The sequence below is a fragment of the Traorella sp. mt218 genome, assembly GCF_055420025.1.
The window spans coordinates 1-57,671 of sequence record NZ_JBVAYM010000014.1 but is presented as its reverse complement, the minus strand read 5'-3'; the positions used below and the strand labels follow the sequence as shown (position 1 = coordinate 57,671).

Genomic DNA, 57,671 nt, shown 5'->3' with positions numbered 1-57,671 from the left:
TCAGGTCATTCAGAAAACCTGTCTGAATGAGGATGTCTTGAAAAATAAATATGTGAGCGATTATGAAGAGGTAAGATTTGTAAATGATGGAATTGATTTTGTTGGCTGGGTCTTAAAACCGGTTGACTATGATCCAAATAAAACATATCCGGCTATTCTGGATATTCATGGCGGCCCTAAAACAGCTTATGGCAAGGTGTTCTACCATGAAATGCAGGTATGGGCCAATCTTGGTTATTTTGTGTTCTTTACCAATCCAAGAGGCAGTGATGGCCGAGATAATGAGTTTATGGATATATTTGGTAAATATGGCACGATCGACTATGATGACCTGATGAAGTTTACCGATGCTGTGCTTGAAAAGTATCCGGCTATTGATAAAGCTCGTTTAGGTGTTACCGGCGGCAGTTATGGTGGTTTCATGACAAATTGGATCATCTCTCATACGAATCGCTTTGCATGTGCGGCAACACAGCGTTCCATCAGTAACTGGATCTCCTTCTATGGTACCAGTGATATCGGACATACTTTTGCATCCGATCAGATACATGGCAACATCTTTGATTCTTATGAAAAATTATGGGAGCATTCACCGTTGAAATATGCAAAGAATATTCAAACACCGACTCTTTTTATCCACAGTGATCAGGATTATCGCTGTCCGCTGGAACAGGGCTTGCAATTATATACGGCAATGGTTGATTTAGGAATTGAGGCTCGATTTGTTCTTTTCCATGGTGAAAATCATGAGCTCAGCCGCAGTGGCAAACCAAAGCACCGTGTAAGAAGATTAGAAGAGATTACGGCTTGGATGGAAAAATATTTAAAATAAGGAAGGACGTTGATCCTTCCTTTTATTCATGAAGCACAAATCGGTATAGTGCCTTTGCAACTCCGCTTTGGGTATTGGCACAGGTAACATATGTGGCCTCTTTTTTGATCCTTTCTTCGGCATTATCCATAGCTACTGAAATACCTGCAGCTTTAAACATATCTACATCATTTTCACCATCACCAAAAGCGATTACCTCATCCTTTGATAAACCTGCTTCTTCCATATATCTTCTTAAGGTCTGGCCTTTGCTGATGTTCTTAGGTGTGATCTCAAGCATTCTCGGACAAGTACGCACGACCTGATAATTTTTTAAATCATTTTTGATCGTGGCTTCGATCTGATCCAAATAATCGGCATTATGACTTATATTGACCTTATTTAGCTTATCTCTGTCAATTTCCTGAAAATTCTTGATCAGTTTCTGATTGGGATAGCCGCTTCGATTATCACTGATCCAGCTCCATGCCCCACGGACCCAAGGATAATCATCCGGCAGCTTTCTTCTTTCCCGTTCTTCTCTTTTATAAATATATAAAACATCCGGGATATAACAATAAAAGCCATCATCAAAATATACCTGTATCTCAACATCAAAGGCTGACAGATAATTGCAGATATCCAGGACTTCATCACGATGCAGCTGTTGAAAGATCCTTCTTTTATTAGTTTTAGGATCATAGATGGCCATCCCATTGACTTCGATCAGTAAACCGCCATATTCATTTAGATGAAGCTTTTGGGCATAAGGAAGCAGACGGCGATGACTCCGCCCGCTTGCCAGGATGACCTGAATGCCCTTTTGCTGGGCGGTCATCAAGGCCTGAATATTTTCCATGCTGATTTCATCCTTATAATCCAGCAAGGTTCCATCCATATCAGTTACGATAAGCTTTATAGACATAGATCATTTTCTCCTTTTTAAAATCTAAAAGTATCATATCAAAAAAAACTCCTGTTTTCCATACCGGAAAAACAGCAGCCTTTTATAATAAATATCCAATAATAGGTCCGATGACCATGGCAGCACAGATGAGCAGTAATATAATTGCTTTGACCTTTCGTTTGATAAGCATCACTCCTTGTTAATAAATTATAACTTTTTGAGAGAAAAAGTAAATACTTTCGAATGAAGTTTGGTATAATGAAGGCAAGAGGTGATGATATGCTTGAAAAAGCTCAGCTGCATGAGATATTAGAAGCTTGTTTATCAAGCGGAGGTGACCATGCGGAAATATTTGAAGAAAGAAAGGTAACGCATCAATATTCTCTTTTAAACGGGAAAGTGGATAATGCAAACAGCGGCATGATTTATGGAGCCGGAATCAGGATCTTTCATGGAAATGAATCGGTCTATGGTTATTCCAATGATACTTCTATGGAAAATATGATGCATATGGCTGAAAAGCTTGCCCAGTCATTTGAAGGTGAAAGAAAAGAAATAACCTTTGAATTAAAAGAAGTTGTCTATGAAAACAAACATCCGATCAAGATCGATCCGGAAAATGTATCAAGTGATAAGAAGATCGAACTTGCTCGCAAGGCATCATTGGCAGCAATGAACTATGATGAAGTGATCAAAAAGGTCATGGCTTCTTATTTGGATGAAAAGCAGGAAGTAGCGATCTCGAATACCGAAGGAAAATATATTCGTGATACTCGTATTCGTACTCGTTTGGCAGTGCAGGCGATTGCGATGGAGGGCGATAAGATGGAAACGGGCTTTTATGGTCCCGGAGCATCCAAAGGTCTGGAATTTTATGATGAGATCGATGTGGAGGAAGCCGGTCGTGAGGCGGCACGTATTGCTAAGACAATGCTGTTTGCGGATGAGTGTCCAAGCGGAACGATGCCGGTCATCATTGATAATGGCTTTGGTGGTGTGATCTTCCATGAAGCTTGCGGACATGCACTGGAAGCAAGTGCGGTTGCGAAAGGACAGTCGGTATTCTGCGGCAAGCTGAATGAAAAGATTGCCAATGAAAAAGTCAGTGCAGTCGATGATGGTACGATTCCGAATGCATGGGGTTCTGCGAATATTGATGATGAAGGAAATTTCACAAAACGCAATTTATTGATTGAAAAAGGTATCTTAAAAGGATATATGGTGGATAGCCTGAATGGCAGAAGAATGAATATGCCATCTACTTCAAGCTCAAGAAGACAGTCTTATAAATATGAAACGACATCCCGTATGACCAATACTTTTATTTTGCCGGGAGAAGATGAGCTGGAGGATATGATCAAGGATACGGCTTATGGTCTTTACTGTAAGTCCATGAGCGGTGGCAGCGTTAATCCAAGCACCGGTGATTTTAACTTTGCCGTCCAGGAAGGGTATCTGATCCGGGATGGCAAGATCGTTAAGCCGGTGAAGGGTGCCAGCCTGATCGGCAATGGTGCAGAAACACTTTTGAAAATTGATCGTGTCGGCAAGAATCTATCGCGTGCCCAAGGAATGTGCGGTGCCAGCAGTGGCAGTATTCCGACAGATGTCGGACAGCCTGCAATTCGTGTGAGCAGCATGATCGTAGGAGGAAGGGAGTAAGCTATGAATACACAGAAATTGATTGAAAAAGCAAGGTCAGCCGGCATTGAAACAATTGAGATCTATATTCAAAAGGCTGAAAAAGAATCTATCAATGTCTATGAACAAAAGGTGGATAGCTTTACGATCGCACAAAGCGGCGGTTTAGCGATTCGCGGTCTGTATCAGGGAAAGATGGGATATTGCTTTTTAGAAGAAGATAGTGATGATAATATAGACTTATGTATCGAAATGATCAAATCTAACGCACAGGCCATTGAAAGTGAAGATAGTGCCATGATTTATCAGGGGGATAAGAATTATCCTGAAATTGAAAAAAGCGTCAGTCATATGTCTGAAACGAGTGTTACAGATAAGATCAATTTTTTGAAAGAAGTAGAAGAAAAACTGTTGAATGCAGATGAACGGATTTCACAGGTCATGGAAACGATGATGGAAAGTGAAAAAGCCGAAACAAGGATCGTTAATTCACTGGGAATGGATATTTCCAAGAGTGATGAAGTTTGTGTTTTCTATGCAAATGTGCTGGCTAATGAAGAAAATGATCATAAGTCGGCTTATGAGATCCGAGTATTGAGGGATATTGAACATTATGATGTAGATGCATTCGTGGCTGATCTGAAAAACAAAGTGCTCAGTAAATTAAATGCCGTTCAGGTAAAAAGCGGTAAGTATAAGGTCATCTTGAAAAATGAGGCAATGTGCAGCCTGCTTGGAGCTTTATGCGGACTCTTCAATGGTGAGAATGTTTATAAGGGAATCAGTCAGCTCAAGGATAAATGTGGTGAAATGATCTTTGATGAGAAGATTACGATCAAGGATGATCCTTTGAAAAAAGATGGTTTGTCAAGCAGTCCATTTGATGATGAAGGAGTGGCCTGTTTCACTAAGACGATCGTGGATCATGGAAGACTGAAGATGTTTCTGCATAACCAGAAGTCTGCTGCCATGATGAAGTGTGAATCAACAGGTAACGGCTTTAAGAGCGGGTATGCATCAAGCGTAGGTATTTCTCCTACCAATTTCTATATTGAAAATGGAGAAAACAGCTTTGATGAGCTTTTAGCGATCATGAAAGACGGCTTGGTCATCGATGAATTAAATGGCCTTCATGCAGGCCTGAATCCTATATCAACAGATTTCTCACTGCAGGCCAGCGGTTATCTTGTGGAGAATGGAAAGATCACTCGTCCGGTCAATCTGATTACCGTTGCAGGTAATTTCTTAAGCATGATGAAAGAGGTAGAAGCCGTAGGCAATGATACCTATGATTCTTTGTCAGGCATCAGTTCTCCATCTTTGCTGTTGGATGAATTATCGATCAGTGGTGAGTAATATGGATGAAAGAGTAGAAATACGGGATCTCATAAAAAATAATGAAACAATTCTTTGTGAAATGAAGCCGGATAAATTCTGTTACTGTTTTCTGCCATCATTAAGAATGCTTCCTATTGCTGTCATATGGGGCTGTATTGATATCATATTCATTGTTAATTTTTTACATTTTGCTTCCGGTTTGATGCTTTTATTTCTTATCGCATTCTTCGCTATTCATCTTTATCCGTGTTACAGCGTATTTACTTCTTTTATAAGAAGGCGTATCGAATGGGAAAATGTACGATATGCTGTTACCGATCATCGTGTGATACAAGTAGGCGGAGCCTTAGGAGTCGAAGTGCGAAGTATTGACCATCATGAAATTGATCATGTAAATATTACGATGGGTCTGATTGAAAAGCTTAGACATGTCGGTTCGATCCATATTACAAGTGATTCAGGTAAGATTGATTTCATCGGTATTGATAATCCTGTAAAGGTTTATAAGATGCTGACTAAAACAAGCTTCGATGTCAAGAGCGATATCGAATATCCAAATGCTTTGCGTCCTGATAATAATCCGGGTTATCAGACAAAGTATGATAATAAAGAATAATAAAAAAACAGTAATCATTAAGATATACTAAATATCTTTATGAATTACTGTTTTTTTTGCATTATAATTGAGTTGTTCGTATCATTTCGATAAGTGTCTTAACAAAATCTTCATATGAAGATTGATGACATAGTTTTGTAACATTGCTGGCATTATATAAAATTTCTACTAAATAATCAAAAGTTTGAGAGAATACTTTTCGTTCTTCTTTTTGAATGCCTAACATAAATATTATTTTGATTTTTTTATGTTCCCAATATAATCCTTGTCTAATTATAGCCACAGAGATAAAACTTTTTTTAGTGTGATGAAGAGAATGAGGAATAGCAACCTCGCCATAAGTAGTGCTTGACATTTTTTCACGTTGTAAAATATCATCAGTCAAAGCATCATCTGCATAACCTAATTGGATAACATTTTTTGACATCTCAATGATGGCTTGTTCTCTGTTAACAAATTTCGGATTTATTAAAAAGAGGTCATAATGAAATAATGATGATATAGCTTTAATGATATTATTAATTTTTTTATCATTTTGAGCATTGGAAATATAATTTTTAATTTTTTCAAAATCGTTTTCATCAGCAAATGGTTTTATTACAGCTACTGGTATATCTAATGATAAAGGAATTGTACTGATGACAAAGTCAAGATTATCAGGGAGAGAACCTAATTCAGTAGCTGATATGATAGTAGTAACGAATAAGTGATCTGAGAATCTTTCAATTATTTTATTTATAGAGGGTAAGTATAGCTGTAGGTATTTAGAATACACAAATGCACATGATACAACGTCGGCCAATTTTATGTGATTTTCTAAATATCCACCAATATGAAAAGAAATAAAAGTAATTTCGGCTTCATTAATAATGACATTATATTTTTTACTTATATTTCTTGCTAGAAAGACTGAAATATCATATATCAGAGGATAATTTTCTTTTATGGTTAGGGTCATCGGATTTTTTGCAACATAGCCTTTTTTTATACGATCAAGCATGTTACTGATATGAATGGCAAATTGTAAAATGAAACTATCTGGAAACGTATCTAAATAGTATATAGAAGAAACTTCGTAAAGTAATGTTTTTGATAGTTGAACATATTGATCATCCAATGTAAATTCAAGTTGATGATCATTTTGAATTAGAGAGTTCGGATATCTTGTATTACCAATGATTATAATATATAAATTTGTTAGTTCTGCATTATTTAATACAAGGTTAAATGAATTTTTTATATATTCAGATATTTCTAAAGTGGCACATTTCCTTTTGTCATTTGGATCACCTACAAAAGAACCTAAATTGTCTATATTATTTTCACTGCGTATGCGATCTATTGTAATGATTAGATGAAAAATTATATTATTAAAAGCATATTCATCTGCAATTAGTTGATTTTTTTCAAGTATTTTATGAATAGGTTCATTAAAATTAGAAACATTATATTCACCTTGAAGAATCGAAAGCTTACTTCCAAACTTTATTGAATCACTTCCCATATCACTTAATAAATAATTCATCAATTTTCTTTTTTTCTGCTCATTTCCAATTAAAATGATGTTTCCATGTTCTCTTCTAATTTGTAAATCAAAATCAGAAAGTGTTCTTTTTACTTTTTTTAAATCATTCTCTAAAGTTGTTTCACTAATGAACATTTCATCACACAAATCATAGATATTGATTCCTTGCGGTAAAATAATCAGTTTTTGAATGATATAGGTGGTTCGCGTATTACCACTAAATTCAATTGAATTTTTGTTTATTATATCAGGGATTTTTTTTAATCGATATCCATAATAAGATGATTCAATGAGATTTTCATCACTTTCTTTTAATTCACGAATATATTTTCTAATCTGTCGTGATGAAACAGACATGGCTTTAGCTAGTTCTGATGAACTAGTCCATGAATCTTTTGATAATAAATGAATGATCTTTTTTAAATCTTTTTTCATTTTCTTACCTCTTACGGTAAAATTATAACATTACAAATAACTAATTCCAAAATACAATATATTCCTAAAGATAGGAACATAATGTTAATTCCTAAGTTTAGGAATTAACATAAGTTTGCGATGAGTGAATAATATTTTATATAATGCAACTATCAAAGAACTGCAGATCTTTAGATTGGAGGATTTATGAAAAATATTCTTATTGTTTGTAGTGCTGGTGCTTCTAGTGGATTTCTGGCAAAAACAATTAGACAAGAAGTTGCGAGAAGAAATCTCCCTTTAAGCTTTAAAGCAAGAAGTTATTCTGAGGCCGAGGAATATATGGAAGAGATTGATTTGCTTTTAGTAGGACCTCATTTGTCTTATATGATGAATGATTTCATCGAATTAGGTAAAGAATATGGTATTCCATCGGAGATGATTAGTAAAGAGGCGTATGGATCTATGGATGCAGACGCCATCATTGATACAGTAGTAAATCATTTTAAAAATAAAGGAGAAAATTTATGAAAAAATTAATGGACTGGATGACAAATGTTCTGGCTCCAAAATTAAACAAAGCAGCAAATAATGTTTATATAGCATCTTTACAAGAATCAATCATGTCAGTAATGCCTTTTATCTTTATTGGTACAATTTGTACGATTTGGGGAATCTTACGTGGATATTTTCCTGATTTGCCAGATATTGGAATTATTAATAATCTAACATTTGGTTGTTTATCTGTATATTTAGCCTTCTTGATACCTTACACGATCTTGATGAAAAAAAGACTTAGAAAAACAAGCAAACAAGCAGGTATAACTGGAATAGCATTATTTTTTATTGTTACAAATGTACAGATAGCTGAAGGTAATTTTGTTGCTGTTTTAAACGCCTTGGGAGCAGGCGGAATGGTTGCATGTATTATCAGTGGTTTATTTGTTGGTGTTGTGATGTCAAAATGTGCTAAATTTTCATTTTTTAAAGAAGATTCAGCTATGCCAGATTTTATCATTACTTGGTTTGACACTTTAATTCCAATTTTCCTAATTTTACTACTAGGATGGTTTATTGTTTATCAATGCAATATTAATTTATATAATTTAATTACAAGTGTATTTGAACCAATTATAGGAGTTGTAGAAAATCCATTTGTATATGTATTATTTAATTTCTTTATTTATTTCTGTTATACATTTGGTATATCTGTTTGGGTGGTTTATCCAATTACTTCTGTAATTTATTTAAATAGTATTGCTGCAAATGCGGCAGCAGTAGCTGCAGGAGGAGCACCTACAAATATCTTTGTACAGGAAACGTTTTCTATTATGAATGTAGGAGGAAGTGGTGCAACACTAGCTTTAGCCGTTATGTTTACATTTATGGCAAAATCAAAACGTTTAAAGACAATTGGAAAAACAGTAATAGGACCAAGTATTTTTAATATTAATGAACCATTGATTTATGGTGCACCAGTGGCTTTTAATCCAATTTTAATGATTCCTATGTGGATTATTGGAATTGTTTTCCCAACACTAAATTATATAGTCTTTAAATTGGGTATTGTTCCTATTCCATATAATGTTAACCAAATATGGTATCTTCCACGACCTATTTATGGATATTTAGTAACTAATTCGTGGTTAGGATTTGTATATGTATGCGTGTTATTTGCGGTCAGCTTTGCCATTTATTATCCATTTTTCAAAATATATGATAAACAAGTTTGCACAGATGAAGCAAAAAAATTAAAGGATAATAATACTTTGGAAGATTAAGGGGGATTCATGATGTCTGTTGATGATTTGAATGCAGCGGCTATGAAACTTATTCTTCATGCCGGGAACTGCCGAGAAAATATACAATTGGCAATGCAAAATTTGGATGATATTGATGTTTGTGAAAATTATTTAGAAATTGCAAATCAAGAAATACTTTTAGCACATCGTTCACAAACTCAGGTAATACAGGATACCATTGAGGAGAATTTTTCACCTAATTTACTATTTATTCATGCACAGGATACAGTGATGACGGTGAATAGTGAACTTATTACAGCTAGGTATATTATAAATGCCTATAAAAAGTTAATAGATAAAATGAAAGGATAATGTTATGAAAAAGTTTCCAGAAAAATTTTTATGGGGCGGTGCGATTGCCGCAAACCAAGCAGAAGGTGCTTATTTAGCAGGCGGCAAAGGTTTAAGTATAGCGGATGTCATTCGGGTAGGAACGACAAATCCAGAAACAGGTGAATTATTTCGTCAAAGAGATGATCATGTAGTCGATGGAATTTATTATCCAAGTCATAAAGCTATTGATTTTTATCATAAATATCGTGAAGATTTGACTTTAATGCAAGAAATAGGATTTAATGTATTCAGAACATCAATAGCTTGGACAAGAATTTTTCCAACAGGTGAAGAAGATGAGCCGAATGAAGAAGGTCTTAAATTTTATGATGATCTTTTCAGTGAAATGTTGAAAAGAGGTATGGAGCCACTAGTTACCATTTCTCATTATGAAACACCTTTACCGCTATTTCAAAAGTACAATGGCTGGGAAGATCGTCGCTTGATTTCTTTATTTGAAAAATATTGCAGAGTTATTTTTGAAAGATATAAAGGAAAGGTAAAGTATTGGCTAACCTTTAATGAACTAAATAATGTACATGTCTTCCCATATACAGCTTGTGCAACGATAGCAGAGGGGGAAAGGAAGATGGATATTATCTATCAGGCGAGCCATAATATGTTTGTCGCAAATGCTATTGCAAATAAATTATGCCATGAAATCATACCTGATGCCATGATAGGTACGATGCTTTCTTATAGTGCTGTTTATCCTAATTCATGTCGTCCTGAGGATGTATTTGAAAGCATGCAATTAAGACGTCGTTCATTATTCTTTACAGATGTAATGGTACGAGGAGAGTATCCATCTTACTTTAATAGGATTAGAGAAGAAAAGAATCTTAACCTTAATATAACGGATGATGATATTCAACTCATTCGCCAATATCCAAGTGATTATATAGCTATTAGTTATTATAGAAGTACCACATATATAGCAGGAACACCACAAATTGGTCACACAGGAGGTATATTGGGAACTAAAAATCCATACTTAACGGCTAATGAATGGGGATGGCAAAGTGATGCATTAGGTTTGCGTAATGTATTAAATGAACTTTATGATCGTTATCAAAAACCTATTTTCATAGCAGAAAATGGGTTTGGCGCAAGAGATAAAGTGGAAGATGATGGTATTCATGACCCATATCGCATTGATTATCTAAAGAACCATTTAAAAGCTTTAAGAGAAGCTATATACGATGGTGTTGATGTTATAGGATATACGTGGTGGGGACCGATAGATATTGTATCAGCAGGTACAGGAGAAATGGAAAAACGATATGGCTTTATATATGTTGATTTAGATAATCAAGGAAATGGCAGTGGTGAGAGAAAAAGAAAAGATTCTTTTTATTGGTATCAAAGATGCATTAAAACGAATGGAAAAAGCATCGATGAGGAGTGATGATGTTTCTGATTTTATTTCCGTTGTGTTTCATGGCCGGACTTATTCAGACAGTAACTGGTTTTGGAAGTGGCGTAGTGATTATGTTAGTTTTGCCTCTCTTAATGCCTTTAATAGAAGCTAGTACGATTTCAAACAGCATAACTTTATTCCTATGTACTTCTTTAGCATGGCAATACAGAAAAACTATAAATTTTAAACTTATTATGTTTCCGCTTATAATTTTTTATATAGTGAGTGGAATTATATTAAGATGGGTGCCATATATGAATTCTTCAATACTTGAACCTTATTTTGGGTTATTCTTGATGGGGCTTTCCATTTATTTCTTAGTTTATTCAGAGCGTATTAAAATAAAAGCTAATCGATTTACAGCCAGTATTTGTGCTGCATTATCTGGAATTGTATCTGCTTTATTTGGGGTAGCAGGGCCTCCAATGGTTATATATTTTCTGTATGCAACCAGTACCAAAGAAGAGTATCAGGGCACCATTCAATTTTATTTTTTCTTAACTTGCTTATATACATTTATTATGAGAATTTACAATGGTTTGGTTAATCAAAGTATGATAATACCTATCATAGTTGGAATTATTATAATTGCTGTTGGACAGTTTATTGGAAATAAGTTAGTTAAACAGTTAGATGGTATTCGAATGAAAAAAATTATTTATTGCTTTCTAGCATTCTCTGGTGCCAGTATAATTCTAAAGAGTGTTATCGGATAATGCTATTTAGAAATCCTATTGTTTTGAGATTTAGAGTTGTGATAACGAAAAGAAAATATCTAGGAAGATAACATAAAACTCCAGTATTGCTATACTGGGGTTTTCTCTTATGTATTCAGCTGTTCTTTTACCTGAAAATGAGTTTTCATTATTCATGGAGCTTGATAAAAACTTGTATGCAAGAGTTAAAAGTATGGTATAATCTTTTTATGAGGCAGATTAATTATTTTGAAGCTTATTTAGACGATTTTGATAAGATCGTCATTTATATGTCAAAACAAAGCTATGAGGGAAACAGCCGTCTTTTTTATCTTGAAGATGAGAACGGAAGATTGGAAGATCTTGAAATTCAGACAATTGAACCGACGAGTAAAAATTACAATAAATATACATGTAAGACTCAAAAATCTGTAGAAATAGGAAAGGAATATCATGTCCTGCATGAATATGCACGCAGGTGTCCTTTAAAAACAGGTTATATTACGAAGCTTTTGGCATTTGATGAACAATTTAGCTATGATGGTAATGATCTGGGAGCTGTTTATACAAAGGAAAAGACCGTGTTTAAATTATGGGCACCAACTGCGGTAAAAGTCCGTTTGCATCTGGATGGAATCTCTTATCCGATGGAAAGAAAAGATCGTGGTATTTATGAGGTCACTGTCAATGGCGATATGGAAAAAAAGACGTATCTCTACTATATCTTAGTGGATGGCAGCTGGCAGGCGTGTGAAGATCCATATGGAAAGAGTTCGCTGGCAAATTCAAGATACAGTGTTGTTGTCGATATTGAGAAATTTAAAGATAAAAGGCCATCGTTGCCTGAATTGAGGCATTATACAGATGCGATCATCTATGAGATGAACGTGCGTGATTTTACGGCTCAAAATCAGGATCACGATTTTGAACATCCGAAGCAATTTTTGGGTGTTGTTGAAGAAAATGAACATACGATTCAGAAAAATATCGGTTTTACTTATTTGAAGCAATTGGGAGTGACGCATGTACAGCTGATGCCGGTCATGGATTTCGCCAGTGTCGATGAAAACAATCCTTCGGTTTTCTATAATTGGGGATATGATCCGGTCCAGTTCATGACCCCGGAGGGCAGTTACAGCAGCGATCCGGATGATCCTTATGCGCGTATCGTTGAATTAAAAGAGATGGTACATCAATTGCATAAGGCAGGGATCCGTGTGATCTTTGATGTCGTGTTTAATCATGTTTTTGAGATGGAAGATATGCCGTTGGCAAAGAGCGTTCCTAATTATTATTTTCAGATGAATAATGAAGGCTATTATTCCAATGGTTCCGGATGTGGCAATGATTTTGATTCTAAACGGGCGATGGGAAGAAAATACATCATTGACTGCTGCCGATATCTGATGGAAGTATATCATGCGGATGGCTTTCGCTTTGATTTGATGGGTATCTTGGATGTGGATACGATGAATCAGGTCTATGAAGCTTGTCATCAGATTGATAAGAATGTCATGATCTATGGTGAAGGCTGGAATATGCCAAGTTTTTTGGAGGGTGAACAGCGGGCCACGATCCTCAATGACTATAAGATGCCGCATATTGCTCATTTCTCGGATCGTTTTCGGGACGTGGCCAAGGGTCAGACAAGAATTGAAGAAGTGTATCAGAAAGGTTATTGCAGCGGTGATCTATCTCAGCTAGCGATGATGAAGGATGTATTAAGTGCTTCTGTTAGTGATGCATACACCTATCGATATTTCATGGAGCCTGTCAATGTCATCAATTATGTTGAATGTCACGATAATCAGACATGCTGGGATAAGCTGAAGGAGTGCTGTAAGGAAGATACTCGTGAGAAAAGGATCATGCGTCAGAAGATGTGTATTGCGGCCGTCCTTTTTGCACAAGGGATCCCGTTTCTTCATTCGGGCCAGGAATTTGCCCGTACAAAATATGGTAAACCTAATACTTATAACAGTAAGGATGATATCAATTGGCTCAACTGGGAGAGAAAAAACACATATGAAACGATCGTTGAATATACGAAGGATTGCATTCAGTTAAGAAAAGATCATGCTTGTTTGCGTTATCCAAGTACGCAAATGATTCAGGAGCATGTATCGTTTGGAGATATCGATGCAACGGTCTTATGTTATCATATTCATGATGGACAAGAAGATCTGATGATCATGTTTAATCCGAGTTATCGGGAGTTTGGCTATCCTTTTGATGGTATTCGCTACCTTCTCTTTTATAATGGCCGTGTTGATCATGAGATCGTGAATGGTTATCTGTCAATCCAGCCATTAAGTGTGATTGTATTAAGCAAAGGAGGATCACGATGAAAAGAAATCTTGCAACTACAATATTGCTGATGATATTTACCTGTGGTTTATATTATGTGTATCTTATTTATGCGATTTCCAGAGAAATGAATGAATTGCAGTATGATTATCGAAATGATCCGACAATGGATCTTCTGCTTTCACTGATTACCTGTGGAATTTATCATATTTACTGGTACTATAAAATAGGAAAGCAGATTGAGAATTTTCAATATGATCTAGGTATGCGGACAAGCTCAATTTCTCTTTTATGTCCGATATTGGCTGTTTTTCAGTTAGGGTTCATCAGTATGCTGATTCTTGTCAGTGAAATGAATCACTGTATCGATGAAAAAGAGTATTACTAATTTTTTGCTTGTAATTGTCATCTTTGTGGTTTTCTTCATGTGGCAATGCCCGTTTGAAAGAATTACCGGTATTCCTTGTCCGGGATGCATGATGACAACAGCTGCCTATTATCTGCTTTGCTTAGATTTTGAAAAGGCTTTTTATTTCAATCCGGTGATCTATCTTTTAGTTTTGATGTTTTTTCCGCTTCTCTATACGTATATTAAAGAAAGGAAATGGTTTAAAAGACTGTTGACGTTGACATTGGTCATTTGGATGGGCATTTATGTTTATCGCATGATCACGGTCTTTCCAAAGTATCCGATGGCATATGTCGAAGATAATCTGATCGCACGTTTGATCAAAGGAATCAAGTAGTTGAAAAACTGCTTTTTCTTTAGAAATGATGAAAGATATGGTATGATAAAAGAATGAAAAAGATATGGATGTTTCTGATGGCTGCAGCTTTGCTGGCTTCATGCAGCCGAACGATCGAAAATGAAGAAGAAGCTGTGCTGAAAGTAGCTGTTCATGATGAAGTTTATAAAGAGCAGTTAAATGAATTATGGAAGGAAACCTATCCGGATGCCGGGCTTGAAATCAGTGTCGTAAGTCAGGAAGAGATTCAGAATTCTATTGCGAATGGTGAAGATGTGGCTTATGACGTTTATTGGCTGGAAGATAAATATGTTCCTTTGGTCATTGATGAGCTTTTAGAACCTGAAAGTGATGTTGAGGTGAGCTTAAATACCAATTTTAATGATATCTTTGATAAGGTCAGAAAAGTTTATCAGCCGATCATGGCTCAGGGAATGAGCTATTATGCCCTTGATCTGAATAAGATCGAAAATGATGGGATCGATAAGGATACCTTTAAAGAGATTGAGAAAATAGCTGAATTGGATCATGGCTTTTATTATATGGATGATATTTATTTTACTTCGGCTTTCCTTACTTCAAATCTGAATTATCTGCCGGGAAGGGATCGGAATATCATTAATTTTACAGGTTCTGCTTTTCAGGAAGTACTTACTGATTATCAAAAGATTTTAGAGCTCATCGCATGTGATGACCCGGCTTCTTTTGATAACTGGTTTATTCAAAATACATATTATAGCGGCTTTGTCACAGACGGCATGCAGCTGAAGCAGGATGAAGAGGTCAATCAGGGAAGGTATCAGATTACCAAGCTGCCTACCATCAATGGTCATCAGCTTTATACCCAGGCTATCTCTTATGGCTATGTCATCAATAAGGATACCGCTTATCCGAATGCCGCTAAAAATTTGGTCAAGCTGATGCACTCCGTAAAAGGCATGCAGCTGTTATGTAATGATGAGATACGGATACCTTTGATTTTGGAAGATCAGCTGGATCAGTTTACGTTTGAAAATGAACATATTAAAGAAAAAACGATTGCGTTGAATGGGGCAATTTCAAGAAACTGGGTCGGTATTGAAAATAAAACAGAGGGAGCGTTGGATTTTCTTTATTTGGATACAACGATTGAAAAGATGAAGGCTTGCAATCTTGAAGAAATAGAAGCATGTCAGAATGAATTGGATGAAGATTATCAGGAATGGTTAAAATAGTATGGTACATATTGGAAATGATTGGGATCAATTATTAAAAGATGAATTTGAAAAGGATTATTATCAGCAGCTCAGGCGTTTTTTGGCGTATGAGTATAAGCATTATAAGATACATCCGGATATGTATGATATTTTCAATGCGTTAAAATATACGAGCTATCAGGATGTGAAGGTGGTTTTATTGGGACAGGACCCGTATCATGGACCAAATCAGGCACATGGACTATGTTTTTCGGTAAAGAAAGGGGTCATGCCCCCGCCATCCTTAAAAAATATCTTTAAAGAATTACACGATGATGTCGGCTGTACGATTCCTAGTCACGGGGAACTTGTGAAATGGGCCAAAGAAGGAGTATTGATGTTGAACACGGTGCTGACGGTACGGGAAGGTCAGGCGAATTCTCATGCCAATAAGGGTTGGGAAATACTGACAGATCGTATCATTGCTTTATTGAATGAGCGAAAAGAGCCGATCGTTTTCTTACTGTGGGGAAGAAATGCCCAGAATAAGAGCATAATGATCACTAACCCGCATCATCTTGTATTAAAGTGTGCTCACCCTTCACCGCTGTCAGCTTATAATGGTTTTTTCGGATGCCGCCATTTTTCCAAGACGAACGAATTTTTGAAGCAGCATGGCTATACGCCGATTGACTGGCAGATCGATTGATGATGTGGAAGAATGTAGAAGAAGCCATTGCGGTCATTGAAAGACGCCGGCATCATCATTCCGGTCTTGAACTTTTTAAAAAAGCGGTTGCTGAACTGCATGATCCGCAAGATCAGATTCAAACCATTCATGTAGGCGGCACGAATGGCAAAGGAAGCACGGTCAATTATCTGCGCAGCATCTTACAAAGAGCAGGATATCGGGTAGGTACATTTACCTCGCCTTATCTGATCAGTCATCATGACCGTATCCGTATCAACGATATCAGCATCAGTGATGAAAAACTTTTATCTTATATCAATGAAACAGAGTTTTTATGGGAAAAATATGATTTAAGCATGTTTGAAATCGATATGCTGATCGCTTCTTTGTATTTTAGAGATGAAGGGGCAGATATCGCAATTTATGAGGTGGGCATGGGCGGCCGTTTTGATGCGACCAATGTTCTTCAAAACCCCTTGGTGTCTGTGATTACCAATATCGGTATGGATCATATGATGTATCTGGGGGATACCTATGAAAAGATTGCTTATGAAAAAGCGGGCATCATCAAGGATGGTGTTGACTGCATCAGTGCCAGTGACAGAGAGGATTGTTTAAATGTTTTTGAAAGGGAAGCAGAAAAGCATCATTCACATCTCATAAAAATTGCCTCTGTCGATCATGTGCATGTTGATGATTTTTTGTATTTTGAATATCAGAAGCAAGAATATCAATTAAATACAAAAGCACTTTATCAGCGTTTGAATGCAGCCTTAGCCATTGAAACGATCCATTATCTAAATGAGAAAAAGAATTTTGATATCAATGAAACGATGATCAAAGAAGGCTTGTTTGATACGAGCTGGGCCGGACGTTTTGAGATCGTGCGTCAGGATCCGCTGATCATCATAGATGGAGCCCATAATTTGGATGGTATCAAAGCCCTTGTTGCTTCTTTACAGAATTATGATAAGATCCATATCATCTTTAGCTGTCTGAAAGATAAAGAAGGAGAAAAGATGCTTGCGGAATTGAGGCGTATCACACAGGATATCGTTCTTTGTGAGTTTGAGAATGAACGTGCTGATAAAGCAGAGCGTTTGGCTCAGCCTTTTTCTTTAAAGGTGGTTGAAGATTATCGGCAGGCGATCGATGAAGGCATGGAGAAAGAAGGAGTCTTGGTCATTTGCGGTTCCCTTTATTTTATTTCGCTTGTCCGCCGTTATCTGAGCAAAAAGTTAGAAAATAATTGAAAGGTTTAAGTTATGCTTTCATTTTACTGTTGAAAAAGTAAAATGAAACTCCTATAATGTAGATGTTAAGTAAGGAGATTATGTTATGTCAAAAGAAAAAGTATTAGTAGAAGTCAGTGCGCGTCATGCTCATTTATCAGACGCTGATCTAGAAACATTATTTGGAAAGGGGTATCAATTAACTCCTAAAAAAGATCTTTCACAACCGGGTCAGTTTGCCTGTGAAGAAAAAGTAACGATCAAAGGGGCTCGCGGTGAGCTGAAATTAAGTGTTTTGGGTCCTACTCGTAAAGCTACCCAGATCGAACTTTCACTCACAGATGCAAGAACTGTAGGTGTAAAAGCATTGATCCGTGAATCAGGAGATATTGCCGGTACGAATGGCATCATCGTTGCAGGACCTTGTGGTGAAATCGAAATCAAGGAAGGTGTCATTGCGGCAAAACGTCACATCCATATGACACCAAAGGATGCGGAATACTATGGTGTAACCAATGGTCAGATCGTAAGTGTCAAAGTAGAAACAGAAGACAGAACGACAACCTTTGGAGATACTGTAATACGTGTATCTGATTCTTATGCACTTGCAATGCATATTGATACAGATGAAGCTAATGCAGCTGGTGTCAGCGGTACAGCTATGGGAGAAATTATTCTTTAATTTTAAAATAAAACACCAGGAAGCTTTTTGAAAATTAAAAAGTTTCCTGGTATTTTTTTTTGTTTATAGCTTTAAGCATTGTATCAGTATAAAACAGTATTGGATGCTGTGAATTATGATGTAGTATTGAATGATGACTATTCAGTTGAAATGACTTATACTAAAGGTAGAAAAGCATTATAAAAGGAGTCATTATATAATGAAAAAAATACTTGTTGTGAGTGATAGTTTTAAAGGAAGCTTAACATCAAAAGAAATTTGTATGATATGGCAGGAAAAATTAAAAAAATATTCATCCCAATTTTCTTGTCATTGTATTCCATTTGCCGATGGCGGCGAAGGAAGTTTAGAAAGTTATCTCTCGTATGGTGGTGTTTTAAATGAGATCATCATTAAAGATAATCTACTTGGTGATATGAAAATTCCTTATGTGGTAGAGAATGATACGATGTTGATAGAATCGGCATCAGTTGTAGGTCTTCCTTTATATCAGGATTATCTTGCTCCCTTAACTCTTAATACATTTAACTTGGGCAAGATCATTCAATTTGGAATTGAAAATGGATTTAGAAAATTTGTTATCTTTTTAGGTGGCAGTGCAACTGTTGACGGTGGTATTGGTTTAGCCGAAGCTTTAGGTTATCGTTTTTTTGATAAGGAGGGAAAACGATTAGCCCCTTTACCATCAAATATGGAAAAGATTGAAATCATTGATATAAGTAAGGCAGATAGTCGGTTATCTGAATGTACATTTACATTAGGTGTCGATGTAACCAATCCTCTAACTGGAGAAAATGGCTGTGCTTTTGTATTTGGACCGCAAAAAAAAGCTACATATGAGCAATGCATACAGTTGGATAAAGGCTTATATCATTTATCTGATGTGTTAGAGAGGATGACACATCAATCTTTGAAAAAGATAGAAGGATTAGGTGCTGCCGGAGGCTTAGGTCTTTTTCTGGCTGCATTTCATCATGCCAGAATATTAAATGGTACGACCCTTTTGATGGAAAGATTGCACTTAGAATCTGAAATAAAACAAAGCGATTTAATGATTACGGGTGAAGGACGCTTTGATGAACAGTCATTACACGGAAAGCTTATTTCAAACCTCATATCTGAAGCAAAGAAATATAACGTGCCTATTTGGGTCATTACAGGATCCACAACGCTTAAAAATACTCATTATGTTGATCGAATCATTGTATTAAATGAACAAGAAATTCCATTGGAAAAGAAAATGCTTTCTGCAAAGATAGATTATTCTAAAAAAGTTGATGAAATATTTCAAGAACTCGTTAAGTTTCAATCGTCAGAATAGAGGAAACATGAATCAGAGTAAAAAAGTATTCTTGATAATAGTCTATGTATTGTGAGTTTTATTATTTCTTACATCCTATAGAAATTATGTCTATGATAAAACTAGATCAAGTAAAACGGTTGATGCTGATTTGGTGAATGCTGTGAAGAAAGCATGTGGAGGGAATTTATTAATGCTGGAGTTGAGTGGATACACTTGGATATAGCCGGATGCAGCAGTATTTCTAAGGATAATTGTTATTGTTGTGCCGGTCAACAGGTGTTGGTCGCAACATTAGGTTATTTATTTAAAAAATAGGATGTCTGTACACAACAGGCATTTTTCTTTTGGAAAAATCATACAATAAAAATCGAAAAAGAGATGAAATTGTAGAAATTAGGTAAAAATAACTTTTTTTATAGGTAAAATATGGAAAGCGTTTTCATCTTTTTTCTCAAAGTAGTAGATATTTTGTGAAAAAGTATTTATAATAGTGGTATAGATGTACCAGGGGGTTATAATTTATGAAACAACAGATGTTGGCAATGATTCTTGCCGGAGGACGTGGTACGCGTCTGGAAGCACTGACAAAGAAAGTTGCAAAACCAGCAGTTTATTTTGGTGGAAAATATCGTATTATTGATTTTCCATTGAGTAACTGTGCTAATTCAGGAATTAATATTGTGGGTGTTTTGACACAATATGAGTCCATTCAATTAAATTCTTATGTTGCCGGAGGAGGTCACTGGGGTCTTGATGCGAAAGACAGCGGTGTTTTTGTTTTGCCACCACGTGAAAAAGCAGATACAGAGTTTAATGTGTATCGAGGTACTGCCGATGCGATTACACAAAATATAGATTTTATTGATTCTTATGATCCGGAATATGTACTGATTCTTTCAGGTGATCATATTTATAAGATGAATTATGCCAAGATGTTGGCACATCATAAGGAAAACAATGCTGACTGTACGATTGCAGTCCTGCCGGTTCCGATGAAGGAGGCAAGTCGCTTTGGTATCATGAATACGGATGAAAGCGGCCGGATCATTGAATTTGAAGAAAAACCAAAGGAACCAAAGAGCAATTTGGCTTCAATGGGTATTTATATCTTTAACTGGAAGTTATTGAGAAAACTATTAAATGATGATGATAAGAATCCTGATTCTCATCATGATTTCGGTAAAGATATCATTCCGACGATGTTAAATGAAGGAAAGCGTTTGTGGTCATGGCGCTTTGAAGGATATTGGAAAGATGTCGGAACGATTTCTTCGTTGTGGGAAGCAAATATGGATCTTTTGTATCGTTCCAAAGAGCTGGATCTTCAGGATCAGACTTGGAAAATATATACACAGGATAAATGTGCGATTCCTCAGTATATTGGAGATCATGGAGATATCATTAATTCGATCGTTGACCAGGGCTGTTATATCGATGGAAAAGTGGAAGGCTCAGTGATCTCTACGAGCGTTAAGATCGGTAAAGATGCCTTAGTGCAGGATTCGGTCGTATTGCCGGAGTGTCAGATCGGAGAGGGTGCCCAGCTGCATCGGGTCATTGTTGCAAACGGCATCAAAATAGCCCCTAATATGGTAGTAGGAGATCCAAATAGCGAAGAGATTGAATTGATTTCCAAGAATGTGAGGTAAGAAATATGTGTAATGCACTTGGTATTGTTAATTTTCCGGGATCAAATGTTCGTATAAAGGGAATGCATGATTATCGTCCTATTGCAGCTTTTTCATTTTTAGGACGTTATCGTATGATTGACTTTCCTTTGTCAAATATGACAAATTCCGAAATAGAAGAAATTCAGATTTATTTAAAAAACCGTCCACGTTCCGTATTTTCTCATGTGGGAACAGGACGCCAATATAACATTAACTCAAAACGTGGAGGTATCAGTATCTTATATGGTGAAAATTCTCCGGAATCGGAATTCTATAATACAGATATTGCCAGTTTTAAAGCCAACATGCGAATCATTGAAAAGTCAACGAAGGATTATGTCGTGATTGCTCCAAGTTATATGTTGTATTCGATGAATTATGATACATTGTTGAAAAAACATCTTGAAAGCGGAGCAGATATTACGGTTGTTTATAAGTCGGTGGATGATGCAAAGACACGCTTTATTGACTGTGATACACTGGCTTTAAATAAACAAAAGGGTATATTGTCTATCGGAAAGAACCGGGGCAACTATAAGACTCGAAATATTTCTATGGAAACTTATGTGTTATCGAAAAATCTATTCATACAGCTGATCGATGAGGCATTGAAGGTGAGCTCGCTTTATTGGTTTACAGATATCTTAAATGAGAAATGTGAGGAATTAGATATTCGCGGTTATCAGTATCGCGGCTATTTAGCTGCCATTACAGACCTGACAAGCTATTATGAGGCCAATATGGAGCTGATTGATCCGGAAGTGGCTTCTGATCTGTTTAAGGAAGAGTGGCCTATCTATACACGTACGAATGATTCGCCTCCGACCAAATATACAGAAGATGCCAAGGTACGCCGATGTGTTATTTCAAATGGCTGTATGATTGAAGGTGAAGTTGAAAATTCGATCATTGGCCGTGGCTGTGTAGTGAAAAAAGGTGCTGTCGTGAAAAATGCGGTTATTTGTCCGAATTCGGTTATTGGAGAGAATGTGTATCTGAATAATATCGTTGTGGATAAGGAAGCGAATATTTCGCGAGTGAAGAACATACAAGGAGTCTGTGGATCACCGGCTTATGTAAGAAAAGGAGATCGTATCTAATGGAAAGAATTTTGATGGTTGCTGCGGAAGGCTTGCCGTTTATCAAAAGTGGAGGATTGGCTGATGTCATCGGATCATTGCCGAATGAGTTTAGAGCTCGCGGGTATGATGTCAGAGTTGTTATGCCTTTATATAAAAAGATAGCTATTAATTGGCATGATAAATTTACTTATTTGAGAACTTATACCGTAAATATCAATTATGAAGAAACCCAGGTCAATCTTTTCTATTATATCTATAATGATGTGACATATTATTTTATTGAACATCAGGGATATTTTGAAAGAGAAGCAATGTATGGGTATGAGGATGATGGTGAAAGATTTGCCTTTTTCCAGAAAGCTGTATTGGAAATGTTGAATCAGATCGATTATTTTCCTGAGATCATGCATTGTCATGACTGGCATACGGGTATGATCGCCGCTATGTGCAAAGAAAACTTTAATCATGATTATCGCTATCGTGGCATCAAGCATGTCTATACGATCCATAATCTTGCCTTCCAAGGTAATTTTGGAGCTGATATGCTGGAATCTTGTCTTGGGTTAGGCAACTATGTGTTTGATAATGGAAATGTGAAATTTGATGGCGGTATTAGCTTTTTGAAAGCAGGTATCGTCTATTCGGATAAGATCACGACCGTGTCGCCAAGCTATGCGGAAGAAATTAAAACGACCCAGTTTGGTGAAAGAATGGACGCAGTCTTACGATTCAGAGAAGCTGATCTCTGCGGTGTCGTCAATGGTATTGATACGAAGATGTGGGATCCAGAGAGTGATGCACTGATTATAAAGAATTATACATTTAAGACTTATAAGAAGGGAAAGGCTGAAAATAAAAAGGCTTTACAGAAGAAGTTAGGTCTTGAAGTGGATGAAAATGTCATGATGCTGGGTCTGGTTTCCAGACTTACATGGCAAAAGGGCATCTATCTGATCATCGAACAGTTATTCAATATCTGCAATCAGCCAATTCAGTTAGTCATTCTTGGAAGTGGCGAAGCAGGGCTTGAAGAGAAACTAAGAGAAGCTGAGTGGGGCAATAAAGGAAAGGTTTGCTTCTATTGTGGCTATAATGAAGCACTGTCACATGAAATTTATGCTGCCAGCGATCTCTTCTTGATGCCATCTCTGTTTGAACCATGTGGTATCTCACAGCTTATCTCTATGCGCTATGGCACATTGCCACTCGTAAGAGAAACCGGTGGATTGAAAGATACGGTACAGCCTTACAATCAATATACCGGAGAGGGCTGCGGCTTCAGTTTCGCTAACTACAATTCGAATGATATGATGCATGTATTGTGGGAAGCCATTGATCTTTACTATAATAACCCGACAGCATGGAAAGGTATTGTGAAGAATGCCATGGAAAAAGATGTTTCCTGGGCTCAAAGTGCAGAATTTTATCTAGGTATATATCGAGAGCTCTGTGGAGAATAGGAATGAAAAGCACTGGTGACAGTGCTTTTTTTTAGAAAGGGGATTCTATGTTACATATTTATAGTGAAAACGAAAAAAAGAAATTAGGATAATTTTGTAGTTATTTATCAGAAATGTCAAGATTTTTGATAATCATGAACGCTGTCTTAACAACACTCATGTTTGGTTTTTCAATTTTTCTTATTTTATGAGAGTGAGCATGAAATAGGTATTTTAATGTCTGTGGAAGAAAAAAGATCAAGGTAGTTTTACAAATTGTACTTGAAATGTGTGTGTTTTTTAAGCATTAAGAATCTCGCTTTATACAGGATTTTGGTAATCTGTATTCTAAATATTTATTGAATCATACAATCGTCGCACAACAAGAAAATCTATGTTATGAGAAGATAATTTACAGAATGAATTAGTGGAGAATTATCAAATTGATATGAGTTAAATATATTTTATGTATGGAGTGCTGGCTATGTGTGCTAGTAATATGTTCTTGGATACTAATAATCTATATTATAAAGATGAAATCACGGAAAATATTAATGTAATCAGGATGAATCGTTTAATAAATCTGTAATGTTTGATGTATGTGTTGCAGCTTTTTACTTGTTCTATAAAATGAATAATAGAAAAAATTTAAATATTTTTGGGAATTTTGTCATTTTGGTGCATATAGAATAGTAGGAGGTATTTAATGCAAATTAAAAAAGATAAAATTCCTTTAGATCAAATTATCAAGATGATCCTAAGAGAAAAAACCGTTCTCTCTATCCTCATGAAGGAGCTTATTGAAGAATATAGTCCTTATTCTTTGAATGAAATTGAACAATGTATCGAACCTCAGGGAGATGTACCCTTACATAGTCGTATGACTTCGGGGCACCGAAATGAAAACAACGAAGATTACAGAAGTATTTATTTTGATTCTCTTGTCTATGCCTCTTTACCACAGGATCATGGAAAGATTGCTATGATTATCAATCTCGAAGCACAGGGCATTTTAAAAGGAAAAAGTCATGTACTTAGTAGAGGGAACTACTATACCAGTAGAAATATTTCCATGCAGATAGGGAAACTATTTGATCATGGACAATATGACGATATCGTCAAGGTGGTATCGATCTGGATCGTGTTTAATGCACCCTTGTATAAGCAGGGGAGCATTAATCGATATCGGATGAGAGAGGAACATGTTTTAGGAAACGTATGTGAAGATGAGAAATATTTTGATAAACAGGAAATCATTGTGCTATACTTAGGATATAAGGAGAACGAATCGGTTTCATCCAATGTGTTAAGAATATTGCTTGATGAGGGCATGACGGTGGCAAAGAAAAAAGAGGAACTGAGGAAATATGATTTTGAATTGACAGAAAGCCTTGAAGAGGAGGTAGAAGAGATGTGTGATTATAGCTTTTATCTAGAACAGAAATACATGGAAAAAGGTTTGAAAAGAGGAATTGAACAGGGAATTGAACAGGGAATTGAACAGGGAATTGAACAAGGAATTGAACAAGGAATCGAACAAGGAATTGAACAGGGTATTGAACAAGGGATTTGTTCATCTTTATGTTCTTTGATGGAGAATATGAAAATTAATTTACAGGAAGCTATGAAGTTATTAAATGTTCCTGAAAGTGAATATGAACAGTATTCTAAGATGTTGAATGTTAAAGAATAATTGATCATTTAGTTATTTAAAAAAAGAAAGAAAATCAAGATAGTGTAAACTAAACTGTGTAAGTTAAAAACGTACCGCTTAACTTATGCAGTTTTTATAATGTCTTTGGCAAAATAGAAGGAAGAAAAGGAAATGACAGATATGGCAAAAAAAAAGAGATTCCAAGACTGTTGCACTCGCACAAGAAATCATCAAACAATTTAACTCAAAACAGCAGAAGATACAAATGAAGCTCTGATAGAATTATTTGGTCCTATCTTTGAAGGACTGTTTCAAGGAGAAATGGGACACCATCTAGACACTTAGAAATGGCTATGAAGCGAAAGAATCTGCCGTCTATACGATTTTAGGATATGATTTGAATGAGTATCCCGAGGAATAGAAGATGTATTCTTCATTTCAACGGATGACGTCAGAGAATTGGAGGAAGGCGCAAAGGCTATCTTTCCTAAAGCTGTCGTACAGCGCTGCATTGTTCATTTAATTCGTAATTCGATCAAGTATGTTCCCAGAAGGAACATAAAAAATTTGCATAAGATCTAAAGAAAATATACGGGGCAGTCAATTTAAAAACAGCCAATTCGGCATTTGAAATATTTAGTAAAACATGGGAGTCATATCCAAAAGCCGTAGAGGTTTGGAAAAAGAATTATAAATTTGTGGAACAATTATATGATTATGGAAGCGATGTTCAACGAATCATGTACACAACCAATGCGATCGATTCCATTCATTCAAGTTTCCGAAAGGTTACAAAAAAAAGTGCATTTCCAAATGAAAACGCCCTTTTTAAACTCTTGTATTTAAGATGCAAAGAACTTATTCGAAATTGGCCCCATGTTCTCAATCAGCTAAAGGTAAATCCTTTGTTCCCTCAACACATTGAGAAAAATTTAAATTTGTTTTTTAATAATTTATTTACACACTTTTCTTGACAAATCCAAAATCAAAATACCCTCATGATTTTTTTTATTGATTTATATATTTATTTGCTGATGATCGATTGAATGTTCTTTAAACGGATTGAAATTGTTCCATCCTGTTCATTGACAAATTCAACAAATTCCCTGCTGTTCATAAAATCAATAGGAATCGTAATTTCAATACCATTATCTGTTTTAATTTTCTGGGTCTTCTGCTGTTTGCTTAATTTTATGTTTTCTACACTGACCGTTTCTTCAATCCCCTGTTTTTTCATCTCGTCTTTAAATTCGCTTTGTGCGATCGGATTTTCAAATAATAATTCCGCAATTTCATTCGTTTCTATCTGACTTCCTTCTTCGATGCTTTCTTTGACAGCTGTTTTTAAAGCAGGGATCGTTTTGAGCTCATTGAGATGATATTTAGTCGTAAGATTTTCTACGCACTGGCTGATTGCCGACATTGCTTCTTTGTAGCTGGGTTTTGCTTTACAGGAAAGGATATCTTCCAATACATAGCGTTTGGTCGTTTGAAAGATATAGGGATTTTCGATCAGTTGTAAATGGGAAGTGGCATATTCCACGATAAAAATTTTATCTTCTTTCATGATATTGCTTGAAAAAAGAGTCTTATATAATACAAAATCATTTTGAATCTGAGCGTCATCGCTGTGAGTAGCATGTGTAAGCTTTGAAAAATTAACATTATCAATACCTACCAAGTAACGGATATCTTCATGCTTGACCTCCGCAAAGATAAAATCACTGGTTTGAAAAAGATTCCATTTTCTTTTTTCTTCAAAGATATGATGAGCAATCTGTACAGACAGCTTTACAAAGTCATTGTGATTTGTCTTATAGTCAAAGATCCATTGTTCAACAGGACTGTTGACAAAATGCGCTTCTTTTCTATTTTGACTGTTAAAGATCTTTTTGAGCTTGCTTTCAATATGTGGGTAGATATCTTCATTGATTTTTTCTATTTCCTGATCACTGGGTACAAAGATGTTTTGCTGGGTATCCATGATATGAAGAATGAGTTTTTGTATTTCCATATATCCTCCTTTTGCGTGCTTTCTATCTTAACATAAGGGGAGGGGAGATGCAAATATCTCAAATGTAATATAAAAATGTATGAAAATATTTACCAAAATATTGCTAACGCTTACAAATTCGTGTAGAATAAAATTAAAGAAAAGAGAGGTGAATGAGATGAGGACTTTAAAACGAATCATTTTATCAATCTGTCGAAGACCGGCACAATCAGTGATCATGTTTTTGATTGTGTTTATATTAGGTAATATTTTATTTGCTTCTATTTCTATCAATTTCTCTTGTGATAATGTCAGCAAAGAAATTCGTCGTCAAGTAACATCAACCATTCAGATCAAACAGACAAATACGAGCATTACACATGATAAACTCATGAAATTTGGTGAATTGGTCGATGAATTGCAAGATCATGAAAGTGTGAATCAGATATTTCCGATACGTACGTTAAACTTAGCGTATTTTGTTGAAACTGAAGAGGGTGACTACAAAATGGTGGGAGATACATTTACGGGAATATCAACAGTTGAAAACCTGCCATATGATTATAAGATCATTGAGGGTAGAAACTATACGCAGGAAGATTTAGATAGTGAGATTCCTAAGATCGTCGTACAGGATTATTGGAATGAGTATCATGTGGGAGATTTCTATACGGTTCAGTTAAAGGATTATGTGATCTCAGAGGAAAGTTTTGGCCCTGTACCTGAAATTGTTGCCGGTCCTGAGTTTTCTTTTGAGGTGATTGGGGTTTATCGGAATAAGGAATTAAAGAAAGATTATTATCATTCTTCTTGGACAGAGGATACAATCGTTTCCAATCATGCACTTGATCAGCTTTATGAGGCTCAACAGCAAGTTTTGGAGGCACATTCCCAGGAAGATAAAGAGGTATTTCTTTCAAGAAATTTTGATAATATCCGTACACAGTTTCCAAATATTGTTTATGAGGAAATCTCTATTGATGTGAAAGGTATGGATGCCTGTGAACAATTAGAAGAAGAAATCAGAAATGATGATCGTTATCCGAATGGCTTTTTCAATATGGAATCTTCGATGGATGATTATCGTTATGTGCAGGGACCTGTGGAGAATCTGAAAGCTTTGGCAGATGTGGCAATGGGGGCAAGCGTTGTTCTAATTGTTGTTCTGCTGTGTCTGGTTTCAATGCTTTTCCTTAGAAATCGTAAGCATGAGATCGGTATCTTAATGGCCTTGGGAGAAAGAAAGAGAAATATTCTGATACAGTATGCAGGTGAAATCGTACTTGTGGGCATGCTGGCGACAACGTTTGCGTTATTTAGCGGAAATAAATTGGGAGAAATAATCTCGAATGAATTTATTAAGATACAGGTAGATGTGGATAGTGAAATTGAATATAGTGAGCGTCATGAAGGCGAAGTAACTCAGCTGGATATGATGGAAGCCTACAAAGTTGAGATAGATTCACAATATATTTGTGCGATTTATGGTATAAGCTTTGTGATCATGATCGGTGTGAGTGGTGTATTGGTTTTATATATAATCAGGTTGAAACCTAAGGATGTATTGATGTAGGAGGGAGATTATGCTTTTAATTATTGCGATTGAATTAGCTTTGATCATTGCTTTGTTAGTGATTTTAATTTTAGGTTTATTTCCAAATAAAAAATAAAAGGGGAGAAAATCATGTATGTATTAGAAACAAAAGATTTATATTTTACTTATCCGGATGGAGATGGACGAAAGATCATCCTGAATGATGTGAGCGTGTCGTTTGAACTGGGAAAGTTTTATACGATCCTGGGAAGCAGCGGATCCGGGAAGACGACCTTTCTATCCTTGATAGCGGCACTGGATAAGCCTGAAAAGGGAGAGATCTTATATTGCGGTGAAAATATTGAAAAGGTAGGCTATGAGCGATATCGAAGGAATGATATCGGAATCGTGTTTCAAAGCTATAATCTGATACCTTATATGAATGCCTTAGAAAATGTGATGGTGGCGATGTCGATCGGCGATCATCACTGGGAAGGAAATATGAAAGAAAGAGCGTTGGAGATACTGGAAAGTGTCGGGATCGATGGCAGCAAGGCAACAAGAAGGATCAACCGGTTAAGCGGAGGGGAGCAGCAGCGAGTAGCGATCGCACGGGCGATTTCCACAGATGCGAAGGTGATCCTGGCAGATGAGCCGACAGGGAACCTGGATGGGAAGACGAGCGAAACGATCATTGAAATCTTTAAAGAGCTGGCACATGAACAGGAGAAGTGTGTGATCATGGTGACACATTCAGAGAAGATAGCAGGCGAGAGTGATATCGTATTGAAGCTGAATACCGATATTCAAAATTTTGAGGTCAGAGGATCATGAAATGGGCAAAAAGGGCATGGCTAAGCATCATAAGAAGGCCATTTAAAACACTGCTGCTTTTTCTGGTGATTTTTGTGATGGTTACTTTATTGGCAGGTTCTTTGTCGATCATCATGGCAAGTGGCAAGATCAAGGAACAGTTAAGCGAAGGTATTGGACCTGAGGGAACGATCACGATGGATTATAGTTATGAAAATCCTGATTTAAATGAGATGTTTACTTATTCTTTTCTTGAGAATTATGTGGATACGATGGAGAGCTTATGTGCAAATGAAAATGTCATAAGCTGTGAATATCATGTTAATACTTTAGCGAATGCATTGTATTCTGATTTATGGGGAAATGAAAATGCATTGGGAAGCGTTATCGCTTCTTTGTATGGTACCAATGTAACAGAACCGGCTTTAATTAAGGAAGGTACCTTGCATCTGACACAGAATCTTTCAGGACGTTTCTTTACTCAGGAGGAAATTGATAATGGAGAATTTGTCATTCTTACCAATCGTGATCTGGCGAAAGCTTCTTCTGGACTTTCGACAGGTTTGTGCAAGGTAGGAAATGAAGTTACATTATCGATTCCGATCAATTATAATTATTTGGATAACGGTGATGTTGAGGTAGAGTATTATAAATTTAATGCGAAGGTGATTGGTACTTTTTCCGGTGATGGAGGAGATTCGCGTATTTATATTCCAAATAAAGCATTGATGAAGATATTGGAAGAGGCAGACAGCTTTTTTGCGATGCGTAATTGTCATGCTGATTATGCAGCTTTTAGAGTGAGTGATCTGGAAGCGATGGATGCCTTTGATGAACTGGCGAAAAAGACCGTACGTGAAGTACCGGGTGCCAGTTATGAATCATCGACAACGATTTACAAGAAAAATGCAGGTCCGGTAGAAAATCTGGATACGATCGCGAAAGTGATCTTTGTTGCAGCGCTGATTGCAACCATTATTATTTTAAGCTTGGTCGTTGTTTATTTCATGCAGGACAGGCGCAAGGAAATCGGTATTTATGCCTCTTTAGGAGAAAGTAAGAAGCATATCATCTCTCAGCTTGTTTTAGAGGTTGCTTTAGTGGCCGTCATTGCGATTTCTGCAGCCAGTGCCAGCGGACTCTTTTTAGGAAATAAGTTATCGGATTATATGCTGGAAATCCAGCGTTATGTGCAGCGACAGCAAGATCTCGGTGATCTGGCGAATTTACCGGTGATTTATAAACCGATGTTTAGTGACAGGCTGGATACTCGTGATGCTGTGATCGATAATTTTGCCATTGAAGCGGATGCGCAGTATTTTGTAACGCTTTATGTTGTTGGTGAAGTAACCGTACTTATTTCTTGTGGTTTTTCGATGATCTATCTGACGAGGTTTCGTCCAAAGGAAATTATGATGTAGAGGGCTTGCCCTCTTTTCTTATTGTTTTTTTGCTTTTATATGGTAGTATAAAGATAATGGAGTGATGATATGAAACAATGTATTATTTTTGATATGGATGGCACGTTATGGGATTCGAGTGAATCTGTGCTGGCTGCCGGTAATGAAGTGATTGAAAAAAGATTGGGGATCAAAAATTATTTGAATCAGGATATCATGAATCAGGTCATGGGGCTTGAAATTGAAGAGATTGCAAATATTTATTTTCCTCAGCTTGATCCTGATGAAAGATTAAAGCTTACTCTGGAATGCCTGGATAATGAAAATAAATATATTGCCAAGCATGGAGGAATCCTTTATGACGGAGTAGAGGAAACATTGGCCAAGCTTTCACAAAAGCATGATCTCATGATTGTTACCAATGCACAGGATGGCTATGTGGAAGCGATGTTTGCGGCACATCCGCTAGGACAATATTTTAAGGATTATGAAACACATGGACGAACAGGACTTGTGAAAGGTGAAAATCTGAAGCTGATCATGAAGCGCAATGGATATCAGGATGCCTGCTATGTCGGTGATACGATGAAGGATTATGAAGCTTGTGAGCTTGCCGGCATTCCGATGATCTATGCATCTTATGGTTTTGGAAAAGTGGCAAATGCATGGAAGACAATCGATCATTTTTCTGAATTGCTGGATTTGTTTGAAGGTATGTGATTTTAGTAACAAAGATGCACTGAAATGTTGAGTCAAAAAAATTTTAGTGGTATAATAGGAACGAAATAGAGGAGGATTTTTAGTTATGGCTAAAAGAACAGTCAAAGATTTAGACGTTGCCGGAAAACGCGTCATTGTCCGTGTTGACTTCAACGTTCCTAGAAAAGACGGTGTTATTACCAATGATAACCGTATCATGGCCGCTTTACCTACAATTAATTATTTAATTGAAAACAAAGCAAAAGTTATTTTAATGTCCCACTTAGGCAAGGTCGATCACAAGGATCCTGAAAAGTGCGAAGCTGACAAGAAGAAAAACGATATGGCAGTTGTAGCTAAAAGACTGGCAGAAGTTGTTGATACAAAGGTAACATTCGTACCTGTTACACGTGGTGAAGAGCTTGAAAAGGCTGTTGCTGATCTGAAAGACGGCGAAATCGTTTTAGTTCAGAATACACGTTATGAAAAAGGTGAAAGCAAGAATGATCCTGAATTAGGTAAATACTGGGCAAGCCTTGGTGATTTATTCGTAGAAGATGCCTTTGGTTCAGTACACCGTGCACATGCTTCTACTGTTGGTATCCCTACTCACTTGCCAAGTGCTTTAGGTTTCCTTGTAGAAAAAGAAGTGAAGATGTTAGGTGCTGCTGTTGATACACCGGTTCATCCGTTTGTTGCAATCATTGGTGGTGCAAAAGTATCTGACAAGATTGCTGTTGTTGACAATCTGCTGAAGATTGCTGATAAGGTCATCATCGGTGGTGGTATGGCTTATACATTCCTGAAAGCAAAGGGATATGAAGTAGGACAGTCATTGCTGGAAGAAGACCGTGTTGAAATGGCTAAGGAATATCTTGAAAAAGCTGGCGATAAATTGGTATTGCCAATTGATAATGTCGTAGCTGACAGATTTGCGGAAGATGCAAATACGAAGGTTGTAGATTCCGATAAGATCCCGGCTGATTGGCAGGGTCTTGACATTGGACCTAAGACTGTTGAGCTTTACAGAGAAACTTTGAAGGGTGCTAAGACGGTTGTATGGAACGGTCCGATGGGCGTATTTGAAATGAAGCCATTTGCTAATGGTACATTAGAAGTATGCAAGGCTATTTCTGAATTGCCGGATGCTACTACAGTTATCGGTGGCGGAGATTCTGCTGCTGCAGCTATTCAGCTCGGATTTGGTGACAAATTCTCTCACATTTCTACAGGTGGAGGAGCATCACTTGAATACATGGAAGGAAAGGTATTACCGGGTATTGCGGTAATTGAAGATAAGTAATATGAGAAAGCCTATTATTGTTGGAAACTGGAAAATGAACAAAACGATCGCTGAAGCGGTTGAATTTATCAATGCTGTTGATCCTGCATGCCATGATGGTGCTACTTATGGTGTAGCTACTTCATTCTTGGCATTGAATGAAGCAAACAAAGCAGCAAAAAATCTGATCGTGGCTGCAGAAAACTGCCACTTTGCTGATAGCGGTGCTTATACGGGTGAAGTCAGTGTACCGATGCTGGAAGAAATCGGCATCAAATACTGCATCATCGGACATTCAGAACGTCGTCAGATGTTTGGTGATACAGATGAAACGGTTAATAAGAAAGCAAAGCGTTTGATTGAAGCAGGTATCACACCAATCGTTTGTATCGGTGAAACAGAAGCTCAGTTTGATGCAGGTGAAACTGAAAAAGTCATTCGTGATCAGTTAACCGGAAGCCTGGCTGACTTATGTCCAAAATGTGTAGCTAATATCGTCATTGCTTATGAACCTATCTGGGCTATCGGAACAGGTAAATCAGCTACAAAAGAAATTGCACAGAATTGCTGTCACATCGTTCGTGATCAGATCAGAGTGATGTATGGTGATGAAGCGGCTGATAAGGTACGTATTCAGTATGGCGGAAGCGTTAAGCCTGAAAACATTGCGGAATATATGGCTATGGAAGACATCGATGGTGCTTTAGTTGGTGGAGCTTCATTGAAGGTTGATTCTTTCAAGGAATTGATTGAAAAGACAAAATAAGTTAAATTGAAGACGGTCTGAGTACAGGCTGTCTTTTTTTATGACTGTAAAAAAGGTAAAAATAATTATATGATTTTACTGGATATTTATGATATCATATAAGAGTGAAAAGGCTTTCATAAACATGATGACAGGAGGATTGATTATGAAAAAAATGACAGCTTATTTACTGGGACTTGCACTTATGATATCTATGACAGCTTGTTCATCTGCTGATTCTGATGATAGCGGTGAAAGCAATGATAATACTCCGGTGGAAACAGAAGAAATTTCATTTGAAGAAATTACAGTGGTTGATAATGAGCAGTGTACGATCAAAATTACCGGGATCGAACCTGACAATATGTGGGGCTATACGTTAAATGCTTATTTAGAAAATAAATCAGAGGATAAAACATATATGTTCTCAGTTCAAAATGCCTCGGTCAATGGTTTGCAGACAGATCCTTTATTTGCGACAACAGTTGCTGCCGGTAAGAAATCAAATGAAGAAATTAATTTTTCTGAAGATCTGAGCAGTTATGGATTAACTGACTTTACAGATATTCAGCTTACTTTCAGGGTTTATGATAATGATGATTGGATGGCTGATGATGTAGCGCTACAAACGGTTCATGTTTACCCTTATGGCGAGGATAAAGCAACTGCCTTTGTTAGGGAAAGTCAGTCAACAGATCATGTGATCGTAGATAATGAGAATGTAACGATCATTGTCACAGGATATGATGAAGATGGTATTTGGGGTTATACGATGCATCTTTACCTAGTAAATAAAACAGATAGCGAGGTTATGTTTAGTGTCGATGATGTATCGGTCAACGGCTTTATGGCGGATCCTTTTTGGGCAGCCAGCGTAGCTGCAGGAAAAGCTGCTTTCTCTGATGTATCTTGGTCAGATTCCACATTTGAGGAAAATGATATTACAACAGTAGAAGAAATCGGAATGACGTGGAGCGTATATAATAATGAAGATTGGACACAAGATGATATTTATAATGAAACGGTTGTTTTAAATCCATAATATAGACGGTGATTTTACAGGAACACTGAAGGTGTTCCTTTTAATATATGGAAGTCTTGCATGACAGCATCATGCTTATTTTTATCATATTCCAAGTGAAAATAAAACCTATCAATCTGACACTTAATGTATATATGATCAGTTTGACAACTGCATATTTGATGCAAAAGAATATTTCATGGTTTTCTCGACATTGTTTTTCAATGTGACAGTATATGATAACTTCAAAGGAAATATGTATGAAAAAAAGGATTGGGACCGTCATGTGTCTGAGTGGCATCTTATTATTGATACAGCCGGATTTTAAAAGTGATGAGGTGGCGATGATGCTGAATTATATCGTGGTGCATTATTGGCCGATCGGACTGATCGTAGCCGGAGCTTTTATGATGAATCAAAAACAAAAACCACGAAGAAATAAGAATTAAACCTTTATTTTAAATGGTGCTTGTGATATACTTTGTGTGTAAAAATTAACAAGGGAGGATTTTAAATTATGCCTATTATTATTGATGTTTACGCTCGCGAAGTCATTGACTCTCGTGGTAACCCTACTGTGGAAGTAGAAGTTACAACTGATTCAGGCGCATTTGGACGCGCTATGGTACCATCTGGTGCTTCTACTGGTGAAAGAGAAGCTCTGGAGCTTCGTGACGGTGATAAATCTCGTTTCTTGGGTAAAGGTGTTTTAAAAGCTGTTGCCAATGTAAATGACATTATTGCTGATGAAATTATCGGTATGGATGTTACAGATCAGGTAGCTATCGATACGAAGATGATCGAATTGGATGGTACGAAGGATAAGTCTAAATTCGGTGCCAATGCTATTTTAGGTGTTTCTTTGGCATGTGCTCATGCAGCTGCTGATTACTATGGAATGCCTTTATATAGATATTTAGGTGGTTTCAATGGTAAGACTTTACCGGTTCCTATGATGAATGTATTAAATGGTGGAAGCCATGCTGACTCTACAGTTGATTTCCAGGAATACATGATCATGCCTGTTGGTGCTAAGTCTATCAACGAAGCATTAAGAATGGGTGCTGAAACATTCCATAACTTACGTAAGGTATTGAAGGGCAAAGGATACAACACAAATGTTGGTGATGAAGGTGGATTTGCTCCTAGCTGCCGTGAAGGTAACGAAGAACCATTGGAATTGATCGTTGAAGCTATCAAGGCTGCCGGATATGTTCCGGGTGAAGATATCTGCATCGCAATGGACGTTGCTGCCAGTGAATTCTACAACCCTGAAACTAAGAACTATGATCTTGCAAAATCAGGTCAGGGAACAAAGACTACTGATGAAATGATCGATATGTTTGCTGAATGGGTAGAAAAATATCCAATCGTTTCTATCGAAGACGGTCTTGGTGAAAGAGATTGGGATGGATGGAAGAAGTTAACTGAAAGACTGGGTGACAAGATCCAGTTGGTTGGTGATGACTTATTCGTTACAAATCCTGCTATCTTAAAAGAAGGTATTGAAAAGCACATCGCTAATGCGATCCTGATCAAGGTTAACCAGATCGGTACATTGACAGAAACTTTCGATGCTATGGAAATGGCTAAGGAAGCTGGTTATACAGCTGTTGTATCTCACCGTTCAGGTGAAACAGAAGATACGACGATTGCTCATATCGCTGTTGGCTTCAATGCAGGACAGATCAAGACAGGTTCTATGTCAAGAACTGACCGTATTGCTAAATACAACGAATTGATCAGAATTGCTGATGATCTGGGAGCTAGTGCTAAGTACTTAGGTAAATCTGCATTCTACAACATCAATAAATAGTTTATATTATGATGAAAAGTGGCATGGCTTCGGCTGTGTCGCTTTTATTATGCCGAAGATTCAGCCTAAGTAATGACTATATTGGATAAAAAGACCGTTACTCTTCAAAAAATAAAGATAAAACAGTATGCACATAAAAAATATGATATAATTTTTATATTGGTAAATGAAGTGAGGTATTTATGGAAAGGCCATTTAGTTATACGATCTATCAGCAAGGAAAGAAGCTGTATCAGAATATGAAGGTCAGCAATCTTTCGGTAAATGGTAAAACGGTTGAAGGAAGGGTCATGGATCACAAGCTTCATAAGGTAAAGCTTGTTTTTAATGAAGCTAAGCAGTTAAGTGCAAAATATTGTGATTGTACTTACGCAAAAGTCTATCATGAGTGTCCACATAGTGCTGCCTTATTCATTCGGTATATGAATGAAGGGACTCAGGAACCAAGAAAGGAAACGCTGCGTACTCTCTATAATGTCTATATTTCCAGTAAATCCAAACCTAATCTAAAGGATTATCAGGAGTTTGAGTCAAGGCTTTTAAATCGTCTGGTCGTTCTGTCAAAAGAGGGTTCGTGGGAAACAATCAAAGAATACTGTGAAGAAATTCCACGTATTACTTATCCGATAAATCGTATTCATTTTCTTGTTCATCACATGATTCGCTCTTTGAATACTTTGATCAAAGATGAAAAGTTTTATGATCTGATTTTTCAATGGGGAATAGATTCTTTATCATGGAACAAAAATATTTATTTTCATCCTTATTTTTTGAATCTGATACAGAAAAAAGAAGCCTCAGAAGTCCAACAGATCTGTGATAACCTGCTTATGCAGATGCCGCTTGTTTTAAATGAGGCCTTATGTTCCCGCATTTTAATGATTTTAAGTGAAAAATCACAATTAGGCTATAAGGAATTCAGACAAAAATATGATCAATTTAAAAATTCTGAAGCAATGGTTTATTTAGAGGCTGTTGATCTTGTAAATGGTAAAGACTATTCCTCTGCCATGAAGCTGATTCAATCGTATCAGAAGACCCATAAAAATATGGCACTTGCAAAGGAAATGAAAGCTCTTTATGAAAAAGCATGGATACAATGTGATCCGTCTGGTTATGTTTCACAGCTTGTTCAGCGATTAAGCTATTGGAATCCTGACTTTAGTGAGATCATACGTGCCAAAGAGCTTCTTAAGGATAAATGGAAATATATCTCACAGGATATCTATGATAAGGTCAGAAAGAAAACAGATGGTTATTCCTTTGAACAGTTCATCAATGAACAGCAGGAATGGGAATATGTGGTTCATCTTCTTTACAGGGAACCGACACTGGATAATATTGAAGTATATGGCAAGATGATCCAAGAAAGAGATGAGGAGTTTTATGCACAGGTTCTCCTTGAAGCACTGATAAATACGGCTGATAAGTCGAGAAGCACCAAAGCTTATGAAATGATTATTGATTATCTTGAAGAATACCGGTATCGTTATCAGGATAATAAAAGGGTCGAATATATGATTTATTATTTAAAGAAATTGAATCCAACGAAAAATAAGCTCATTGAGTTGCTGGATGATGTCATGGGGGAAATGTATGGAACTTCAGATTGAGAATTACATAAAAAATAAAACCAGTCTATCTATTGCACATCGTTATGAACAATATGATAATGTTGTCTTATTAGATATCTGTGATTTAGGTAATCATTATGAAATTCATGGAGCAGTAGATGTGCTCGGAAGGATCTATGACGTTTTCTTTGTTTTGGATAAAAGTGGAAAGCTTTTGGAATACAACTGTAATTGTTCCTATTGTGATTCTGACCCATGTGCACATATCGGAGCGGTCATGCTGAAGATCAACCAATTGGATATTGATCATTTTCCATATCACTATGAAAAGGATCTGGAACATGAAATTCTTGAAGAAAGAAAGAAAAGTGCTGAAAGGCGAGAATCGGCGCATCTTATGGAAATGACTTCTATGGGAAGAAAGATCATGGAAATGCGCAAGATGGATTATCAGCGGCAACTGGATCGTATCATCACAAATGAACGTTATGAGATCGAAGCTTCTTTAAATGAAGGATATGGTCATCATTTGAGCTTGACATTTAAGATAGGAAACGAAAAAAAATATGTGATAAAAAATATATCACTTTTTTTGGAAATGATGAATCATCAAACATTTCATACTTATGGCAAGCAATTATCAATGACTCATCAAATAGAATCCTTTGATGAATTAGGACAGAAACAGATCCATTTCATGGAAGAAATGGAAAGGCGTCTAAGAAAAAAAGAGTATTATTATACATCCCAATTGGGACGTTCCATTAATTTGGATAATGATAATATTGATGATTTCTTTTATGTTTATGAAGATGCGGGAGGCAGTAATTTCAGCTGTCAAAGGGAAGAGAAAAAGATTGAGCTTCGCTGGCAGGAAAAAAGTAAATATGATGAGCTTTCTTTAGTAACGGATTTATCATCATATATATGCGGAAATCGTAATTTGTATATGTTGGATCATTCTAAAAACAGCTATGAATTTCATTGTATCGTTCTGGATGATCAAGGAAGAGCCATTGATCTGATCAAGCAGCTGCTTTTACATCCTATCTGGATATTAAAGGAAGAACGCAATGAATTTTATAAGTATGTTTTAGATAATCTGACAGATTATTTTGATATTATGAATCTGTTTGAACTGCCGAACAGTCAGCTTGAGAAGATCAAGATCTTCGGAGATATCAACGATGAAGGCGATGTCGTAGTAAATGTGGAATATCTGTATGAAGACCAGCATCACAGCATGGGACTTACAAATGAAAATTTGCTGACCTATGAACAGGATCTTGTAGAAAGCTATATTCGTAAATATGCATCAGGCATCCAAGAAGGAGTTGCGGTTTTTGATAGTAATGAGGAAAATACCTTGAGCTTTGTAGAAGAAGGTTTTACTTTCTTACAGAACTATGGTGATGTTTATATCAGTGAATCCCTGAAGAAGTTTAATGAACATAAAATGTATCGGATCAATGTAGGTGTACGTTATGAAAGCGATCTTTTATCTATTGATATTCAAAGTGAGGATTTGCCTAAGGATGAAATTTCTTCGATCTTGTCACAATACCGGCGAAAGAAGAAGTTTTATCGTTTAAAAAACGGCGAACTGATACATTTAAATTCACCGGCTATTGAAGAGCTAAGCGGGATCATGGATGATTTTCATTTAGATGTAAAGGATATAGCCAATGGTGAATTTGCCTTGAATCCTTATCGTCTTTTTGCGGTTGAACAGGAAGCCAATGCTTCTAAAAATATCGTTTTTGAACGAAGCCGGTCTTTTAAAAATGCTTTGGAGCATTTTACTGTTCAGGCAATAGATGAGATGAAGATTCCTAGTCAATACGAGGATATCCTTCGTGAATATCAAAAAGAGGGTGTCAAATGGATGCAGTTATTAAATAGCTATCACTTTAACGGTATCTTGGCAGATGATATGGGTCTTGGAAAGACGCTTCAGGTCATTGCGCTGATCGAAGGATTACAAACAGAACTTCCGTGTATCGTTGTAGCGCCTTCTTCGCTCGTATATAATTGGATGGATGAGGTAGAAAAATTTTCTAAGCAGCTGCGGGCAATATGTATTGTCGGGAATCAGGAAAACCGCCGTCATTTATTAGAAGAGAAAGCAGATCTCTATATTACCAGCTATGACTATATGCGTCGGGATGGCGAATTGTATGAAGACAAGCAATTTGAATATGTGATATTGGATGAAGCTCAGTATATCAAAAATCAGAAAACACAAAATGCGATTTCTGTAAAGAAGTTAAAGGCAAATCATAAGCTGGCTCTGACAGGGACACCGATTGAAAATTCATTGGCAGAGCTGTGGTCAATCTTTGATTTTCTTATGCCGGGCTATCTGTTTAACTATCATTATTTTTTGAATCATTATGAAAATGATATCGTAAGAAATGATGATGAGGAAAAGAAGAAAAAGCTGAAACAGCTTGTTACTCCTTTTATTTTACGTAGAAATAAAAAAGAAGTGTTACAGGAGCTTCCGGATAAAATTGAAAAAGTACAATTGATTGATTTTAGTGAAGAAGAAAATAAGCTTTATCTGGCTCATCTGGCAAGTGTCAATAAGGAATTGAATGCAATGATGGGAAATGAAAAGGTAGATAAGATTGCGGTATTGGCCATGTTGACAAAATTGCGTCAGATTTGTTGTGAACCCCGTCTTTTGTTTGACAATATCTATGATTCATCAAGCAAGATGAAGGCTTGCATGGATTTAGTCGTTAATCTGAAAGAAAATTCACAGAAGGTATTGATCTTTTCTTCTTTTACGAGCGTGTTGGATTTAATTGAAAGGGAATTAAACTTATTAAATATCTCCAGTTATAAGCTGACAGGGCAGACGAGCAAAGAAGAAAGAAGAGAGTTGATTCAGAAATTCCAAAGCGATGATACAGAAGTCTTCTTGATCTCATTGAAAGCAGGAGGTACGGGATTAAATCTAACTGCTGCACAGGCGGTGATCCATTTTGATCCATGGTGGAACATTTCTGCCCAGAATCAGGCGACAGATCGTGCGTATCGCATCGGACAGGAAAAAAATGTCCAGGTATTTAAGCTGGTCATGAAAAACAGTATTGAAGAAAAGATCTTAAAGCTTCAGGAAAAGAAGAAAGATCTGGCAGACAGCTTTGTAGAGAATAATGAAGGCAGCTTATCAAAGATGGATAAGGATGATATCATGGAATTGTTTAAGATATAAAGAAAGAATGACTAAGAAAAGCAGGTAAAACTGCTTTTTTTATAAAATTTGTCATTTTTTTATGAGATAATTGTTATATAAATGAAAGGATACAGGAAATGAGGAAAGATATACTTGAAATGATTTATCATAAATATTATTACTCATTATTTTTGTATGCTTATTCATTGACCCACCATATTCACGATGCAGAAGATTTAGTATCTGAAACTTTCATTAAAGCATTTTTAAGCTATGAAGAAAATTCAGGAAATATTAAAAATTGGTTGTTAGTCGTATTAAAAAATCTTTTTATCAATGAATATAAAAAGAAAAAAAGATATGTTGATTATCCCATAGAATCTATAGGAAATACTTATGAAATTTTAAAAAATATCATTCATGATGATCGTAAACGATGGATGTATAGTAAGATTTATGAATTGAAAGAGCCTTCTCAAAGTATCATTTTACTTCAAATTCAATTTGAACTTAACGATAAAGAAATCGCAGAATATTTACATTTATCTGTTGATGCAGTACGGACAATTCGTTATCGCACAAAAAAACATTTAAAAGAGTTGGCAGAAAAGGAGGGATGGTTATGAATGATAGAAAGTTTGATGATTTGCTTGAACTTCATGAAGAAAATATTGGGAAAAAAATAACGATTTCAATTAATAAAAGGATTTATAAAAAGGTCATATCTTTAATTTTAATAACTGTCATAGTAATAACAGGTGGATATTATGGAGTAAACTATTTTACGAAATCTGTACAGTATGATCCTTATAGAGAAACAATAGTAGAACCTTTTTCTCTTTATTCTTATTTATATGATGATTTAGAAGGATCGAGTTATGGCTATTTTCAAAATTTCTTGCTTCAAACGTATGCTTATGTTTTTTATCCTGGATATTATTACGATGGCAGCGCAGAGGTCAGTGATTTAGGGTTTGGAAAATATGAGCTTTCAGGGAATTTGTACAGAATTTTTGAAGGAATTGAAATAGGGAATAATAAGTCTTATTTGCTTTCTAATTCAAAAAATGAATTATTTTCAAAATTTAAATATGTATCATTCATAAATTCGGAAGATCAGTTGTCATCTTATGAAAAAAATAAAACTGATATTATAGAAGAAATTCTGCTTTTGCCGGATACAAGTATCTTTGAATGCTATGTTTTATATAAAACGCCGATTTCTTTAAATGAATGGCAGATAAAAGCTGATGTTATATATGCATTAAGTTATTTTGATGAACATGTTGCTGCTGGTTTTTCTTTATTAACACCTTTATTTGATGAGCGTCTAAATGAATTTTATCCATTTTATTCGATTACTGATTATTCTTCAGATGTGTTATATGCTCATTATGAAACATTTTTAAATATTCTTTTGAATCACAAAGATTTCTTAAAGACGGTTAATGAGGAAGAGATTATAGCGTTGCTTGAAAACGAAAAAGAAAAGGTGGATGATAAGAAGGTTGAAATACAAGGATATGTTGCGTTTGCATCAAAAGATGAAATCATGGAAATGATGAATGATGATAATACGCTTTATGTAAATATTCATGATGTGAAATATTCTTCTTTTGAAAAATAATAAAAAAATCCTATGCAGAATATAAAGCATAGGACTTTTTAATACAGATTACTCTGCTAATTCTTCTAATCCGGCCACTTCTTCGACAGGAAGTGCAATGACAATTCCCCGTGCCGGTGTCTTCATACCGCATTCATGAGATATGGCGGACATGATTGCTGATTTTTTATTCTGTGGAACAATGATCAATACCATTTCCTGTTCTTCAAGCATGGTAATTCTTAAAAAACGAACGACTTCGTCCGAACCAAAACGACGTCCTTTTAAAAGTGTACCGCCTTTGGCACCGGCGCTTTTCGCAGCATGAACGACATCCTCGCTATATCCATGATTGACAGCTGTCAGAATTACGGAATATTCTATTTTATCTTTCATGATGATTTCTCCTTCCTTTATATCTGAAATGATAGGAATGTCTTGTGTATCAAGCAAATGACGGATGCCATCCTGCATACCCGTGACTGGAATGGTGACGGCAACACCTTTTCCCTTCTTTTGAAAAGCCATGATCTGACTGATCTTGAAAAGAATTTTGTAGGAAAAGAGTTCTGGCATCAGACATACGGTAATGATACGTTTCGTTCCGCTTAGTCCCCACATATCGAGGATCTCAGAGGTTGCTGTTCCTTTTCCATAGCATTGATAAAAGATAGGAATGTGCAGCTCATGTAATGCTTTTTCTAATTTATGCTCATCATCAGCATGGGTGATCATTAAAAGCATTCGCTGATGGAGTTCTTTTTCTTTATATATCATTCACTTATCTCCTCATCTTCTAATAATACGATATCATCTGATACTTCTTCCACAGGCAATGCCTCCAATTTTTTAGCTTTTCTGCCATAGATAAAGCCCATGATCTGAATGGCGATCAAAGGAGTCATCGCTACCATGGCCACAACACCGAAAGCATCTTTTACGACATCTCCTCCTGCGGACAGACAGGCACCCATGGCCATTGGCAAAAGGAAGGTCGTCGTCATGGCACCGCTGGCAACGCCTCCTGAATCAAAAGCGATGCCCACAAATACATTTTCTACAAAATGACTTAATGTCAGAGCAATGATATAACCGGGAATAAGGATATAATAAATATTGATTCCTGTTAACACCCTTACCATCGCAAGCCCGACGGCAAAGGCAACACCGATCGATAAGCAAAGATTCATGGCATTCGCTGAAATGCTTCCGGCGGTAATTTCTTCGACCTGATTATTCAACACTTGAACCGCAGGCTCAGCTTTTACGATATAATAGCCGATGACCATACCGATCGGAATCAATATCCAAGAATAATCAGTAGCTGCCAGCGAGCTTCCAAGCAGATTGCCCACAGGTGCAAAACCGACATTGACTCCTGTCAGAAATAATATCAGTCCGATGATCGTATAGATAAAACCGATGCTCATACGTATGACCTGACGTTTGCTGTATTGTTTTGCAATTAATTGAAAAATGATGAAAACAGCTATGATAGGCAAGATGCTGATCAAGACTTCATGGCTGTATTGTGGCAATGCTTGCAGAAATTGAACCATGACGTCCTGTGAGGTAATGATCGGAACGATTTCCACGGCATTGTAAACAGCTTCGCTTGGATGATAGATCATGCCTAATAATAATACCATTAAGATCGGTCCGATACTACAGAAGGCTATCAGACCAAAGCTGTCGCTGACACCCTCTGCATCGCTTCTGGAAGCGGATAGTCCGACACCGATGGCCATGATGAAGGGTACTGTCATCGGCCCGGTAGTAACCCCTCCGGAGTCAAAAGCCACGGCCGTAAATGCATCCGGTGAAAAAAAGGATAATAGAAAGAGGGCAATATAAAGAAGTGTAAGAATTCTTTTTAAAGAGATTCTGAATAAGATTCTCAATACGGCAATGACCAAAAAGATACCCACACCTAAAGCGACCGTCCATATAAGAACCATATTGGGAATAGATGCCACCTGTGCTGCAAGCACCTGCAGGTCAGGCTCTGAAACAGTAATGATCGCACCAACCAAAAAACTGACGATGATGACCAAATAGATGTTTTTCCGCTTGATCATCCAGCCGCCGATGCCCTGTCCCAATATCGTCATGGTCGTTTCAGCACCCAGCTGGAAAAATCCCATTCCGATCGTTAAAAGCAGTGCGCCCATTAAAAACAGTGCCAGTGTACCGATTTCCATAGGAACCAGAATCATGCTGATCAAAAGAACGATACATGTGATTGGCAATACACTGAAAAGAGATTCCAAAATTTTTTCTTTTAATTTCTCGTTGATAGAAATAATAGTATTCCTCCTTTCGTGCCAGTATAAATCAGTGAGCACAATTGCTAACATTGTTAGGTAATTGTGTAAAATGAAAGGCAAAGCATGCCTATAAAGAATTACTTTGCGAAACCGTGTATGATCTTCTTCTGAATCCTGATATAGTTTTGCGCATCCTCAGGACCCAGGTATTCCAGAAGCTGAATCACATTTTGAAGGAGCTCAGCTTTCTTTTCTTCGATCAATGCATTTCCTTTTTCAGTAAGACTGACAATGACCTGACGATTGTCTGTGGCGTCATCATGGCGAATCACTAATCCTTTTTCTTCCATGTGATTCAATAAGGCTGCGATCCTTGCAGAGCTGACTGCCATTTCACGATTCAATTCCTTTGGATGTGCTTGGGAGTCATGGGTAAGCAAATAATTTAAGACAAAGTATTCGCCTTTGATGAAATTTGAAAGCTTTTGACTGACAGGCACATGAAGAAAATCAATTCTGGTCTTTAAAAGGTCAAGAGCCATTTCCTTATAATTCATATAGATCTCCTTGATTTTACTAACGTTGTTAGCTAAATTATAACGTGAAAGAGCCTCATATGTCAAGGCATATGAAATTTATCCTTGAAATACAGAAAATATCGATTAAACAGGATATTAGAAAGAAGATACGGACCTATTCATATAATTTGCAGGTACTTTTATGGAACTGTGTATGGATGCTTTCTTATTTCATTGATGAATCGTGACGTTTTATGATCACTTATTCATATTTTGCGGACTGATATCATGATTGTTTTTTCATTTATTGGGGTTGCCGGGATTCACAATTTTCATAGATACACAATTTTCAATAGATAAAAATAATAGATAAAAATAATAGATAAAAATAGTTGACAAACTGTAAGCGTTTTAGTATTATTAGAAATGTTTCAAGGGTTGTTACTGGTAATGCAGGCTATACCGAGAACTGATTTCATACAGAGGTTAGTTTTCGTATAGCCTTTTTGTATGGTCAATAAGAAAGGAGATCAGGAATGCAGGTAAAAAAGGTCATTAATAACAATTTGGTGTATAGTTGTGATGAACAAGGCAAGGATTGTATCGTTATGGGACGCGGACTGGGATATCAGCAGCATCCGGGCGATGAGATCGATGCTCAGAAAATCGAAAAGGTTTATAAGATCAGTGATCCTATTCGCTCTGATCATTTTACACAGCTGGTAAAAGATATTCCTTTAAGTCATTTGCAGGTAGCCAATATGGTCATCGATTATGCATTCAGCATATTGGATAAAAAATTAAGTGATAATATTTACATTTCTCTGATCGATCACATTGACTTTGCTTTAGAGCGAATTGAAAAGGGTATTCCATTAAAAAATAAGCTTCTCTATGAAATCAAACGTTTTTATCCTACTGAATTTTTAATAGGAACAGAAGCTCTGAATATCGTTGAGCGACAGCTGGGAATCAAATTTCCTGAAGATGAGGCCGGATATATTGCCATTCATCTTGTAGAAGCAGAAGTAGATACAGATAATGTCAATTATGTACAACAGTCTGTAGAAATGATACAAGCGATCTTAAATATCATCAAGTATCACTATTCTTTAGAGTTAAGTCCGGACAGTTTGGCATATGAACGGCTGCTTGTACATCTTCGGTATTTTGCGGACAGGGTCATCAACCAGCAGCGCTTAAGCAGTTCCGATGAAAAATTCATTGCGAAAATGATCATCAATTTTGCGGATGAATATGAATGTACAAAAAAGATCAGGACTTATATACAAAAGACCTTTGACTATGAAGTAAGTGACGAGGAAATGATCTATTTGGCAGTACATATCCATCGCGTGCTGAGTGATCGCAAGGCAAGGGTAAATAAAGAAGAATCAAATGATTAAAGGAGGAACCATGGATTATCAGAAATTAAGCAAAGATATTTTGCGATTGGTTGGCGGCAGTGACAATGTGGTCGCTGTTACTAACTGCTTGACAAGATTACGTTTTAATCTTAAAGATGAATCAAAGGCAGATGATGCTGCAATTGAAGCCTTGGAAGGTGTCAGTGGTATTGTGAAAAAAGGAGGACAATATCAGATCATCATCGGAACAGATGTGCCAAATGTATTCAATGCCTTATCAAAATTAATGGGAGATAAGGAGCAACCTGTAAAATCAACAGAAAAAATGAAGTGGAGCGATCGTTTGATCGATACGCTGACAGGTATCTTTACACCTATTCTTATGCCTTTGACGGCTGCCGGTATGTTGAAGGCAGTGCTGGCGATCCTAATCGCATTTGGATGGGTAAGCAGTGAATCGATGACATATCAGGTCATCAATTTCATGGCTGATTCAACTTTCTATTTCCTGCCGATCTTTTTAGCTAACAGTGCGGCCATAAAATTCGGGTGTTCACCAATGCTGGCCATGATGCTGGGTGGTATCCTGCTGCATCCTAATTTTGTTTCTTTGGTGAATGTCGCAAAGGATGGCGGTGAGGCAATCAGTATTTTTGGACTGCCGATTTATGCTGCTAATTATTCTTCTTCAGTTATTCCGATCATTTTAGGGGTTTGGTTCATGAGCAAGGTAGAACCGATCGCAGATCGGATTTCACCTAAGGCAGTTAAATTTTTCACACGTCCTTTATTAACGATCTTGGTGAGCGGTATCGTAACGCTCTGTGTCTTAGGACCTGTTGGCTATATCATTGCCAGCTGGATCGGTGATCTGGTTAAAACGATCAACTCATATGCAAACTGGCTCGTTCCGACCATTATCGGTGCAGTATTGCCTTATTTAGTTATGACAGGAACTCATCATGCCTTGACCAGCATCGGTATCAATAATCGTATGACCTTTGGATTTGATACTTTCATCTATCCGGGTCAATTAGCATCAAATATTGCCCAGGGTGCAGCTGCTTTGGCATTGTCACTGCGAAGCAAGGATAAAGTGGTAAAGGAAATGTCATGGGCAAATGGTCTGACAGCTGTTTTTGGAATAACCGAACCGGTGCTTTTCTCAATTACCATGAAATATAAGACAAATATGATTGCTTCTTCGATCGGTGGTGCTGTCGGTGGCTTCTTCATGGGAATTCTTAATGTCAAAAATTTCTCTGGCGGATTACCGGGATTGCTGACACTGCCAAGCTATATCGGATTAGAGGCTCCGATGAGCAACTTCTATTTAGCCTGTGCAGGAGCCCTTATCGCATTTGTTGTTTCGTTTATCGTATCTTATGTGCTGAATCGTCCGAAAAAAGAGGAAGAAGAACCGGTTTCACAAAAAACAGAGCAAGAGGAAATCACAGAAAAAGCAATTGATGCTTCAGAGATCCTTTATGCGCCATTAAATGGAAAGGCAGTTAACCTGCAGGAAGTGAACGACCCGACCTTTGCGAATGAAATCATGGGTAAAGGAGCAGCAATCATTCCATCAGAAGGAAAGCTTTATGCTCCGTGTGACGGTAAGATCATGACAGTGTTCCGAACAGGTCATGCTCTTACGATGGTTTCATCACATCAGGCTCAGATCATCATTCATATTGGATTAGATACGGTCAAGCTGGAAGGAAAGTATTTTCATATTCATGCAAAAGAAGGAGATCAGGTTAAAAAGGGAGATCTGCTGGGTGAATTTGATCTGGATATGATATGCAAGGAAGGATATGATCCAATTACGCCGATCATTATCGCCAATCCTGATGATTATAAAGAAATCAGTGCTAAAACAGGAGAAATTCAGGCACAGGATGCCTGGATGACCTTGGAAGCTTAATATACTGGGAGGTACATATGTCAGAATTTCCAAAAGATTTTTTATGGGGCGGTGCAGTTGCTGCCAATCAGTGTGAAGGAGCCTATAATGAGGATGGCAAAGGATTAGATATTCAGGATGTGCTTCCACACGGACTGATGAGTGAACCAACAGATGAGCCTACCCCGGATAATCTTAAATTAAAGGGTATTGATTTTTATCATCGCTATAAGGAAGATATCAGACTTTTCGCAGAAATGGGCTTTAAGGTCTTTCGCTTGTCGATTGCATGGAGTCGTATCTTTCCGAATGGCGATGAAGAAAAACCAAATGAAAAAGGATTACAGTTTTATGATGATGTATTTGATGAATGCCTGAAGTACGGTATCCAGCCGTTAGTGACTATATCCCACTATGAAACACCGCTTCATTTAGCTAAGGCATATCATGGCTGGAGCAATCGTAAATTGATTGATTTCTATCTTCATTACTGTAAGGTAATCTTTGACCGTTATAAGAATAAAGTAAAGTTATGGATCACATTTAATGAAATTAATTCGATCTTACATGCCCCATTTATGAGCGGTGCGATCGATTTGCCTAAGGAGCAGCTGACAAATCAGGAATTGTATCAGGCAATCCATCATGAATTGGTTGCCTCTGCTCGTGCCGTAAAGCTTTGTCATGAGATGATACCGGATGCGAAGATCGGATGCATGATTTTGGGGGTAACGGTCTATCCGCTTTCTCCAAGACCGAATGATATCATTGCGAAGATGCTTTATGACCGTGGTTCTTATCTTTTCTCAGATGTGCAGGCTCGAGGCTATTATCCATCTTATACGAAACGCTTATTTGAGGAAAAGGGTGTTCAATTACAAATCGAACCGCAGGATATCGAGGATCTGAAGCATACAGTAGATTTTATATCATTAAGCTATTATTCCAGCAATTGTATCTCTGCCGATCCTACGGCAGGAGAGCCTACAAAATCAAACATGACACGTGATCTCAAGCGTAATCCTTATAATGAGGCCAGCGAATGGGGATGGCAGATCGATCCGCAAGGGCTGCGCTATACGCTTAACAAGCTTTATGATCGCTATCAGAAACCATTGTTCATCGTAGAAAACGGATTAGGTGCCAAAGATGTCCTTGTTGAAGATGGCAAGGGAAGCTATACTGTTGAAGATGATTATCGTATCGAATATATGAAACAGCATTTGCTTCAGGCAGAGGAAGCCATTAAAGACGGTGTTGAGCTTATGGGATATACAAGCTGGGGCTGTATCGATCTGATTTCCTGTTCGACGGCTGAAATCAGCAAGCGCTATGGCTTTGTTTATGTTGATCTGAATAGCGATGGCAGCGGTACGCTGAATCGTTATCGCAAAAAATCATTTAACTGGTATCGTGATGTGATATCAACAAATGGAGAGAGTTTACATGACACAAAAAAGACATGTAAATAATTTTGTCAGCAGACACGATAAAGAATGAAAATATTATGTGAGCCATCACGTTATAATGACGATGATGGCTTTTTTTCATAAATGATGGGCATACTTAAAATCAGTTATTTAAGAATGAGATGGAACGTGATATCGGGTAAAAATGTATTCCAAAATATTTATAGTTGTAACTTGCATTTGTTTGTGTTAGAATAATAAAGCCAAAGAAAGGAGGATTTATAAATGCTGCGAATTGTTTTAATGGTTGTATCGGTCGCATTGATAATTCTCTCTTTAATGCAAAGCGGGAAGAATGATGGATTATCAGGAGCTTTTACAGGATCTGAAGGTTTGAACCTGTTTGCCAATGTAAAGGAAAGAGGTCCTGAAAAGATGATTTCCAATCTGACGATGCTCGTTGGAATATTGTTCTTCGTTCTTGTGATTATTATGAGATTCCAATAAGACCGCACAGGTCTTTTTATTTTATTAGAAGGAGGTGAAGCAATGGACTATAAAAAATTACTGATAGATACCATGATGTCTTCAAAGTATAAAGGAAAGACGCTGGATGAACTGAAGGAAATGTTTGATTTAAGCAATGCCCAAGAGTTTACAGCTTTTATGAAAGACTATAATGAAGGGATTGAAGATCTGACCTTCATTGAGATAAAAGATAAGATCTATCTGGCAGAGAAAGTCGGTTATTTTAAAGGTATCCTGAAGGTGCATCCAAAAGGATTCGGTTTTGTGGAAAATGATGAAATTCACTGCTATGTTGCCGATGTAGGAAAGCTGATGAATGGGGATGAGGTATTAGCCCAATTTATTCACAAAGAAAATGAACAGCCGGAATGTAAGATCGTCAAGGTACTGCAGCACAGTTTGAAGCATTTGGTCGGAACGATCAAAAAAGCAGAAAATCGTTCGCCAAAGTTTCTTCCTGACAGTCCACTTGTTTCACAGCGTATCCATATTTTGAATTTTCATGATTTCAAGCTTGTCAATGACACGAAGGTACTTGTTAAGATTACAAAGTATGAGCCATTGGAAGCTGAGATCGAAAAGATCATCGGTTATAAGTATGATCCGGGTGTTGACATCACTTCGCTTCTTTTGGAACATGATGTTGATATTGAATTTAGTGATGAGGTCATGAAGGAAGTAGATAAGATTGCCGATCATATTACGGAAAAAGATAAAAAAGGTCGTGAAGATCTGACAGATCAGCTGATCATTACGATCGATGGCGATGATTCACGTGATTTTGATGATGCCATCAGCATCGATAAGCTTGAGAATGGCTATCGCTTAGGTGTTCATATCGCAGATGTTTCCCATTATGTACAGGAAAAAAGTGCCTTGGATAAGGCCGCTTATGAAAGAGGTACTTCCATTTATGTCTGTGACCGTGTCGTACCGATGCTGCCTCAATTCTTAAGCAACGGGATCTGTTCGTTGAATCCGGATGTTGAAAGATGTACGATTTCCTGTGTCATGGATATCGATTTGAAGGGTGAAGTAATGAATTATCGCATTTTCCCTTCCTTTATCAGATCCAAAGAAAGAATGACCTATACCAATGTCAATAAGATCATTCATCGGGATGAAAAAATGTGTCATAAATATGCCCATCTTTTAGAAATGGTCGATGATATGATGAAGCTGAGTCAGATCATTCGTAAACGCAGAGAAAGCCTGGGATGTATTGATTTTGATACTAAAGAAGGTAAGATCCTATTAGATAAAAAAGGAAGAGCCGTCGATGTTTTGCTTCGTGAACGTGGTGAAAGTGAGCGGATCATTGAAGATTTCATGATCCAGGCTAATGAAGTCGTTGCGACTCATATGAAATGGCTGGAAATTCCGGCAATGTATCGTATCCATGAACAGCCGGATCCAAAGAAGATGAAAGAATTTGTACATATTGCTCAGCTTGCCCATCTTAAATTTAAAGGGAATATCTTAAATGTGAAGCCGATGCAGTGTCAGAAGCTTTTAAAGGAAGCCAAACAAAAAGAAGAATATTCGATTATTTCGACATCGCTGTTACGTTGCATGGCGAAGGCCAAATATGATGCAAAGTGTCTGGGACATTTTGGTTTAGCTTTAAAAGAATATACACATTTCACATCACCGATTCGTCGTTATCCCGACTTAGTGGTTCATCGGATGTTGAGAAAATATTGCTTTGGTAAGATGCCAACGGAAAAGGTCATGAAAAAAGATGAGCAATGGGTTGAAAAGGCTGCCTTGCAGTCAAGCATTCAGGAAAGAAAAGCGATTGAATGTGAAAGAGATGTCGATGATATGAAAAAAGCTGAATATATGGAAAATCATATTGGTGACAAATATGAAGGGATGATCAGCGGTGTTACCAAGTTTGGCTTTTTTGTGGAATTAGAGAATACGGTAGAAGGGCTGGTACATATATCTGTTCTGAATGATGATCATTATATCTATGATGATGCATCCCGCAGCTTGCTTGGAATGAGGACAAAGAAAAGATATGCGATGGGACAGAAGGTCAAGGTAAAATGTACGGCTGCCAGCCGGTTTAAAAAACAGGTGGATTTTGAGCTGATCAGGGGGTAAGAATGAAAAAGCTGTTTGTTTTGTTAAGTATGTTTCTTCTTATAGGCTGTGCTGCGCAAGAACCTCAGGAACCATCAACAGAAACACCGACAGAACCTGTTGTTGAAGAAAAAGAGGACAGCGTTGTTTCTTTCATGGCAGTTGGTGACAATCTGATCCATGCTGCCATCTATATGAATGCCTATGCGAAATATGGAGCTTATGAATTTGATGATATTTATTCAGAAATCAAATATTTTGTCGAATCGAAGGATGTTGCCTATATCAATCAGGAAACGATCTTAGGCGGAACTGAATTAGGATTATCTCATTATCCGATGTTTAATTCCCCTCATGAAATTGGAGAAGCAGTGGCTAATGCCGGCTTTGACTGGATTGCCAGCTGTTCCAATCATTCGATGGATAAGTTTGAAGCAGGGATCATATCGGATCTGAATTTCTGGGATCAGTATCCGGATATCGTAACGACAGGTTTGAATCGCAGCTTTGAGGAACAGCAAACGAATAAATATATTGAAAGAAATGGTGTAAAATTTGGCGTTTTAGGTTATACTTATGGTACCAATGGTATTGAGATACCGGAGGGCAAGGAATATCTGGTCAATCTTTATTCCAAGGAAAGGATCAAAGAAGATGTGGAACGTCTAAAGGGAACCTGTGACTCGATCCTTGTCAGCATGCATTGGGGTGACGAATATTCGACGACACCGAATGCCGAGCAGCAGGAATTAGCCCAGTATATGGCAGACTTAGGCGTTGATGTCATCATAGGCGAGCATCCGCATGTCATTCAGCCGATGGATTGGGTAGAAGGCAAGGATGGCAATCGGACCTTGGTAATCTATAGCTTAGGTAATTTCCTTTCTTCACAGGATGAACCCTTCAATATGCTGGGAGGCTGTGCTTCCTTTGATATCCGAAAGGATGGCAATACAGGAGAGATCACAGTGGAGAATGTAAAATGGTATCCTGTCGTGAATCATATTTCAAATGGTGATTATACGGCCGGTACAAGAGATTATCGGGTATATCTGTTGAAGGATTATACGGATGATTTGGCATCACAGCATCGCTTAGGTGTTACTCGTCAGTATTTTATCGACAAAACAGAAGAAGTCATGAATGACAAATTTGAAATCGTGTATTAAGAAGGTGGTGAGTCATGGCAAAGAAAACAATAGCTGAAAATCGAAAAGCATATCATGAATATTTTATCGAAGATCGTTATGAAGCCGGTATCGTTTTAAAAGGAACGGAGATCAAATCGGTTCGTAAAGGACATGTGCAGCTGAAAGACAGCTATGTCAGCTTTGTGAATGGCGAGGCCTTTATCAAGGAAATGCATATTTCACCTTATGAATACGGAAATATCTTTAATCATGATGAAACCAGGGAAAGAAAGCTTCTGCTTCATCGTGATGAAATCAGAAAGCTTACGGATAAGGTAAAGCTTAAAGGATATACCGTAGTACCTCTTAGCATGTATCTTCATAACGGTCATGCGAAAATGGAGATTGCCTTGGCGAAAGGTAAAGATCTTCATGATAAGCGTAATAGTGAAAAGGAAAAGACGGCAAAGCGTGAAATTGAAAAAGCAATGAAAAACTACAGGTGATCATTCACCTGAAACATGGGGCTGTCATGGTTTCGACAGGGATATGTTTGGTATAGACGGCAATCGTGTGGCTAACGTTAAAGCTATTAAAAATAAACGGAAACAAATTTGCTAACTTCTTCGGTGGAAACCGTGAAGTTGCTTTCGCTGCTTAATTAACCTAAATACTGGTTCGCAGCCGTCCTCTTATTTTTCTCCTTTAGGAATAAGCAGGGTGTCAGAAATAAAGGATAGGTAATGTTTTTGTCTGATGGAGCATTATCGAAATTTAAATCAGACACATCAGTAAGGAGTTTGTTCATCATTACCTGCTGATTATCGAGCATGAACTAAATTGTAGATGTCTATACGTGGGACTGTTTCTGGACGCGAGTTCGACTCTCGCCAGCTCCACCAAATTTAACAAATCGTGCCTGAAGCAGGCACTTTTTTTCAGCTTAAAATCATTTCAAAACCTGTGATTTAAGCAAAAAAATTGACTTTTATGATCAAATCATTTATTTTAAATAATGTAATATCAGGGTCGACAGGTATCTATCGACAAAAAATATCATTATATTTAAGATTGCAGATGAAAAAGAATCAGATGCTTATAAAGCAGGATATTGCTATTGATATCTATGTTATCTTAAAAAAATGATAAAAATATAAAAAATGATGCAATAAAAATGAATGCTAATGTAATAATATTATGAAAGGATAAAGGAAGTATGATTTTGTTGAATCAGTCAGTCAGCACGGATATTGATGATATTGTCTTAGATCAGTATCTTAAAGAAATTGCAAATGGAAATAAAAATGCCTTAGCAGATTTATATTCTATGACAAGTGCTGCTGTATATGGATTTATTCTTTCTATTTTGAAAAACTCTCATGATGCGGAAGATATCCTGCATGACTGTTATGTCAGCATTTATTCGGCAACTCAAAATTATCGTTCCGGTGGGCGCCCCTTGGCATGGATCATGGCAATTGCCAGAAATCTATGTTTATTAAAGATACGGGAACGTAAGAAGAATGCGGATTATCCTTATGAAAATTGGGAGCAGGATATTGCCGATAAAAACGATGTTTCGGCTGAAGATATGATCGTTCTGAAGGATTGCATGAAGAATCTTTCGGATGAAGAACATCAAATTGTTTATCTGCATGCGGTGAGCGGATTTAAACATCGTGAGATTTCACAGATCATGAAGCTGCCGTTATCAACGGTTCTTTCAAAATACCACCGTGCATTAAAGAAGTTGAAAGCATGCTTAGAGTAGGAGAGAAAAAAATGAATAATCGTGAAGTAGAAAAGAAAATAAAAAAGGCGTATTCTCATATTACTGCTCCGGATATTATCGACTCTATACTCTCTGATTGCGAAACTCAGAAAGGGAATGTGGTCATGATGGAAAAGAAGAACAGAACACCTTTGTTTAAAGGATTGGCACTTGCGGCCATGGCTTTGATCATAGCTGCGGGAATATTTGGTTTTAATTATTATGAAATGAATTATAAGGCTGTATCTACCATTGCCTTTGATGTAAACCCAAGCATTGAGCTCAAGGTCAACAGTCAGGATCGTATATTGGAAGTGATACCGCTCAATGATGATGCGATCACTGTGATCGGTGACATGGATCTTAAGGGCAGTGATTTGGATGTAGCTGTAAATGCTTTGATCGGTTCCATGATCCGTAACGGTTATCTGAGCGATCTGGCTAATTCGATACTGATCAGTGTTGAAAACAATGATCCGGAAAAAGCAGCCCAGCTTCAGCAGCTCTTGAGCGATGAGATCAGTCAGTTTATCACGACAAATAACTTTAGTGGCGCGGTATTGAGCCAGAGCATCACTGAGGATCAGGAGCTGAGAAATCTTGCGAATGAATATGGCATTACGATGGGAAAGGCCCAGCTGATCCAGCAAATCCTTTCGATGAATCCGCTATATACGTTTGAAAATCTGTCGAAGCTTTCGATCAATGAACTCAATTTATTGATCAATGATCATAATGTGAGCAATATTACATCAACAGGTTCAGCCAGTGATAAGAATTATATTGGCAATGAACAGGCGAAACAGATCGCATTGCAGCATGCGAATGTTTCAGAAGCCAATACCAGTTATTGTAATGTGAAACTGGATTATGAAATGGGTACGATGGTCTATGAGGTTGAATTTTATGCGAATGGTACGGAATATGATTACGATATCAATGCCCTGAGTGGTGAGGTAATGCATGTGAAATCGGAACAGAAAACAACCCCTACGCAGTCGACAGGTGGAAATAATATCCCTTCAAATTCATCCTATATTGGTGAAGCAAAAGCAAAACAGATTGCATTGGAAAATGCTAATGTAACAGAAAGTGTACTTTCCTATTACTGGATCGAAATGGACCGGGATGACGGAAATATTGTTTATGAGATTGAATTTTATGCGGGAAATATTGAATATGATTATGAGATCAATGCTTTAAGTGGTGAAATCATCAAAGCAGAAAAAGATGAGGAATATAATGGAAACTATTCCGGATCGACATCATCAGGAAGCAGCTCTCAAACATCAAACAACAGTTCATCAGGAAGTTCATCTCAGACAACATCTGTGACAGCCGATCAGGCGAAGCAGATTGCTTTACAGCATGCAGGTCTTTCAGAAAGTCAGATAAGAGACTTTGATATTGAAAGAGATCATGAGAATGGTACAGTCATTTATGAGATTGACTTTAAGTCAGGTAATTATGAATATGAATATGAGGTCAATGGAACGACAGGTGCTATCATTCAGTCTAAAAAAGAATATGATGATTAAAT

50 protein-coding genes, 1 other RNA gene and 1 pseudogene (1 of these 52 running past the window's edge) are annotated in these 57,671 nt (G+C 37.0%); 46 read left to right on the top strand and 6 right to left on the bottom strand.

Features of this window, described 5'->3' with window-relative positions; all coding sequences use genetic code 11:
• Positions 1-832, top strand: the end of a protein-coding gene (locus ACZYT3_RS08390) for an alpha/beta hydrolase family protein (protein WP_464088320.1). Its footprint begins 1,127 nt before the window's first position; the window shows 832 of its 1,959 coding nt (coding positions 1,128-1,959); its start codon lies off the left edge, out of view; its stop codon occupies positions 830-832.
• Between the two features lie 22 nt (positions 833-854).
• On the opposite strand, the gene ACZYT3_RS08385 is transcribed toward ACZYT3_RS08390, so the two are convergent.
• Positions 855-1,736, bottom strand: a complete 882-nt coding sequence (locus tag ACZYT3_RS08385) for an HAD family hydrolase (protein WP_464088319.1) — start codon at positions 1,734-1,736, stop codon at positions 855-857.
• A gap of 261 nt (positions 1,737-1,997) precedes the next feature.
• Between ACZYT3_RS08385 and ACZYT3_RS08380 the strand changes: the two genes are divergently transcribed.
• From ACZYT3_RS08380 to ACZYT3_RS08370, 3 genes are read left to right on the top strand one after another with little or no spacing between them, the layout of a single operon-like run.
• Positions 1,998-3,380 (top strand): TldD/PmbA family protein, encoded by a 1,383-nt coding sequence (locus ACZYT3_RS08380; RefSeq protein WP_294561155.1) that lies wholly within the window; start codon positions 1,998-2,000, stop codon positions 3,378-3,380.
• Between the two features lie 3 nt (positions 3,381-3,383).
• Complete coding sequence (locus ACZYT3_RS08375) at positions 3,384-4,715, top strand: TldD/PmbA family protein (protein WP_464088318.1); 1,332 nt, start codon at positions 3,384-3,386, stop codon at positions 4,713-4,715.
• 1 nt (position 4,716) lies between these two features.
• On the top strand, positions 4,717-5,313 hold the full coding sequence (locus ACZYT3_RS08370; protein ID WP_294561153.1) for a PH domain-containing protein: 597 nt from the start codon (positions 4,717-4,719) through the stop codon (positions 5,311-5,313).
• 61 nt (positions 5,314-5,374) lie between these two features.
• Here ACZYT3_RS08370 and ACZYT3_RS08365 read toward each other — a convergent pair whose 3' ends face one another.
• The gene (locus tag ACZYT3_RS08365) at positions 5,375-7,273 is read right to left on the bottom strand and encodes a BglG family transcription antiterminator (protein ID WP_464088317.1); all 1,899 of its coding nucleotides are present in this window, start codon (positions 7,271-7,273) and stop codon (positions 5,375-5,377) included.
• A 186-nt stretch (positions 7,274-7,459) separates the two neighbouring features.
• Between ACZYT3_RS08365 and ACZYT3_RS08360 the strand changes: the two genes are divergently transcribed.
• From ACZYT3_RS08360 to ACZYT3_RS08270, 19 genes and pseudogenes are all read left to right on the top strand, one after another.
• Positions 7,460-7,783, top strand: coding sequence for a PTS sugar transporter subunit IIB (locus tag ACZYT3_RS08360; protein ID WP_464088316.1), 324 nt, complete (start codon positions 7,460-7,462; stop codon positions 7,781-7,783).
• Positions 7,780-9,033 (top strand): PTS sugar transporter subunit IIC, encoded by a 1,254-nt coding sequence (locus tag ACZYT3_RS08355; RefSeq protein WP_464088315.1) that lies wholly within the window; start codon positions 7,780-7,782, stop codon positions 9,031-9,033. The genes ACZYT3_RS08360 and ACZYT3_RS08355 overlap by 4 nt, the downstream gene beginning before the upstream one ends.
• A gap of 9 nt (positions 9,034-9,042) precedes the next feature.
• Entirely contained in the window at positions 9,043-9,366 is a 324-nt protein-coding gene (locus tag ACZYT3_RS08350; RefSeq protein WP_464088314.1) for a PTS lactose/cellobiose transporter subunit IIA, read from the top strand.
• 4 nt (positions 9,367-9,370) lie between these two features.
• Positions 9,371-10,795 carry a glycoside hydrolase family 1 protein gene (locus ACZYT3_RS08345; protein ID WP_464088313.1) on the top strand — a complete coding sequence of 475 codons (1,425 nt, stop codon included), beginning with the start codon at positions 9,371-9,373 and terminating at the stop codon, positions 10,793-10,795.
• Between the two features lie 2 nt (positions 10,796-10,797).
• Positions 10,798-11,523: a sulfite exporter TauE/SafE family protein gene (locus ACZYT3_RS08340; protein ID WP_464088312.1), complete on the top strand. Its 726-nt coding sequence runs from the start codon at positions 10,798-10,800 to the stop codon at positions 11,521-11,523.
• 209 nt (positions 11,524-11,732) lie between these two features.
• Positions 11,733-13,850, top strand: coding sequence for a type I pullulanase (gene pulA / locus ACZYT3_RS08335; RefSeq protein WP_464088311.1), 2,118 nt, complete (start codon positions 11,733-11,735; stop codon positions 13,848-13,850).
• Positions 13,847-14,197, top strand: a complete 351-nt coding sequence (locus ACZYT3_RS08330; protein WP_464088310.1) for a DUF4234 domain-containing protein — start codon at positions 13,847-13,849, stop codon at positions 14,195-14,197. Before pulA ends, ACZYT3_RS08330 begins: the two co-directional genes overlap by 4 nt.
• Positions 14,178-14,555 (top strand): DUF2752 domain-containing protein, encoded by a 378-nt coding sequence (locus ACZYT3_RS08325; protein WP_464088309.1) that lies wholly within the window; start codon positions 14,178-14,180, stop codon positions 14,553-14,555. The genes ACZYT3_RS08330 and ACZYT3_RS08325 overlap by 20 nt, the downstream gene beginning before the upstream one ends.
• A gap of 53 nt (positions 14,556-14,608) precedes the next feature.
• Positions 14,609-15,769 carry an extracellular solute-binding protein gene (locus ACZYT3_RS08320; protein ID WP_464088308.1) on the top strand — a complete coding sequence of 387 codons (1,161 nt, stop codon included), beginning with the start codon at positions 14,609-14,611 and terminating at the stop codon, positions 15,767-15,769.
• Between the two features lies 1 nt (position 15,770).
• Entirely contained in the window at positions 15,771-16,439 is a 669-nt protein-coding gene (locus ACZYT3_RS08315; protein WP_464088307.1) for a uracil-DNA glycosylase, read from the top strand.
• Entirely contained in the window at positions 16,439-17,674 is a 1,236-nt protein-coding gene (locus ACZYT3_RS08310; RefSeq protein WP_464088306.1) for a bifunctional folylpolyglutamate synthase/dihydrofolate synthase, read from the top strand. Before ACZYT3_RS08315 ends, ACZYT3_RS08310 begins: the two co-directional genes overlap by 1 nt.
• An 85-nt stretch (positions 17,675-17,759) precedes the next feature.
• A complete protein-coding gene (gene pduL, locus ACZYT3_RS08305) occupies positions 17,760-18,335 on the top strand; it encodes a phosphate propanoyltransferase (RefSeq protein WP_464088305.1) in 576 nt (191 codons plus the stop codon).
• Between the two features lie 199 nt (positions 18,336-18,534).
• Positions 18,535-19,656: a glycerate kinase family protein gene (locus tag ACZYT3_RS08300; protein ID WP_464088304.1), complete on the top strand. Its 1,122-nt coding sequence runs from the start codon at positions 18,535-18,537 to the stop codon at positions 19,654-19,656.
• A gap of 153 nt (positions 19,657-19,809) precedes the next feature.
• Positions 19,810-19,953, top strand: a complete 144-nt coding sequence (locus ACZYT3_RS08295) for a hypothetical protein (RefSeq protein WP_464088303.1) — start codon at positions 19,810-19,812, stop codon at positions 19,951-19,953.
• A gap of 206 nt (positions 19,954-20,159) precedes the next feature.
• A complete protein-coding gene (locus tag ACZYT3_RS08290) occupies positions 20,160-21,287 on the top strand; it encodes a glucose-1-phosphate adenylyltransferase (RefSeq protein ID WP_464088302.1) in 1,128 nt (375 codons plus the stop codon).
• Between the two features lie 5 nt (positions 21,288-21,292).
• Entirely contained in the window at positions 21,293-22,408 is a 1,116-nt protein-coding gene (glgD, locus tag ACZYT3_RS08285) for a glucose-1-phosphate adenylyltransferase subunit GlgD (RefSeq protein ID WP_294561143.1), read from the top strand.
• Positions 22,408-23,850 carry a glycogen synthase GlgA gene (glgA, locus tag ACZYT3_RS08280; RefSeq protein ID WP_464088301.1) on the top strand — a complete coding sequence of 481 codons (1,443 nt, stop codon included), beginning with the start codon at positions 22,408-22,410 and terminating at the stop codon, positions 23,848-23,850. Before glgD ends, glgA begins: the two co-directional genes overlap by 1 nt.
• A gap of 685 nt (positions 23,851-24,535) precedes the next feature.
• Entirely contained in the window at positions 24,536-25,522 is a 987-nt protein-coding gene (locus ACZYT3_RS08275) for a hypothetical protein (RefSeq protein WP_464088300.1), read from the top strand.
• A gap of 298 nt (positions 25,523-25,820) precedes the next feature.
• Positions 25,821-26,457: pseudogene (locus tag ACZYT3_RS08270) on the top strand (transposase); the annotation flags it as partial.
• Positions 26,458-26,507: 50 nt separating this feature from the next.
• On the opposite strand, the gene ACZYT3_RS08265 reads toward ACZYT3_RS08270, so the two are convergent.
• A complete protein-coding gene (locus tag ACZYT3_RS08265) occupies positions 26,508-27,497 on the bottom strand; it encodes a nucleoid-associated protein (RefSeq protein ID WP_464088299.1) in 990 nt (329 codons plus the stop codon).
• A 157-nt stretch (positions 27,498-27,654) separates the two neighbouring features.
• On the opposite strand from ACZYT3_RS08265, the gene ACZYT3_RS08260 reads away from it, so the two are divergent.
• The 13 genes from ACZYT3_RS08260 (at position 27,655) to ACZYT3_RS08200 (ending at position 43,171) form a co-directional block, all read left to right on the top strand.
• On the top strand, positions 27,655-29,049 hold the full coding sequence (locus ACZYT3_RS08260) for an FtsX-like permease family protein (protein ID WP_464088298.1): 1,395 nt from the start codon (positions 27,655-27,657) through the stop codon (positions 29,047-29,049).
• Between the two features lie 111 nt (positions 29,050-29,160).
• Positions 29,161-29,844, top strand: a complete 684-nt coding sequence (locus ACZYT3_RS08255; RefSeq protein WP_464088297.1) for an ABC transporter ATP-binding protein — start codon at positions 29,161-29,163, stop codon at positions 29,842-29,844.
• On the top strand, positions 29,841-31,244 hold the full coding sequence (locus ACZYT3_RS08250) for an FtsX-like permease family protein (protein ID WP_464088296.1): 1,404 nt from the start codon (positions 29,841-29,843) through the stop codon (positions 31,242-31,244). Before ACZYT3_RS08255 ends, ACZYT3_RS08250 begins: the two co-directional genes overlap by 4 nt.
• Positions 31,245-31,313: 69 nt before the next feature.
• Positions 31,314-31,943 carry an HAD family hydrolase gene (locus ACZYT3_RS08245; RefSeq protein WP_464088295.1) on the top strand — a complete coding sequence of 210 codons (630 nt, stop codon included), beginning with the start codon at positions 31,314-31,316 and terminating at the stop codon, positions 31,941-31,943.
• 85 nt (positions 31,944-32,028) lie between these two features.
• Positions 32,029-33,225 (top strand): phosphoglycerate kinase, encoded by a 1,197-nt coding sequence (locus tag ACZYT3_RS08240; protein ID WP_294560498.1) that lies wholly within the window; start codon positions 32,029-32,031, stop codon positions 33,223-33,225.
• A gap of 1 nt (position 33,226) precedes the next feature.
• A complete protein-coding gene (gene tpiA / locus ACZYT3_RS08235; protein ID WP_294560500.1) occupies positions 33,227-33,970 on the top strand; it encodes a triose-phosphate isomerase in 744 nt (247 codons plus the stop codon).
• 145 nt (positions 33,971-34,115) lie between these two features.
• On the top strand, positions 34,116-34,991 hold the full coding sequence (locus ACZYT3_RS08230; RefSeq protein ID WP_464088294.1) for a hypothetical protein: 876 nt from the start codon (positions 34,116-34,118) through the stop codon (positions 34,989-34,991).
• 239 nt (positions 34,992-35,230) lie between these two features.
• Positions 35,231-35,419 (top strand): hypothetical protein, encoded by a 189-nt coding sequence (locus ACZYT3_RS08225; protein WP_294560504.1) that lies wholly within the window; start codon positions 35,231-35,233, stop codon positions 35,417-35,419.
• Between the two features lie 68 nt (positions 35,420-35,487).
• Positions 35,488-36,786 (top strand): phosphopyruvate hydratase, encoded by a 1,299-nt coding sequence (gene eno / locus ACZYT3_RS08220; protein ID WP_294560505.1) that lies wholly within the window; start codon positions 35,488-35,490, stop codon positions 36,784-36,786.
• Between the two features lie 182 nt (positions 36,787-36,968).
• Positions 36,969-38,399 (top strand): SWIM zinc finger family protein, encoded by a 1,431-nt coding sequence (locus tag ACZYT3_RS08215; protein ID WP_464088293.1) that lies wholly within the window; start codon positions 36,969-36,971, stop codon positions 38,397-38,399.
• Entirely contained in the window at positions 38,383-41,583 is a 3,201-nt protein-coding gene (locus ACZYT3_RS08210; protein WP_464088292.1) for a DEAD/DEAH box helicase, read from the top strand. The genes ACZYT3_RS08215 and ACZYT3_RS08210 overlap by 17 nt, the downstream gene beginning before the upstream one ends.
• A gap of 98 nt (positions 41,584-41,681) precedes the next feature.
• Positions 41,682-42,170, top strand: a complete 489-nt coding sequence (locus ACZYT3_RS08205; RefSeq protein WP_464088291.1) for an RNA polymerase sigma factor — start codon at positions 41,682-41,684, stop codon at positions 42,168-42,170.
• A complete protein-coding gene (locus ACZYT3_RS08200; RefSeq protein WP_464088290.1) occupies positions 42,167-43,171 on the top strand; it encodes a hypothetical protein in 1,005 nt (334 codons plus the stop codon). The genes ACZYT3_RS08205 and ACZYT3_RS08200 overlap by 4 nt, the downstream gene beginning before the upstream one ends.
• A 48-nt stretch (positions 43,172-43,219) precedes the next feature.
• Here ACZYT3_RS08200 and ACZYT3_RS08195 read toward each other — a convergent pair whose 3' ends face one another.
• From ACZYT3_RS08195 to ACZYT3_RS08185, 3 genes are all read right to left on the bottom strand, one after another.
• Positions 43,220-43,927: a hypothetical protein gene (locus ACZYT3_RS08195; protein ID WP_464088289.1), complete on the bottom strand. Its 708-nt coding sequence runs from the start codon at positions 43,925-43,927 to the stop codon at positions 43,220-43,222.
• Positions 43,924-45,420: a DUF1538 domain-containing protein gene (locus ACZYT3_RS08190; protein ID WP_464088288.1), complete on the bottom strand. Its 1,497-nt coding sequence runs from the start codon at positions 45,418-45,420 to the stop codon at positions 43,924-43,926. The genes ACZYT3_RS08195 and ACZYT3_RS08190 overlap by 4 nt, the downstream gene beginning before the upstream one ends.
• A gap of 134 nt (positions 45,421-45,554) precedes the next feature.
• Positions 45,555-45,974 (bottom strand): MarR family winged helix-turn-helix transcriptional regulator, encoded by a 420-nt coding sequence (locus ACZYT3_RS08185; RefSeq protein WP_294561850.1) that lies wholly within the window; start codon positions 45,972-45,974, stop codon positions 45,555-45,557.
• Positions 45,975-46,471: 497 nt separating this feature from the next.
• On the opposite strand from ACZYT3_RS08185, the gene licT reads away from it, so the two are divergent.
• From licT to ACZYT3_RS08135, 10 genes are all read left to right on the top strand, one after another.
• On the top strand, positions 46,472-47,341 hold the full coding sequence (gene licT / locus ACZYT3_RS08180; RefSeq protein ID WP_294561851.1) for a BglG family transcription antiterminator LicT: 870 nt from the start codon (positions 46,472-46,474) through the stop codon (positions 47,339-47,341).
• Positions 47,342-47,351: 10 nt separating this feature from the next.
• Positions 47,352-49,226 (top strand): beta-glucoside-specific PTS transporter subunit IIABC, encoded by a 1,875-nt coding sequence (locus ACZYT3_RS08175; RefSeq protein WP_464088287.1) that lies wholly within the window; start codon positions 47,352-47,354, stop codon positions 49,224-49,226.
• 17 nt (positions 49,227-49,243) lie between these two features.
• Positions 49,244-50,677 carry a glycoside hydrolase family 1 protein gene (locus ACZYT3_RS08170; RefSeq protein WP_464088286.1) on the top strand — a complete coding sequence of 478 codons (1,434 nt, stop codon included), beginning with the start codon at positions 49,244-49,246 and terminating at the stop codon, positions 50,675-50,677.
• Positions 50,678-50,899: 222 nt separating this feature from the next.
• Positions 50,900-51,121 carry a preprotein translocase subunit SecG gene (secG, locus tag ACZYT3_RS08165; protein WP_294561854.1) on the top strand — a complete coding sequence of 74 codons (222 nt, stop codon included), beginning with the start codon at positions 50,900-50,902 and terminating at the stop codon, positions 51,119-51,121.
• A gap of 42 nt (positions 51,122-51,163) precedes the next feature.
• Positions 51,164-53,251 carry a ribonuclease R gene (rnr, locus tag ACZYT3_RS08160; RefSeq protein ID WP_464088285.1) on the top strand — a complete coding sequence of 696 codons (2,088 nt, stop codon included), beginning with the start codon at positions 51,164-51,166 and terminating at the stop codon, positions 53,249-53,251.
• A 2-nt stretch (positions 53,252-53,253) separates the two neighbouring features.
• On the top strand, positions 53,254-54,399 hold the full coding sequence (locus ACZYT3_RS08155) for a CapA family protein (RefSeq protein WP_464088284.1): 1,146 nt from the start codon (positions 53,254-53,256) through the stop codon (positions 54,397-54,399).
• A 14-nt stretch (positions 54,400-54,413) separates the two neighbouring features.
• On the top strand, positions 54,414-54,866 hold the full coding sequence (gene smpB / locus ACZYT3_RS08150; RefSeq protein ID WP_464088283.1) for an SsrA-binding protein SmpB: 453 nt from the start codon (positions 54,414-54,416) through the stop codon (positions 54,864-54,866).
• A 17-nt stretch (positions 54,867-54,883) separates the two neighbouring features.
• Positions 54,884-55,262, top strand: a transfer-messenger RNA (tmRNA) gene (ssrA, locus tag ACZYT3_RS08145).
• Positions 55,263-55,576: 314 nt separating this feature from the next.
• A complete protein-coding gene (locus ACZYT3_RS08140) occupies positions 55,577-56,131 on the top strand; it encodes an RNA polymerase sigma factor (RefSeq protein ID WP_464088282.1) in 555 nt (184 codons plus the stop codon).
• 11 nt (positions 56,132-56,142) lie between these two features.
• Complete coding sequence (locus ACZYT3_RS08135; protein WP_464088281.1) at positions 56,143-57,669, top strand: PepSY domain-containing protein; 1,527 nt, start codon at positions 56,143-56,145, stop codon at positions 57,667-57,669.
• The last annotated feature ends 2 nt before the right edge of the window (positions 57,670-57,671 follow it).

What these genes read in the sequence shown, in the direction of transcription:
- ACZYT3_RS08325 (WP_464088309.1), top strand. Translation starts at nt 14,178, where the DNA reads ATGAAAAAGAGTATTACTAATTTTTTGCTTGTAATTGTCATCTTTGTG.
- secG (WP_294561854.1), top strand. Translation starts at nt 50,900, where the DNA reads ATGCTGCGAATTGTTTTAATGGTTGTATCGGTCGCATTGATAATTCTC.
- ACZYT3_RS08360 (WP_464088316.1), top strand. Translation starts at nt 7,460, where the DNA reads ATGAAAAATATTCTTATTGTTTGTAGTGCTGGTGCTTCTAGTGGATTT.
- eno (WP_294560505.1), top strand. Translation starts at nt 35,488, where the DNA reads ATGCCTATTATTATTGATGTTTACGCTCGCGAAGTCATTGACTCTCGT.
- ACZYT3_RS08205 (WP_464088291.1), top strand. Translation starts at nt 41,682, where the DNA reads ATGAGGAAAGATATACTTGAAATGATTTATCATAAATATTATTACTCA.
- ACZYT3_RS08135 (WP_464088281.1), top strand. Translation starts at nt 56,143, where the DNA reads ATGAATAATCGTGAAGTAGAAAAGAAAATAAAAAAGGCGTATTCTCAT.
- ACZYT3_RS08310 (WP_464088306.1), top strand. Translation starts at nt 16,439, where the DNA reads ATGATGTGGAAGAATGTAGAAGAAGCCATTGCGGTCATTGAAAGACGC.
- ACZYT3_RS08230 (WP_464088294.1), top strand. Translation starts at nt 34,116, where the DNA reads ATGAAAAAAATGACAGCTTATTTACTGGGACTTGCACTTATGATATCT.
- ACZYT3_RS08365 (WP_464088317.1), bottom strand. Translation starts at nt 7,273, where the DNA reads ATGAAAAAAGATTTAAAAAAGATCATTCATTTATTATCAAAAGATTCA.
- pduL (WP_464088305.1), top strand. Translation starts at nt 17,760, where the DNA reads ATGTCAAAAGAAAAAGTATTAGTAGAAGTCAGTGCGCGTCATGCTCAT.
- ACZYT3_RS08255 (WP_464088297.1), top strand. Translation starts at nt 29,161, where the DNA reads ATGTATGTATTAGAAACAAAAGATTTATATTTTACTTATCCGGATGGA.
- ACZYT3_RS08265 (WP_464088299.1), bottom strand. Translation starts at nt 27,497, where the DNA reads ATGGAAATACAAAAACTCATTCTTCATATCATGGATACCCAGCAAAAC.
- ACZYT3_RS08330 (WP_464088310.1), top strand. Translation starts at nt 13,847, where the DNA reads ATGAAAAGAAATCTTGCAACTACAATATTGCTGATGATATTTACCTGT.
- ACZYT3_RS08140 (WP_464088282.1), top strand. Translation starts at nt 55,577, where the DNA reads ATGATTTTGTTGAATCAGTCAGTCAGCACGGATATTGATGATATTGTC.
- ACZYT3_RS08185 (WP_294561850.1), bottom strand. Translation starts at nt 45,974, where the DNA reads ATGAATTATAAGGAAATGGCTCTTGACCTTTTAAAGACCAGAATTGAT.
- ACZYT3_RS08370 (WP_294561153.1), top strand. Translation starts at nt 4,717, where the DNA reads ATGGATGAAAGAGTAGAAATACGGGATCTCATAAAAAATAATGAAACA.
- ACZYT3_RS08215 (WP_464088293.1), top strand. Translation starts at nt 36,969, where the DNA reads ATGGAAAGGCCATTTAGTTATACGATCTATCAGCAAGGAAAGAAGCTG.
- ACZYT3_RS08210 (WP_464088292.1), top strand. Translation starts at nt 38,383, where the DNA reads ATGGAACTTCAGATTGAGAATTACATAAAAAATAAAACCAGTCTATCT.
- ACZYT3_RS08320 (WP_464088308.1), top strand. Translation starts at nt 14,609, where the DNA reads ATGAAAAAGATATGGATGTTTCTGATGGCTGCAGCTTTGCTGGCTTCA.
- ACZYT3_RS08290 (WP_464088302.1), top strand. Translation starts at nt 20,160, where the DNA reads ATGAAACAACAGATGTTGGCAATGATTCTTGCCGGAGGACGTGGTACG.
- rnr (WP_464088285.1), top strand. Translation starts at nt 51,164, where the DNA reads ATGGACTATAAAAAATTACTGATAGATACCATGATGTCTTCAAAGTAT.
- smpB (WP_464088283.1), top strand. Translation starts at nt 54,414, where the DNA reads ATGGCAAAGAAAACAATAGCTGAAAATCGAAAAGCATATCATGAATAT.
- ACZYT3_RS08375 (WP_464088318.1), top strand. Translation starts at nt 3,384, where the DNA reads ATGAATACACAGAAATTGATTGAAAAAGCAAGGTCAGCCGGCATTGAA.
- tpiA (WP_294560500.1), top strand. Translation starts at nt 33,227, where the DNA reads ATGAGAAAGCCTATTATTGTTGGAAACTGGAAAATGAACAAAACGATC.
- ACZYT3_RS08240 (WP_294560498.1), top strand. Translation starts at nt 32,029, where the DNA reads ATGGCTAAAAGAACAGTCAAAGATTTAGACGTTGCCGGAAAACGCGTC.
- ACZYT3_RS08245 (WP_464088295.1), top strand. Translation starts at nt 31,314, where the DNA reads ATGAAACAATGTATTATTTTTGATATGGATGGCACGTTATGGGATTCG.
- ACZYT3_RS08225 (WP_294560504.1), top strand. Translation starts at nt 35,231, where the DNA reads ATGAAAAAAAGGATTGGGACCGTCATGTGTCTGAGTGGCATCTTATTA.
- ACZYT3_RS08350 (WP_464088314.1), top strand. Translation starts at nt 9,043, where the DNA reads ATGATGTCTGTTGATGATTTGAATGCAGCGGCTATGAAACTTATTCTT.
- glgA (WP_464088301.1), top strand. Translation starts at nt 22,408, where the DNA reads ATGGAAAGAATTTTGATGGTTGCTGCGGAAGGCTTGCCGTTTATCAAA.
- ACZYT3_RS08200 (WP_464088290.1), top strand. Translation starts at nt 42,167, where the DNA reads ATGAATGATAGAAAGTTTGATGATTTGCTTGAACTTCATGAAGAAAAT.
- licT (WP_294561851.1), top strand. Translation starts at nt 46,472, where the DNA reads ATGCAGGTAAAAAAGGTCATTAATAACAATTTGGTGTATAGTTGTGAT.
- ACZYT3_RS08340 (WP_464088312.1), top strand. Translation starts at nt 10,798, where the DNA reads ATGTTTCTGATTTTATTTCCGTTGTGTTTCATGGCCGGACTTATTCAG.
- ACZYT3_RS08345 (WP_464088313.1), top strand. Translation starts at nt 9,371, where the DNA reads ATGAAAAAGTTTCCAGAAAAATTTTTATGGGGCGGTGCGATTGCCGCA.
- ACZYT3_RS08195 (WP_464088289.1), bottom strand. Translation starts at nt 43,927, where the DNA reads ATGATATATAAAGAAAAAGAACTCCATCAGCGAATGCTTTTAATGATC.
- ACZYT3_RS08250 (WP_464088296.1), top strand. Translation starts at nt 29,841, where the DNA reads ATGAAATGGGCAAAAAGGGCATGGCTAAGCATCATAAGAAGGCCATTT.
- ACZYT3_RS08380 (WP_294561155.1), top strand. Translation starts at nt 1,998, where the DNA reads ATGCTTGAAAAAGCTCAGCTGCATGAGATATTAGAAGCTTGTTTATCA.
- ACZYT3_RS08170 (WP_464088286.1), top strand. Translation starts at nt 49,244, where the DNA reads ATGTCAGAATTTCCAAAAGATTTTTTATGGGGCGGTGCAGTTGCTGCC.
- ACZYT3_RS08385 (WP_464088319.1), bottom strand. Translation starts at nt 1,736, where the DNA reads ATGTCTATAAAGCTTATCGTAACTGATATGGATGGAACCTTGCTGGAT.
- glgD (WP_294561143.1), top strand. Translation starts at nt 21,293, where the DNA reads ATGTGTAATGCACTTGGTATTGTTAATTTTCCGGGATCAAATGTTCGT.
- ACZYT3_RS08275 (WP_464088300.1), top strand. Translation starts at nt 24,536, where the DNA reads ATGCAAATTAAAAAAGATAAAATTCCTTTAGATCAAATTATCAAGATG.
- pulA (WP_464088311.1), top strand. Translation starts at nt 11,733, where the DNA reads ATGAGGCAGATTAATTATTTTGAAGCTTATTTAGACGATTTTGATAAG.
- ACZYT3_RS08155 (WP_464088284.1), top strand. Translation starts at nt 53,254, where the DNA reads ATGAAAAAGCTGTTTGTTTTGTTAAGTATGTTTCTTCTTATAGGCTGT.
- ACZYT3_RS08355 (WP_464088315.1), top strand. Translation starts at nt 7,780, where the DNA reads ATGAAAAAATTAATGGACTGGATGACAAATGTTCTGGCTCCAAAATTA.
- ACZYT3_RS08300 (WP_464088304.1), top strand. Translation starts at nt 18,535, where the DNA reads ATGAAAAAAATACTTGTTGTGAGTGATAGTTTTAAAGGAAGCTTAACA.
- ACZYT3_RS08175 (WP_464088287.1), top strand. Translation starts at nt 47,352, where the DNA reads ATGGATTATCAGAAATTAAGCAAAGATATTTTGCGATTGGTTGGCGGC.
- ACZYT3_RS08260 (WP_464088298.1), top strand. Translation starts at nt 27,655, where the DNA reads ATGAGGACTTTAAAACGAATCATTTTATCAATCTGTCGAAGACCGGCA.
- ACZYT3_RS08315 (WP_464088307.1), top strand. Translation starts at nt 15,771, where the DNA reads ATGGTACATATTGGAAATGATTGGGATCAATTATTAAAAGATGAATTT.
- ACZYT3_RS08295 (WP_464088303.1), top strand. Translation starts at nt 19,810, where the DNA reads ATGTGGAGGGAATTTATTAATGCTGGAGTTGAGTGGATACACTTGGAT.